Origin of the sequence: Caulobacter sp. UNC358MFTsu5.1 (assembly GCF_000712075.1) — a bacterium.
Classification (GTDB): domain Bacteria; phylum Pseudomonadota; class Alphaproteobacteria; order Caulobacterales; family Caulobacteraceae; genus Caulobacter.
Genome location: NZ_JONW01000001.1, coordinates 113,356 through 162,548, shown reverse-complemented (window position 1 = coordinate 162,548; position 49,193 = coordinate 113,356). Strand labels below are relative to the sequence as shown.

Annotated in this window: 51 protein-coding genes, 2 tRNA genes and 2 pseudogenes (1 of these 55 running past the window's edge); 16 read left to right on the top strand and 39 right to left on the bottom strand. The window is 69.9% G+C overall.

Annotated elements, in window-relative coordinates; genetic code table 11:
• A partial coding sequence (locus BR39_RS0100740; RefSeq protein WP_029907116.1) for an alpha/beta fold hydrolase occupies positions 1 to 854 on the top strand: 854 nt, incomplete at its 5' end.
• Between the two features lie 3 nt (positions 855 to 857).
• On the opposite strand, the gene BR39_RS0100735 is transcribed toward BR39_RS0100740, so the two are convergent.
• Positions 858 to 1,355: a type II toxin-antitoxin system VapC family toxin gene (locus BR39_RS0100735; protein WP_029907115.1), complete on the bottom strand. Its 498-nt coding sequence runs from the start codon at positions 1,353 to 1,355 to the stop codon at positions 858 to 860.
• Positions 1,355 to 1,609 (bottom strand): type II toxin-antitoxin system Phd/YefM family antitoxin, encoded by a 255-nt coding sequence (locus BR39_RS0100730; RefSeq protein WP_029907114.1) that lies wholly within the window; start codon positions 1,607 to 1,609, stop codon positions 1,355 to 1,357. Before BR39_RS0100730 ends, BR39_RS0100735 begins: the two co-directional genes overlap by 1 nt.
• Positions 1,610 to 1,815: 206 nt before the next feature.
• Between BR39_RS0100730 and BR39_RS0100725 the strand changes: the two genes are divergently transcribed.
• Positions 1,816 to 3,186, top strand: a complete 1,371-nt coding sequence (locus BR39_RS0100725; RefSeq protein WP_029907113.1) for a cation:proton antiporter — start codon at positions 1,816 to 1,818, stop codon at positions 3,184 to 3,186.
• 163 nt (positions 3,187 to 3,349) lie between these two features.
• Positions 3,350 to 3,718, top strand: coding sequence for a YciI family protein (locus tag BR39_RS0100720; RefSeq protein WP_029907112.1), 369 nt, complete (start codon positions 3,350 to 3,352; stop codon positions 3,716 to 3,718).
• Between the two features lie 12 nt (positions 3,719 to 3,730).
• On the opposite strand, the gene BR39_RS0100715 is transcribed toward BR39_RS0100720, so the two are convergent.
• The 4 genes from BR39_RS0100715 to BR39_RS0100700 all read right to left on the bottom strand — a co-directional run bounded on the left by BR39_RS0100715 (position 3,731) and on the right by BR39_RS0100700 (position 9,147).
• On the bottom strand, positions 3,731 to 5,290 hold the full coding sequence (locus tag BR39_RS0100715) for a tryptophan halogenase family protein (protein ID WP_029907111.1): 1,560 nt from the start codon (positions 5,288 to 5,290) through the stop codon (positions 3,731 to 3,733).
• Between the two features lie 69 nt (positions 5,291 to 5,359).
• On the bottom strand, positions 5,360 to 6,892 hold the full coding sequence (locus BR39_RS0100710) for a globin-coupled sensor protein (protein ID WP_029907110.1): 1,533 nt from the start codon (positions 6,890 to 6,892) through the stop codon (positions 5,360 to 5,362).
• 100 nt (positions 6,893 to 6,992) lie between these two features.
• Positions 6,993 to 7,526: a dihydrofolate reductase family protein gene (locus BR39_RS0100705; RefSeq protein ID WP_029907109.1), complete on the bottom strand. Its 534-nt coding sequence runs from the start codon at positions 7,524 to 7,526 to the stop codon at positions 6,993 to 6,995.
• 64 nt (positions 7,527 to 7,590) lie between these two features.
• Complete coding sequence (locus BR39_RS0100700; RefSeq protein WP_029907108.1) at positions 7,591 to 9,147, bottom strand: glucan biosynthesis protein G; 1,557 nt, start codon at positions 9,145 to 9,147, stop codon at positions 7,591 to 7,593.
• A gap of 224 nt (positions 9,148 to 9,371) precedes the next feature.
• Here BR39_RS0100700 and BR39_RS0100695 point away from each other — a divergent pair, with 224 nt between their 5' ends.
• From BR39_RS0100695 to BR39_RS0100680, 4 genes are all read left to right on the top strand, one after another.
• Positions 9,372 to 10,487: an ABC transporter permease gene (locus BR39_RS0100695; protein WP_029907107.1), complete on the top strand. Its 1,116-nt coding sequence runs from the start codon at positions 9,372 to 9,374 to the stop codon at positions 10,485 to 10,487.
• Positions 10,488 to 10,567: 80 nt separating this feature from the next.
• Positions 10,568 to 11,416, top strand: coding sequence for an ABC transporter ATP-binding protein (locus BR39_RS0100690; protein ID WP_029907106.1), 849 nt, complete (start codon positions 10,568 to 10,570; stop codon positions 11,414 to 11,416).
• Entirely contained in the window at positions 11,416 to 12,354 is a 939-nt protein-coding gene (locus BR39_RS0100685; protein WP_029907105.1) for an MlaD family protein, read from the top strand. The genes BR39_RS0100690 and BR39_RS0100685 overlap by 1 nt, the downstream gene beginning before the upstream one ends.
• A complete protein-coding gene (locus BR39_RS0100680; RefSeq protein WP_029907104.1) occupies positions 12,351 to 12,989 on the top strand; it encodes an ABC-type transport auxiliary lipoprotein family protein in 639 nt (212 codons plus the stop codon). The genes BR39_RS0100685 and BR39_RS0100680 overlap by 4 nt, the downstream gene beginning before the upstream one ends.
• Here the strand turns inward: BR39_RS0100680 and BR39_RS0100675 are convergent.
• Positions 12,986 to 13,426: a transcriptional repressor gene (locus BR39_RS0100675; RefSeq protein ID WP_029907103.1), complete on the bottom strand. Its 441-nt coding sequence runs from the start codon at positions 13,424 to 13,426 to the stop codon at positions 12,986 to 12,988. The two genes, BR39_RS0100680 and BR39_RS0100675, sit on opposite strands and share 4 nt — an antisense overlap.
• Before the next feature lie 112 nt (positions 13,427 to 13,538).
• Positions 13,539 to 15,719, bottom strand: coding sequence for a catalase/peroxidase HPI (gene katG, locus BR39_RS0100670; RefSeq protein ID WP_029907102.1), 2,181 nt, complete (start codon positions 15,717 to 15,719; stop codon positions 13,539 to 13,541).
• A 146-nt stretch (positions 15,720 to 15,865) separates the two neighbouring features.
• Between katG and BR39_RS0100665 the strand changes: the two genes are divergently transcribed.
• On the top strand, positions 15,866 to 16,771 hold the full coding sequence (locus BR39_RS0100665) for a LysR substrate-binding domain-containing protein (RefSeq protein ID WP_035018024.1): 906 nt from the start codon (positions 15,866 to 15,868) through the stop codon (positions 16,769 to 16,771).
• Between the two features lie 67 nt (positions 16,772 to 16,838).
• Here BR39_RS0100665 and BR39_RS0100660 read toward each other — a convergent pair.
• From BR39_RS0100660 to spbR, 3 genes and pseudogenes are all read right to left on the bottom strand, one after another.
• Positions 16,839 to 17,174: pseudogene (locus BR39_RS0100660) on the bottom strand (DUF559 domain-containing protein); the annotation flags it as partial.
• Positions 17,175 to 17,307: 133 nt separating this feature from the next.
• Positions 17,308 to 18,072 carry an NUDIX hydrolase gene (locus BR39_RS0100655; protein ID WP_029907099.1) on the bottom strand — a complete coding sequence of 255 codons (765 nt, stop codon included), beginning with the start codon at positions 18,070 to 18,072 and terminating at the stop codon, positions 17,308 to 17,310.
• 245 nt (positions 18,073 to 18,317) lie between these two features.
• Positions 18,318 to 19,454 (bottom strand): pole-localized protein SpbR, encoded by a 1,137-nt coding sequence (gene spbR, locus BR39_RS0100650; RefSeq protein WP_029907098.1) that lies wholly within the window; start codon positions 19,452 to 19,454, stop codon positions 18,318 to 18,320.
• A gap of 158 nt (positions 19,455 to 19,612) precedes the next feature.
• Here spbR and BR39_RS0100645 point away from each other — a divergent pair, with 158 nt between their 5' ends.
• Both BR39_RS0100645 and BR39_RS0100640 read left to right on the top strand, forming a co-directional pair.
• Complete coding sequence (locus BR39_RS0100645; protein WP_029907097.1) at positions 19,613 to 21,421, top strand: ATP-binding protein; 1,809 nt, start codon at positions 19,613 to 19,615, stop codon at positions 21,419 to 21,421.
• 120 nt (positions 21,422 to 21,541) lie between these two features.
• Entirely contained in the window at positions 21,542 to 22,714 is a 1,173-nt protein-coding gene (locus tag BR39_RS0100640; protein WP_029907096.1) for a CaiB/BaiF CoA-transferase family protein, read from the top strand.
• A gap of 74 nt (positions 22,715 to 22,788) precedes the next feature.
• Here BR39_RS0100640 and BR39_RS0100635 read toward each other — a convergent pair whose 3' ends face one another.
• Positions 22,789 to 23,655 carry a transglycosylase SLT domain-containing protein gene (locus BR39_RS0100635; RefSeq protein ID WP_029907095.1) on the bottom strand — a complete coding sequence of 289 codons (867 nt, stop codon included), beginning with the start codon at positions 23,653 to 23,655 and terminating at the stop codon, positions 22,789 to 22,791.
• 195 nt (positions 23,656 to 23,850) lie between these two features.
• Between BR39_RS0100635 and BR39_RS0100630 the strand changes: the two genes are divergently transcribed.
• Positions 23,851 to 24,570 carry an energy transducer TonB gene (locus BR39_RS0100630; RefSeq protein ID WP_029907094.1) on the top strand — a complete coding sequence of 240 codons (720 nt, stop codon included), beginning with the start codon at positions 23,851 to 23,853 and terminating at the stop codon, positions 24,568 to 24,570.
• 157 nt (positions 24,571 to 24,727) lie between these two features.
• Here the strand turns inward: BR39_RS0100630 and BR39_RS0100625 are convergent, their stop codons facing one another.
• A complete protein-coding gene (locus tag BR39_RS0100625) occupies positions 24,728 to 25,360 on the bottom strand; it encodes a TetR family transcriptional regulator (RefSeq protein ID WP_029907093.1) in 633 nt (210 codons plus the stop codon).
• Between the two features lie 94 nt (positions 25,361 to 25,454).
• Between BR39_RS0100625 and BR39_RS0100620 the strand changes: the two genes are divergently transcribed.
• Positions 25,455 to 26,120, top strand: a complete 666-nt coding sequence (locus BR39_RS0100620; protein WP_029907092.1) for an O-methyltransferase — start codon at positions 25,455 to 25,457, stop codon at positions 26,118 to 26,120.
• A gap of 538 nt (positions 26,121 to 26,658) precedes the next feature.
• Here BR39_RS0100620 and BR39_RS27400 read toward each other — a convergent pair.
• The 3 genes and pseudogenes from BR39_RS27400 to BR39_RS0100610 all read right to left on the bottom strand — a co-directional run.
• A pseudogene (locus tag BR39_RS27400) lies at positions 26,659 to 26,766 on the bottom strand (hypothetical protein); the annotation flags it as partial.
• Between the two features lie 184 nt (positions 26,767 to 26,950).
• On the bottom strand, positions 26,951 to 28,114 hold the full coding sequence (locus BR39_RS0100615; protein ID WP_029907091.1) for an acyl-CoA dehydrogenase family protein: 1,164 nt from the start codon (positions 28,112 to 28,114) through the stop codon (positions 26,951 to 26,953).
• Positions 28,115 to 28,141: 27 nt separating this feature from the next.
• Positions 28,142 to 29,131: an FAD-binding oxidoreductase gene (locus tag BR39_RS0100610; protein ID WP_029907090.1), complete on the bottom strand. Its 990-nt coding sequence runs from the start codon at positions 29,129 to 29,131 to the stop codon at positions 28,142 to 28,144.
• A 181-nt stretch (positions 29,132 to 29,312) separates the two neighbouring features.
• Between BR39_RS0100610 and BR39_RS0100605 the strand changes: the two genes are divergently transcribed.
• The 3 genes from BR39_RS0100605 to BR39_RS26300 all read left to right on the top strand — a co-directional run bounded on the left by BR39_RS0100605 (position 29,313) and on the right by BR39_RS26300 (position 30,248).
• Positions 29,313 to 29,735 carry a helix-turn-helix domain-containing protein gene (locus BR39_RS0100605; protein ID WP_029907089.1) on the top strand — a complete coding sequence of 141 codons (423 nt, stop codon included), beginning with the start codon at positions 29,313 to 29,315 and terminating at the stop codon, positions 29,733 to 29,735.
• A gap of 111 nt (positions 29,736 to 29,846) precedes the next feature.
• On the top strand, positions 29,847 to 30,008 hold the full coding sequence (locus tag BR39_RS26305; RefSeq protein WP_156035530.1) for a hypothetical protein: 162 nt from the start codon (positions 29,847 to 29,849) through the stop codon (positions 30,006 to 30,008).
• A gap of 96 nt (positions 30,009 to 30,104) precedes the next feature.
• A complete protein-coding gene (locus BR39_RS26300) occupies positions 30,105 to 30,248 on the top strand; it encodes a hypothetical protein (RefSeq protein WP_156035529.1) in 144 nt (47 codons plus the stop codon).
• Between the two features lie 57 nt (positions 30,249 to 30,305).
• Here BR39_RS26300 and BR39_RS0100590 read toward each other — a convergent pair.
• The 14 genes from BR39_RS0100590 to BR39_RS0100525 all read right to left on the bottom strand — a co-directional run bounded on the left by BR39_RS0100590 (position 30,306) and on the right by BR39_RS0100525 (position 41,221).
• Positions 30,306 to 30,382: transfer RNA gene (locus tag BR39_RS0100590), tRNA-His, on the bottom strand.
• Positions 30,383 to 30,511: 129 nt separating this feature from the next.
• A complete protein-coding gene (locus tag BR39_RS0100585; protein ID WP_029907088.1) occupies positions 30,512 to 31,249 on the bottom strand; it encodes an energy transducer TonB in 738 nt (245 codons plus the stop codon).
• Between the two features lie 9 nt (positions 31,250 to 31,258).
• Entirely contained in the window at positions 31,259 to 31,693 is a 435-nt protein-coding gene (locus BR39_RS0100580; protein WP_029907087.1) for a biopolymer transporter ExbD, read from the bottom strand.
• 5 nt (positions 31,694 to 31,698) lie between these two features.
• Positions 31,699 to 32,601 (bottom strand): MotA/TolQ/ExbB proton channel family protein, encoded by a 903-nt coding sequence (locus BR39_RS0100575; RefSeq protein WP_029907086.1) that lies wholly within the window; start codon positions 32,599 to 32,601, stop codon positions 31,699 to 31,701.
• Between the two features lie 886 nt (positions 32,602 to 33,487).
• Positions 33,488 to 33,563: transfer RNA gene (locus BR39_RS0100570), tRNA-Phe, on the bottom strand.
• A gap of 111 nt (positions 33,564 to 33,674) precedes the next feature.
• On the bottom strand, positions 33,675 to 33,845 hold the full coding sequence (locus BR39_RS0100565) for a DNA gyrase inhibitor YacG (protein WP_029907085.1): 171 nt from the start codon (positions 33,843 to 33,845) through the stop codon (positions 33,675 to 33,677).
• A complete protein-coding gene (locus BR39_RS0100560; protein WP_029907084.1) occupies positions 33,842 to 34,882 on the bottom strand; it encodes a ribonuclease E/G in 1,041 nt (346 codons plus the stop codon). The genes BR39_RS0100565 and BR39_RS0100560 overlap by 4 nt, the downstream gene beginning before the upstream one ends.
• Positions 34,879 to 35,463: a nucleoside triphosphate pyrophosphatase gene (locus BR39_RS0100555; protein WP_029907083.1), complete on the bottom strand. Its 585-nt coding sequence runs from the start codon at positions 35,461 to 35,463 to the stop codon at positions 34,879 to 34,881. Before BR39_RS0100555 ends, BR39_RS0100560 begins: the two co-directional genes overlap by 4 nt.
• A 9-nt stretch (positions 35,464 to 35,472) precedes the next feature.
• Positions 35,473 to 35,691, bottom strand: a complete 219-nt coding sequence (gene infA / locus BR39_RS0100550) for a translation initiation factor IF-1 (RefSeq protein ID WP_004617696.1) — start codon at positions 35,689 to 35,691, stop codon at positions 35,473 to 35,475.
• Between the two features lie 97 nt (positions 35,692 to 35,788).
• The gene (locus BR39_RS0100545; RefSeq protein ID WP_029907082.1) at positions 35,789 to 36,247 is read right to left on the bottom strand and encodes a low molecular weight phosphatase family protein; all 459 of its coding nucleotides are present in this window, start codon (positions 36,245 to 36,247) and stop codon (positions 35,789 to 35,791) included.
• Between the two features lie 5 nt (positions 36,248 to 36,252).
• Complete coding sequence (locus BR39_RS0100540; protein ID WP_029907081.1) at positions 36,253 to 36,729, bottom strand: UPF0262 family protein; 477 nt, start codon at positions 36,727 to 36,729, stop codon at positions 36,253 to 36,255.
• An 18-nt stretch (positions 36,730 to 36,747) separates the two neighbouring features.
• The gene (gene hisD / locus BR39_RS0100535) at positions 36,748 to 38,049 is read right to left on the bottom strand and encodes a histidinol dehydrogenase (protein WP_029907080.1); all 1,302 of its coding nucleotides are present in this window, start codon (positions 38,047 to 38,049) and stop codon (positions 36,748 to 36,750) included.
• A 1,059-nt stretch (positions 38,050 to 39,108) separates the two neighbouring features.
• Positions 39,109 to 39,741, bottom strand: coding sequence for a glutathione S-transferase family protein (locus BR39_RS0100530; RefSeq protein WP_029907079.1), 633 nt, complete (start codon positions 39,739 to 39,741; stop codon positions 39,109 to 39,111).
• Positions 39,742 to 39,748: 7 nt separating this feature from the next.
• Positions 39,749 to 41,221 (bottom strand): NCS1 family nucleobase:cation symporter-1, encoded by a 1,473-nt coding sequence (locus BR39_RS0100525; RefSeq protein WP_035018020.1) that lies wholly within the window; start codon positions 41,219 to 41,221, stop codon positions 39,749 to 39,751.
• A 134-nt stretch (positions 41,222 to 41,355) separates the two neighbouring features.
• On the opposite strand from BR39_RS0100525, the gene BR39_RS0100520 reads away from it, so the two are divergent.
• Positions 41,356 to 41,955 carry a DUF805 domain-containing protein gene (locus BR39_RS0100520; RefSeq protein ID WP_029907077.1) on the top strand — a complete coding sequence of 200 codons (600 nt, stop codon included), beginning with the start codon at positions 41,356 to 41,358 and terminating at the stop codon, positions 41,953 to 41,955.
• Between the two features lie 7 nt (positions 41,956 to 41,962).
• Here BR39_RS0100520 and BR39_RS0100515 read toward each other — a convergent pair whose 3' ends face one another.
• From BR39_RS0100515 to murA, 9 genes are all read right to left on the bottom strand, one after another.
• Positions 41,963 to 42,157, bottom strand: coding sequence for a hypothetical protein (locus tag BR39_RS0100515; protein WP_029907076.1), 195 nt, complete (start codon positions 42,155 to 42,157; stop codon positions 41,963 to 41,965).
• A gap of 208 nt (positions 42,158 to 42,365) precedes the next feature.
• On the bottom strand, positions 42,366 to 44,264 hold the full coding sequence (locus BR39_RS0100510; RefSeq protein WP_029907075.1) for a M1 family metallopeptidase: 1,899 nt from the start codon (positions 44,262 to 44,264) through the stop codon (positions 42,366 to 42,368).
• Positions 44,265 to 44,352: 88 nt separating this feature from the next.
• Complete coding sequence (locus BR39_RS0100505; RefSeq protein WP_029907074.1) at positions 44,353 to 45,474, bottom strand: hypothetical protein; 1,122 nt, start codon at positions 45,472 to 45,474, stop codon at positions 44,353 to 44,355.
• Between the two features lie 111 nt (positions 45,475 to 45,585).
• Entirely contained in the window at positions 45,586 to 45,894 is a 309-nt protein-coding gene (locus BR39_RS0100500) for an EthD family reductase (protein WP_029907073.1), read from the bottom strand.
• A 105-nt stretch (positions 45,895 to 45,999) separates the two neighbouring features.
• Positions 46,000 to 46,347, bottom strand: coding sequence for a gamma-glutamylcyclotransferase family protein (locus tag BR39_RS0100495; RefSeq protein WP_029907072.1), 348 nt, complete (start codon positions 46,345 to 46,347; stop codon positions 46,000 to 46,002).
• A complete protein-coding gene (locus BR39_RS0100490; protein ID WP_029907071.1) occupies positions 46,344 to 46,946 on the bottom strand; it encodes a hypothetical protein in 603 nt (200 codons plus the stop codon). The genes BR39_RS0100495 and BR39_RS0100490 overlap by 4 nt, the downstream gene beginning before the upstream one ends.
• 66 nt (positions 46,947 to 47,012) lie before the next feature.
• Positions 47,013 to 47,465: a MaoC family dehydratase gene (locus BR39_RS0100485; protein ID WP_029907070.1), complete on the bottom strand. Its 453-nt coding sequence runs from the start codon at positions 47,463 to 47,465 to the stop codon at positions 47,013 to 47,015.
• A gap of 146 nt (positions 47,466 to 47,611) precedes the next feature.
• On the bottom strand, positions 47,612 to 48,046 hold the full coding sequence (locus BR39_RS0100480; protein WP_029907069.1) for a DUF2948 family protein: 435 nt from the start codon (positions 48,044 to 48,046) through the stop codon (positions 47,612 to 47,614).
• Positions 48,039 to 49,193, bottom strand: partial view of a UDP-N-acetylglucosamine 1-carboxyvinyltransferase gene (gene murA, locus BR39_RS0100475; RefSeq protein ID WP_029907068.1) — the 3' portion only. The gene runs 144 nt beyond the window's last position; 1,155 of the gene's 1,299 nt are visible here — the last part of the coding sequence; its start codon lies off the right edge, out of view — the gene reads right to left on this strand; its stop codon occupies positions 48,039 to 48,041. The genes BR39_RS0100480 and murA overlap by 8 nt, the downstream gene beginning before the upstream one ends.

Below are 49,193 nucleotides of genomic sequence, written 5' to 3'. Positions count from 1 at the left end.
TCGGCTATGTCGAGATGGGCCCCAAGGACGGCCCGGCGGTGCTGCTGCTGCACGGCTGGCCCTACGACATCCACGCCTTCGTCGAGGTCGCCCCGCGGCTGGCCGCCGCCGGCCATCGGGTGATCGTCCCGCACCTGCGCGGCCACGGGACCACCCGCTTCCGTTCGACCGACACGCCGCGCAACGGCCAGCAGGCCGCCCTGGCCATGGACGGGATCGCCCTGCTCGACGCCCTGGAGATCAAGCAGGCCGTCGTCGCCGGCTTCGACTGGGGCGCGCGGACCGCCGACATCCTGGCCGCCCTCTGGCCCGAGCGGTGCAAGGCGCTGGTCTCGGTCAGCGGCTATCTGATCGGCAGCCAGAAGGCCAACGCCGCCCCGCTGCCGCCCGCGGCGGAACTCCAGTGGTGGTACCAGTTCTACTTCGCCACCGAGCGCGGCCGAGCCGGCTACGCGGCCAACACCGAGGCGTTCAACCGGCTGATCTGGACCCTGGCCTCGCCGAAGTGGACGTTCGACGACGCCGCCTTCGCCCGCACGGCCAAGTCGTTCGTCAATCCCGACCACGTCGACATCGTGATCCACAACTACCGCTGGCGGCTGGGCCTGGCCCAGGGCGAGGCCCAGTTCGACGACCTGGAGGCCAAGCTGGCCGCCGGCCCGCCGATCACCATCCCCGCCATCACGATGGAAGGCGACGCCAACGGCGCCCCGCATCCGCAGCCGGCCGCCTATGCGGGCAAGTTCAAGGGCCCCTACGCCCACCGCCTGATCACGGGCGGGATCGGCCACAACCTGCCGCAGGAGGCGCCCGCCGCCTTCGCCCAGGCCGTGCTCGACGTCACCAAGCTGTAGGCGTCAGCCCCGCACGAAGATGTTGCGCAGCCACTGGGACCCGGCCTTTGCGGCCTGGCCCCAGTCCTCGCTGTCGTCCAGCGCCTCGGGCTTGTAGCCCCAGGGGTTGAACACCTTCAGCCGGTTGACCTTGAAGGCCGCGACGTCGCGGGTGACCAGGGTCAGGCCGTGCTCCAGGGCGGTGGCGGCCAGCAGGGCGTCGCGGGCGTCGGTCAGCGGCAGGCGGCCCCGCCCGCGCACGACGGCGGCGTCGACCGGCAGGACGCGCCCCTCGAAGGCGACGGCGACCTGGTCGTTCAGCCAGGTCCGCAGCGCCTGGCCCGTCGCCTTGTCCTTCCGCTCGGCCCGCGCGACGCCGGTCTCCAGCTCCAGCAGGGTGACGGCCGAGATGAACAGGCTGGACCGGGCGACGCCGGCGGCCCAGCCGGCCAGGCCCGGATCCGTGCCGCCGGCCTTGGCGTTGCGCAGCTCGAAGACGATGCCGGTGTCGAGCAGGTACATCAGCCGCGCCAGCTTCCGGGGGTGTCCCAGGCCTCGGTCGAGCGGACCTCGGCGACGTCCAGGCTCGCCGGCGCGGCCATGGCCAGCAGGTCGACGATGGTCTCGGTCTGGCCCGACAGCTTGCGATAGGTCTCGATGCTCATCAGCACATGGGTGGTCTTGCCCCGATCGGTGACGAACACCGGCTCGATCCGCGCCGCCCGCTTGGCCTGGCTGACATCCTGGTTGAAGTCGCGACTCGAGATGATTTTCACGTGCCTACATACCTACATTGACAAGGCTGTCTTGTAGGTACGTTACTACGTTGTGGCGTTCTCGCAACAGGAAATAAGCCAGCAAAAACAATCTTCTGTACGCGAGCGTCAAAAACGCTCTTTCAACTTGCGCGCCCCGCTGGCTTCTGCGCGGCTTTGAACCAACGGCGGTCAACGCCGAGGGATTTCAAACAGGGGGGACACACGTGTCCGACATCATTTCCAGCCTCGTCACGACCGTGACGGGCATACTCGACCCGCACGGCCCGGCCACCAAGGTCGCCGCCCACAGCTTCACGCCGGGCGACTTCAGCGTTCACTTCTTCCTGCAGCTGGCCGTCATCGTCCTGGCCTGCCGGGTCGTGGGCTGGCTGGGCCAGAAGCTGCTGCAGCAGCCGCAGGTGGTCGGCGAGATGATCGCCGGCGTGGTGCTGGGCCCGTCCCTGCTGGGCCTGCTGTTCCCCGACTTCCAGCTGGCCCTGTTCCCCAAGGAGACCAAGAACGTCCTGTACGTCGGCGCCCAGCTGGGCGTGGGCCTCTACATGTTCATGGTCGGCACCAGCTTCCAGGCGGGCCACTTCAAGGCCAAGGCCAAGAGCGCCATGAGCGTGTCGTTCGCCGGCATCGCGGCCCCGTTCATCATCGCGGCCCTCATCACCCCGTTCCTGCTGAAGGTGCCGGGCCTGTTCGCCCCGACCATCGGCCAGGGCAGCGCGACGCTGTTCATGGGCGCCTGCATCGCCCTGACCGCCTTCCCGATGCTGGCCCGGATCATCAACGAGCGCGGCCTGGCCAAGACCTCGTTGGGCACCCTGTCCCTGACCGCCGGCGCCTTCGACGACGCGGTGTCGTGGTGCGTGCTGGCCGTGGTGCTGGCCACCTTCGGCGGCGGCCCCGGCGTGGCGGTCCTCGCCATCGGCGGCGGCCTGGCCTGGGTGGCGTTCGTCACCATCCTCGGCCCGAAGATCCTGGCTCCGCTGGGCCGCATCGTCGAGCGCGAAGGCGAGATGAGCACCGGCGTCCTGGCCATGGTCATCCTGGCCTTCTGCGTCTCGGCCTTCCTGATGGACGCCGTGGGCATCCACGCCATCTTCGGCGGCTTCATCCTGGGCGTGGTCATGCCGCGCGGCAAGCTGGTGGAGGAGCTCAAGCGCAAGGTCGAGCCGATCGCCGTCGTCCTGCTGCTGCCGATGTTCTTCACCTATTCGGGCCTGAACACCCGGATGGACATGGTCAACTCGCCGCAACTTCTCTTGATCGCCCTGGGTGTCCTGGTCTGCTCGATCCTGGCCAAGTGGGGCGCCTGCTACGCCGCCGCCCGCCTCACCGGCGAGAACCACCACACCGCCATGGGCATCGGCGCCCTGATGAACTCGCGCGGCCTGATGGAGCTGATCATCATCAACATCGGCCTGCAGAAGGGCATCATCGGCCCGACCCTGTTCTCGATGCTGGTGCTGATGGCGATCGTCACCACGGTCATGGCCAGCCCGCTGTTCGAGGTGGTCTACGGCAAGAAGGCCCGCGAGACGGGCGAGCTGGACGCCATCGACGGCGCCGTCGCCAAGGCCGCCTGACCGGCTTCCCCAGTCGACTTCCCAGTCGCTTCCCTGCCCTCGCTCTCCTGCCGGAGCGAGGGCTTCTTTTTGGCCGGACCACGAGCCGATGTCGGCATCCGACGCCCCCGTTCGTCGTTTCGACGCCAGGCCGATGCGGCCGGCGCGGACAAGGAGACGGACGATGCGCGTGATGGTGCTCGTGAAGGCGACCGAAGACAGCGAGAAGGGTTTCTTCCCCACGCCCGAGACGATGGCGATGATGGAGGCGATGGGCCGGTTCAATGACGAACTGACCGCGGCCGGCGTCGTGCAGGCCGGCGACGGCCTCAAGCCCTCGTCGGAAGGCAAGCGCGTGGCCTTCGACGGTCCCGGCCGCACGGTGGTCGACGGGCCGTTCCCCCAGACCCGCGAACTGGTGGCCGGCTTCTGGCTCTGGGAGGTCAAGGACATGGACGAGGCGGTGGCCTGGGTGAAGCGCTGCCCGAACCCCATGCCGGGACCCAGCGAGATCGAGATCCGGCCGCTGTACGAAGAAGCCGACTTCGCCTGAGCCCGACCGGCCTCAGGCCGGCTCCAGCGGCCGGTCGAAGCCGAAGCGGTTGATCTGGGCGATCAGGTCGCGGTGGCTGGGCAGGTCGTGGGTGGCCCGGTCGCCGAACGTGCGGATCTTGGCGAACAGCTTCTCGGCGCCCGCCACGTCGGGGAACTCGCTGCGCCCCGGCGACAGGTCGGTTTTGAAGCCCATGCCGTACAGGATGTACTGGTAGTTGAAGAAGGCGAAGGTCTCGAGGTCCAGGATGAAGTCGTAGCGGGTGGGCGGCCGCCAGCGCCACTGCTCCAGCAAGTCGACCAGCCGCTCGGGGATCGAGGCCGGGTCGGCGTTCTCGCGCCAGAACGGCTCGGTCCGCTGGCTCAGGCAGTAGTGCAGCTTCAGGAAGGTGATGATGTTGTCGAAGCGGGCCGTCATCAGCTCGTTGAAGCGGAACGCCGGGGCGCTGATCGGGCCGTTGTGCGGGAAGAGCTCGGCGATGATCGCCACCGCCGCCTCGATCAGCACCACGCCGGTCGATTCCAGCGGCTCCAGGAAGCCGGCCGACAGGCCCACGGCCACGCAGTTCCTGACCCATTGCTTGGCGCGGTAGCCGGCCTCGAACGACAGGCCCCGGGGCGTGACCTCGGCGCCCTCCCCCAGATAGCCGCGCAGGATCGCGGCGGCGCGGTCGTCGTCGATGTGGTCGCTGGAATAGACGCAGCCCACACCGCGCGCGCCGTTCAGCCCGATGTCCCAGGTCCAGCCGGCCTCGTGCGCGGTGGCGATCGTGAAGCTCTGGATCGGCGCGTCCGGACGGTCGTAGGGCACCTTGCAGGCCAGGGCGCGGTCGGCGAACAGGATCGGCCGCGCCGACTTGAACGGGGCCTTCATCGCCCGGCCGATCAGCTCGGCGTGGAAGCCGGTGCAGTCGATATAGAGGTCGGCGTCCAGCCGGCCGTGCTCCTGGCAGGTGACGTGGTCGATGGCGCCCGTGGCGTCCAGCTCCACGCCCGTCAGCAGGCCCTGCACGTGGCGCACGCCCAGCTCGCGGGCCCGCTCGGCCAGCACCTGGGCTAGCTTGGCGGCGTCGAAGTGGTACGCGTAGTTCAAGGGGCCCGAGAAGTTGCCCTCGTGCGGCCGCTTGGGGGCGCGCTGAGCGTCGGCGACCCGGGCCTGGATGGTCATGGCCTCGGCGAACGGCGCGCGGGTCGCCTCGTTCTGCAGCAGCCAGTAAGGGGCCAGGCTGGTCCCGTCGGTCGAGAACGGGGCCTCGAACGGGTGGAAGTACTGGTGGCGCCCGCCGCTCTCCTTCGGCGCCCAGGCCCAGTCGTTGAAGCGGATGCCCTGCTTGAAGGTGGCCGAGGTCTCGCGGATGAACCGGGCCTCGTCGATGCCCAGGAACTGCAGGGTCGTGCGGATGGTCGGGAACGTGGCCTCGCCGACGCCGATGATGCCGACGTCGGGCGATTCCAGCAGGGTGATCTCCAGATGCGCCTGCTCGGCGATCCGCAAGGACTTGGCCAGATAGGCCGCGGTCAGCCATCCGGCCGTGCCGCCCCCGACGATCAGGATTCTGCGTCTACGATCCATGCCGCCTTGATAGCCCGGCGCGCCGCAAAAGCGGAAAGCAAAGTTCGCCGACGCGCCCGCGGGCCGGGACTACCGCCCCGGCCGCGCGAAGGCGGCCACGCGCTCGCGGGCCTGGTGCACGGGATGCTCGCGCGACGGCGCCTGGGTCGAGCCCGTCCGGAACCCGCCCACGTGGTTGGAAAGGTCCGCGGCCTCGGCGCGCAGGGCATGGGCCGCCGAGGTCGACTGCTGGACCATGGCCGTGTTGCGCTGGGTCACCTGGTCCAGCTGGTTGACGGCCACGTTGACCTGGCCCAGCGCGGCGGCCTGCTCGTTGGCCGAGGCGGCGATCTCGTCGACCAGGGTGTCGATGACGCCGACCTTGGCGACGATGCCGCGCAGGGCCTCGCCCGTCCGGCCGACCAGGTCGACGCCCTCGCCCACCTGGCGGCTGGAGTCGGCGATCAGGGTCTTGATCTCCTTGGCGGCCTCGGCCGAGCGCTGGGCGAGCGCCCGCACTTCCTGGGCCACCACCGCGAAACCGCGGCCGGCGTCACCGGCCCGGGCGGCTTCGACACCCGCGTTCAGGGCCAGCAGGTTGGTCTGGAAGGCGATCTCGTCGATCACGCCCAGGATCTGCGAGACCTTGGCCGAGGAGCTCTCGATCTGGGTCATGGCCTCGGCGGCGCGGGTCACCACCTCGCCCGAGGTCTGGGCGTCGGCGGCGGCTTCGCGGACCTGGGCCGAGACGGCCTTGGCGCTCTTGGCGGTCTGCTCGACCGTGGCGGTCAGCTGTTCGACGGCCGCGGCGGTCTCCTGCAGGGTCGCGGCCTGCTGCTCGGTGCGCTCGGCCATGTCGTCGGCCGCGCGGGCGATGTCGTCGGTCCCGGCCCGGATGTCCAGCGCCGCGCGCGACACCGCGCCCATGGCCTTGTCCAGCGCCGCGGCGGCGTTGTCGAAGTCGGTCTTCAGGCGCTCGAACTCCGGCGACAGCGCGCCGTCGATCCGCACCGACAGGTCGCCCGAGGCCAGCCGCGACAGGGCCACGCCCAGGGCGGCCACGGCGGAGGCCTGCTGCTGTTCGGCCGCCTGGCGTTCGGCCTCGAGGCGGTCGCGCTCTTCCAGCAGCACCGTGAAATAGGCCGAGACGGCCAGGTCCATGTCCAGGAACACCGCCTTGGCCAGGGCCGAGACCTGGTCGGCCGCGCCGTCGTCGGCCTTGGCCCCGCCGAACATCCCCTTGGCGGACGAGCGCTTGCCCAGCACCGCATGGATCAGCTTGTCCAGCACCAGGGCGTAGCCGCCGATCGACCAGCGCGGCTCCAGGCCGGCGCGGGCGTTGGACTGGCCGATGCGCTCGACCGCCGCCACATAGTCGGGACCCTGGTCGCCCGACAGCATCCGCCGCCAATGGGCCACCTGACGCGCCTGGGCGCTCTCGCCCTTCCCGTCCTTGAACAGGGCCCGCGTCTCGGCGAAGCCCCGCAGCTGTTCGTAGAAGCTTTCCAGCGCCTCGGGCACCGCAGCGTCCAGCACCGGCTTGGCCGCCTGCAGCGCCGACCGGGACCGATGATCGAACCGCATGAAGCTCAGACGTTGGTCGAGCTGGTCCTTGGCGCTCATGCGGCTCCCCCGAGTCGTTGACTGTACTTTGGGCGATACCGGTGAACCGAATTCATTAACCAAGCTTGAAGCGTGGCCGTCCGCGCGCGCCCAGGCCGGCCTAGGCTGGAACGTAGTTCAGCGCGAACGCGTCCTCGCCCACGGGCCCGCTGGACACCAGCCGCAGCGGCGGCCGGGGCCCCGCGAAGAACGGCGCGCCGCTTCCCAGCACGAAGGGGCGATAAAGCAGCCGGTATTCGTCGATCAGGCCCAGATCGGTGAGGCTTTGGGCTAGGTTCGGCCCGGCGACCTCGATCTCGCCCTCGAACCGGGCCTTCAGGTCGCGCATCGCCGTCGCGAGATCGCCCTCGATCAGGGTGGCGTTGGGGCCGACCGTCTTCAGGGTGCGCGAGACCACCCACTTGGGCTGGCGCCGCCAGACCACCGCGAACTCGCGTTGCGGCGCGTCCCACTCGGGACGGTCCTCGTCCCAGTACTGCATCAGCTCGTAGACGACGCGCCCGTACACGCTGCCGCTCAGGCTGCCCACCCAGTCGATGAAATGCCGGAACAGTTCGGGACCGGGCGCCGGCAGCACCGTGTGGTCCACATAGCCGTCCAGCGACTGGACCATTCCGAAGACGAACTTCGCCATCTCTCCCTCCGTGGGCCGGCGGGAGCCTAATCGCGGGCGGACAGGGGCGCAAACGCCCAGCCCATCACGCCGTCCAGAGGTACTTCCAGGTCTCCGAGATCGCCTGGTCGCCCCGCGTCAGGCGCAGGGTCAGGTCGACATTGGCCGCCTTGGGGCGCACGCCGAAGGCGACGCGGGCCGCCGCCTCGTCGGGATAGGGCGACAGGTCCTTCCAGACGATCTCGCCGCCCGTGGCCTGGAGGTCCATCGCCACCCCGTCCAGCCCCTCGGCCAGGGCCCCGCCCTGCAGGTCGATCGTGAACAGCCGCAGGCCCGCCTGGGCGTCGGCGCCGGTGCGGGTGCGGAACACCCGGGCGTCGGGACTGGCGAAGCGCTCCTGGCCCCAGTGGAGGCGATAGCGCAGGTCGACCTGGCTGCCCGCCTTCCAGGGATCCTTGGGCCGCCAGAAGATGGCGATGTTGTCGTCGGTCTCTTTCGTGGTGGCCAGCTCGGCCAGGTGCACCGCGCCCTCGCCCCAGGCGTCCAACGGCTCGACCCACAGGCTGGGCCGCAGGTCGTAGCGGGCCTGCAGGTCGCCGAAGTCCTCCAGGGTCCGCGCCCGCTGGACCAGGCCGAAGCCCTTGGGGTTCTCGTCCTGGAAGCTGCTGAGGCGATGGGCCTTGGGGTTCTGCAGCACGCGCCAGATGTGCTCGCCCTGCCCCGTCCAGATCGCCAGGCCGTCGCTGTCGTGCACGGCGGTGCGGTAGTCCTGCAGGGGCGACGGGTCGGCGATGTTGAACAGGAACATGCTGCTCATGGCCGCCACGCCCGCCTTGGCCAGGGTGGTGCGCGGGAAGATGCTGGCGGCCACGTCGAAGACCACGTCCTCGCCGGGCCGGATCGTGAAGCTGTAGACGCCGCTGCAGCTGGGGCTGTCCATCAGGGCGTGGACGACCACCGCGTCGCCGTCGATGGCCCCATTGTTGTTTTGAGGCCGCTCAAGCCAGAAGGCGGTGAAGTCGGGGAACTCCTCGTTCGGCTCGCCCGCCCCGATCGCCAGGCCGCGCGCCGACAGGCCGTAGCGCTGGCCTCGGCCCAGGCTGCGGAAGTAGCTGGCGCCCTGGAACACCGCCACCTCGTCCATCTTGCCCGCCTCGTTCAGCGGCCACAGCAGGCGGAAGCCGGAAAAGCCGTTCCAGGCCTTGGCGACGTCGGCGTGCTCGCCCGGGATGTCGAACATCGCCGGGTCGAAGACGATGGGCCGCGCCAGGCCGGCGACGACCTCGTAGATCGGCAGCGGCCGCGGATAGAGCCAGGCGGGCGGGAAGAACTCGGCCCGGAACGGCGGCTGGCGGTTCTTCCACAGGTCGGCCTCCGCCCGGAAGCGGATGCGGAAATATTCGTCGTAGGTCAGGCCGGTGATCGTCGGCGGCGCGGGCGGCTTGACGTAGGGCGCGGCGGCCAGCGCCCGGGCCTTGTCGCGAAGCCCCTCGACGGAGAACGGCTGGCTGACCGCGCCGTCGACGGCCGGCGCCCCATTCGAAAGGACTTGGGCGGCGGCCAGTCGCGGCGCCAGGGCCAGGACAGCCGAAAGCGAAAGCCGGCCGAGCGCCGCGCGACGGTTGAGCAGACTGGAAAACATCCGGGCCTTGTAAAGCAACGCCCCCGTTGCACGCCACACAACGCACCTTTAGCGACAAAGGTTCGCGCATTCGCCTCGATCGCGGACAAGGTCGCTGGCGCGCGGCGCCGCACCCGCCTATTCCTAACACGACAAGCGTTGCAACAAGCCAGGCCTTGGCACGTTTGGGCTTGGTCGAGGGCCTGATAAGGTTCGACGGCGGATAGAGGGACCGACGACACTTCATGGGCGCTCCGGCTGATTTCACCCTCAAGGAGACCGCCGGTCACAAGACCGCCGTGCTCTCGGGGGACTGGACCGCCCGCGGCATGGTCGACGCCGGCGAGCGGCTGGTCCAGGCCATGGAAGGGTCGCAAGCGGTCGATCTGGACCTGCGCGACATCACCCGCTGCGACACCGCCGGGGCCTACGCCATCATCCGCGCCGCCGACGGCCGGATCAGCGCCGGCAAGATCAAGGCCGGTCCGCGCACCCTGCGCCTGCTGCAGCTGGTCGACGACGCCATCCAGGTCGAGCCCGAGGCGGCGCCCCCGCAGAAGGGCTTCCTGGCCCTGCTGGAGCGCATCGGCCGGGGCGTCTACGGCCTGGGCGACGACCTCTACAGCACCACCGCCTTCCTGGGGCATCTGCTGGTCGCCATCGCCCGCTGCATCGCCAAGCCCAGCCGCATCCGCTGGGCGCCGGTGGTCTCGCTGGCGGAACGGGCGGGCCTGGACGCCATCCCGATCGTCTCGGTCACCACCTTCTTCATCGGCGCGGTCGTGGCCCTGCTGGGCGCCAACCTGCTGACCCAGTTCGGCGCCCAGGTGTTCGCGGTCGAGCTGATCGGCATCTCGGTGCTGCGCGAGTTCAACATCCTGATCACCGCCATCCTCCTGGCCGGCCGCTCGGCCTCCAGTTTCGCGGCCGAGATCGGCTCGATGAAGATGAACCAGGAGATCGACGCCATGCAGGTGATGGGGGTCGATCCCTACGAGGCGCTGGTGCTGCCGCGCTTCGCGGCGCTGCTGCTGACGATCCCGCTGCTGACCTTCGTGGCCACCCTGGCGGGCCTGGCGGGCGGCATGCTGGTCACCTGGGCGGCGCTGGACCTGTCGCCGACCTTCTTCCTGCAGCGGATGCAGGACGCCGTCGGCGTGCAGCACTACTGGATCGGCCTGTCGAAGGCCCCGGTCATGGCCATGGTCATCGCCGCCATCGGCTGCCGCCAGGGCATGGAGGTCGGCAACGACGTGGAGTCGCTGGGCCGCCGGGTCACCGCCGCCGTGGTCCACGCCATCTTCGCGATCATCGCCATCGATGCGGTCTTCGCCCTGATCTACATGGAGCTGAACCTGTGAGCCCGGCCGACGCGCCCCCGCCCGAGGGCCCCGACGCCCAGGCGCAGGCCCAGGCCCAGGCCCAGGCCCAGACCAAGGCGCTGGCCAAGGCCACGCCCCATGTCGAGGACGAGGCCGAGTCGACCGCCGAGGCCCCGCCGATCCGGGTCACGGGCCTGGTCTCGCGGTTCGGCGACAACGTCATCCACGACGGCCTGGACCTGACCGCCGAGCGCGGCGAGGTGCTGGGCGTGGTCGGCGGCTCGGGCGCGGGCAAGTCGGTGCTGCTAAACACCATCATCGGCCTGAAGGTCCCCGACGGCGGGTCGGTCAAGCTGTTCGGCCAGGACATGGCCGACGCTTCCCGTCGCCGTTGGAGCGTGATCGAGCGCCGCTGGGGCGTGCTGTTCCAGCAGGGCGCGCTGTTCTCGAACCTGACCGTGCGCGAGAACGTCGCCGCGCCGCTGCACGAGCACACCCGCCTGCCCAAGGGCGAGATCGAGCATCTGGCCGATCTGAAGATCGCCCTGGTCGGCCTGCCCGCCCGGGCCGGCAACCTCAAGCCCGCCGAGCTGTCGGGCGGCATGCGCAAGCGCGCCGGCCTGGCCCGCGCCCTGGCCATGGACCCCGAGCTGCTGTTCCTGGACGAGCCCACGGCGGGCCTGGACCCGATCAGCGCCGCGGCCTTCGACAGCCTGATCAAGGACCTGTCCGACAGCCTGGACCTGACGGTGTTCATGATCACCCACGACCTGGACACCCTCTACGAGATCACCGACCGGATCGCGGTGATCGCCGACAAGAAGGTGGTGGCCACCGGCTCCGTCCAGGAGCTGGAGAAGAACCCCCACCCCTGGATCCAGGAATACTTCATGGGGCCGCGCGGGCGCGCGGCCGCCGGCCAGGCGACGCCCAAATCGGCGCCGAAAGCCACACCGAGGACGAGCTGATGGAAAGAAACGCCAACTACGCCCTGGTGGGCGCGGCGACCCTGATCCTGTTCATGGGTCTGCTGATCTTCGCCGTCTGGCTGGCCAAGCTGAGCTTCAACCAGGAATACGACCTGTACGACGTGCTGTTCGTCGGCCCCGTGCGCGGTCTGTCGGACGGCGGCGAGGTGCACTTCAACGGCATCAAGGTCGGCGAGGTCACCAAGATCGCGCTCGACAAGTCCGATCCCAACCGCGTCATCGCCCGCGTGCGCGTCACCTCGGACGTGCCGATCAAGACCGACAGCTTCGCCACCCTGGAGCCCCAGGGCATCACCGGCGTGAACTACGTGCAGATCGCCGCCGGCACGCCCGCCAAGCCGCTGCTGAAGAGCACGGTCAAGAGCGGCGAGGTGCCCGTGATCCGCAGCCAGCGCAGCGCCCTGTCCGACCTGCTGGAGGGCGGCGGCACGGTTCTGACCCGCACCATTGAGGCCCTGGACCGCGTCAACCGCGTGCTGTCGGACGACAACGTCAAGACCTTCAGCGCCTCGCTCAGCGACATTCAGTCGGTCACCGCCGAGCTGCGCGAGCGCAAGGCGATCATCGCCGACGCCCAGAAGGCCCTGCAGAGCATCGAGGCCACCTCGACCCGGATCGGCGAGCTGTCGGACTCGGTCAACGGCCTGGCCAACGGCGACGCCAAGCGCACCCTGAAGAACCTGGGCGACGCCGCCGACGAGCTGAAGGCCACCGCCAAGGACGTGCGCGGCATGGTCGGCAAGCTGGAAGGCCCGACCAGCGACTTCGCCACCACCGGCCTGCCGCAGCTGTCGTCGGCCGTCGTCACCCTGCAATCGGCCGCCGAGTCCCTGGACCGGCTGGTCAGCGAAGTCGAACAGAACCCGCGCGCCCTGGTCGGGAAGGCGCCCGCCAAGGAACTGGAGGTCAAGCCGTGAGCAAGCTGCGCATCACCCTGCGGACGGTCGCGATCGCCGCCACGGCCGTCGCCCTCACCGGCTGCATCAGCCTGTTCCCGAAGTCGAACCCGGCCGGGCTCTACCGCTTCGGCCACGTGGCGGCCGAAAGCTCGCGGCCGGCCAGCGACAAGAGCTTCGGGGTCTACAAGACCCCGACGGTCTTCACCCGCGCCGCGATGAGCGACCGCCTCCTGTCCGTGACCAACGGCGAGGCCGCCTACATCGCCGACGCCCGCTGGGTGTCGCCGGCCATCGTGCTGTTCGACGAGGCCGTGGCCCGCGCCTTCGAGGCCGACGGCAGCACCGCCCGCCTGGTCACCCGCGGCGAGGCCCTGAAGGCGGCCATGGCCCTGCGCCTGGAGGTCCGCTCGTTCGAGACCGACTACGTGAACGGCCCCAAGGCCGCGCCCGAGGTGCTGGTCGAGATCCGGGCCGTCATGACCCGCAGCAACGACCGCGCCCTGCTGGGCGACAAGGTGTTCGTGGCCCGGGTCAAGGCCGCCGACAACCGCCTGTCGGCCATCGTCCCCGCCTATGACCAGGCCGTGGACAAGGTGCTGACCGAGATCGTGGCCTGGGTCGGCGAGGCGGGCGCGAAGCTGCCGGCGACCTAGGCTTCCGGATCGGGCGCCGCGCCCGCTTCCCGCCGGAAGCGCACCAGGATCTCCACGCCGCCCGGCCGCTGGGCCAGGGCGTCGCGGACCATGGCCAGCACGGTGTCGGCCGAGACGTGCAGGTCCACCACCTGGCCGGACTCCTCGTAGACGAGGTGCGAGTGCGGCTCGGCCACGGTGTCGAACACCAGCTCGGCCGTGGTGGTGGCGAGGCGACCGATGAGGCCGTGGTCGGCCAGCAGCTCCATCTGGCGGGCGAGGTCGCCCGAGGTGACGGCCACGCCGGCTTCGGCGACCAGCTCGGCCACCTCGGTCAGGGTCAGGTGCTCCTCCGGCGAGGCCCGCAGCAGCGCCAGCAGGCGCGGCAAGGCGCCGTGGCCGGCCAGGCCGGCGCGACGCAGCTCCTCCCGCAACGCGGCTTCCACCGCATGTGGCATCGAAGCGTCCTCCCAGAGGCGTCCGAACCGGCCGCGGTCGTTGAGCCGCCGCGGCCTGATCCGAAAGCTCAAAGACGTACGGGCGCGGCGTCGCCGCCGCGCCCTTGGAACATCAGGCGGCCAGGTCGAGCCGGTCGGCGTTCATCACCTTGTTCCAGGCGACGACGAAGTCCTTCACGAACTTCTCCTGCGCGTCCGAGGCGGCGTACACCTCGGCGAAGGCCCGAAGCTCGGCGTGGGAGCCGAAGATCAGGTCGACGCGCGTGGCCGTCCATTTCGGATCGGTCGACTTGCCGTCGTGGCCGGCGAAGGCGTTGAGGGCGGTCGGGCTCCAGGTGGTGCCCATGGCCAGCAGGTTGACGAAGAAGTCGTTCGTCAGGGTGCCCGGACGGTCGGTGAACACGCCCGCCTTGGCGTCGCCGACATTGGTCCCCAGCACCCGCAGGCCGCCGACCAGGACGGTCATTTCCGGCCCGCTCAGGCGCAGCAGCTGGGCGCGGTCGACCAGGGACTCCTCGGGCGACATGAAGTGCTCGCCCGCCTTGCGGTAGTTGCGGAAGCCGTCGGAGCGCGGCTCCAGCGGCGCGAACGAGTCCGCGTCGGTCTGCTCCGCCGAGGCGTCCGCCCGCCCGGGGGCGAAGGGCACCTCGACCGGGACGCCGGCGTCCTTGGCCGCCTGCTCGACCGCCGCCGCCCCGCCCAGCACGATCAGGTCGGCCAGCGAGACCTTCTTGCCGCCGGCGGCCGCGCCGTTGAAGTCCTTCTGGATCCCCTCGAGGGCCGCCAGCACCTGGGCCAGGATCGGCGGGTTGTTGACCTCCCAGTCCTTCTGCGGCGCCAGGCGGATGCGCGCGCCGTTGGCGCCGCCCCGGCGGTCGGACCCGCGCCAGGTCGAGGCCGAGGCCCAGGCCGCCCCGACCAGCGCGGAGACCGAGAGCCCGGAGGCCAGGATCTTCTGCTTCAGGGCCGCGACGTCCGAGGCGTCGACCAGCGGATGGTCCACGGCCGGGATGGGGTCCTGCCAGATCAGGGTCTCCTGGGGCACCAGCGGGCCCAGGTAACGGGCCTTGGGGCCCATGTCGCGGTGGGTCAGCTTGAACCAGGCGCGGGCGAAGGCGTCGGCGAACTGGTCGGGGTTCTCCAGGAAGCGACGCGAGATCTTCCCGTATTCGGGATCGAAGCGCAGCGACAGGTCGGTGGTGAGCATCCGCGGCTTCTGCGCGGCGCCGCCAAAGGCGTTCGGGACGTCGGCCGGCGCGTCCTTGGCCTCCCATTGCTGTGCGCCGCCGGGGCTCTTGGTCAGCTCCCACTCGAACTTGAAGAGGTTCTCGAAGAAGTGGTTGCTCCACCGCGTCGGGGTCTGGCTCCAGGTGACTTCCAGCCCGGACGTGATCGCGTCGGCGCCGACGCCGGTGCCGTGCTTGCTGCGCCAGCCCAGGCCGTGGTCATGGATCTCGCCGCCTTCGGGTTCGGGACCGACGAACGACGGGTCGCCCGCGCCGTGGGTCTTGCCGAAGGTGTGGCCGCCGGCGATCAGGGCGACGGTCTCCTCGTCGTTCATCGCCATGCGCGCGAAGGTCTCGCGGATGTCATGGGCGGCGGCGACAGGGTCGGGATTGCCGTTGGGCCCCTCCGGATTGACGTAGATCAGGCCCATCTGCACCGCGCCCAGGGCCGAGTGCAGCTGGCGCTCGCCGCTGTAGCGCTCGTCGCCCAGCCACGAGCCTTCGGGCCCCCAGAACAGTTCCTCGGGCTCCCACTGGTCGGCCCGGCCGCCGCCGAAGCCGAAGGTCTTGAAGCCCATGGACTCCAGGGCGACGTTGCCCGCCAGCACATAGAGGTCGGCCCACGACAGCTTGGCGCCGTACTTCTGCTTGATCGGCCACAGCAGGCGGCGGGCCTTGTCGAGGTTGGCGTTGTCCGGCCAGCTGTTGAGCGGGGCGAACCGCTGCTGGCCGCCGCCCGCGCCGCCACGGCCGTCGGTGACGCGGTAGGTGCCGGCGCTGTGCCAGGCCAGGCGGATCATCAGGCCGCCGTAGTGCCCGAAGTCGGCCGGCCACCAGTCCTGGGAGTCGGTCATCAAGGCTGTCAGGTCGGCGACCACCGCCTTGAGGTCGAGGGTCTTGAACGCCTTGGCGTAGTCGAACGCCTCGCCCATTGGGTTGGAGCGCGGCGAATGCTGGTTGAGGCTCTCGAGGCGCAGGTTCTTCGGCCACCAGTCGCGGTTGGTGCTGCGGGGACCATGTCCCATCGGGCATTGGCCCTGAATGCTGTCTTCGACCTTGGCGTCCATCGTTCTGTTCCTCCGCTTGAGCGTCCGTGATCGTCCGGCCCGAAGGCCGGCGTGAGTATTCTTCCCCCGGATTGCGACGCGATTGTTCGCCCAACTCCACGATAAAGAGAAGCGCCAAGGTCTAATGACCGTGATAGGCTATGCCTATGAACCTGCGAGACCTCCGCTACCTGCTGGCCGTCGCCGAGCACGAGCATTTCGGGCGCGCCGCCAAGGCCTGCGGCGTCAGCCAGCCCACCCTGTCGGTGCAGATCCGCAAGCTGGAAGACCTGATGGGCGTGACACTGTTCGAGCGCTCCAGCAAGACCGCCGCCCCGACCGAAGCCTGCCTGCGGCTGATCGGCCACGCCCGCGCGGCGGTGACGGCGGCCGAGGCCATCCTGGCCACGGCCCGCAACATGCGCGACCCGCTGTCGGGCCGTTTCCGGCTGGGCATCATCCCGACCCTGGCGCCCTATCTGCTGCCGCTGGTCTTCGCGCCGCTGCGCCAGGCCCTGCCCGCCCTGGAGCTGGAGCCATGGGAGGACCAGACCTCGGCCCTGCTGGAGCGGCTGCGCGCCCACGAGCTGGACGCCGCCCTGCTGGCCACCGAGGAGGACGGGCCCGACCTGGTCAGCCTGCCGCTGTTCGCCGAGCCCTTCCTGGCCGCCCTGCCCCCGGAGCATCCCCTGGCCGCCCGCTCGATGATCCTGGAGACCGACCTGGCGCGCGACATCCTGGTGCTGGCCGACGGCCACTGCCTGCGCGACCAGACGGTCGAGGCCTGCGGCGGCGACGCGGGGCTGGGCGGTCCCCTCCGGGCGGCCAGCCTGCCGACCCTGCTGAACATGGTGGCGGCCGGCTACGGCACGACCCTGATCCCGGGCCTGGCGGCCGGGGCGGCGCAGGACGCCGGCATCGTGCTGCGGCCGCTGTCGGCCAAGGCGGGGCGGACGGTCCGCATCGCCTGGCGCGCGCACTTCCCCCGGCGGGCGGCGGTGGAGGCGGTGGGCGAGGTGATCGCGTCGCGGCTCAAGGGGTTCGCGGAGGGCGCGGCGGCGGGAGCGGTATAATCACCCTCTCTCTTTGAGAGAGGGAGGGGCCCGCCGCCGAAGGCGGTGGGAGGGTGAGAGGTTTCACCCTGTCCGAACGAAGCACGGCCAGGATGTCTTCGCCGACACCGCAAGGGTCGGCCAGCACCCGGTCGTTGGGAAACCTCAGAACCACGTATCCGAAGAGCTCCAGATCCTCTGTGCGGCGCGCGTCGTAGTCTTCGCGCTCTTCATGGGTCGGGCCATCGAGTTCGACGATCAACTTGCCCGCCTCGCAGACGAAGTCGGCGAGGTAGCGGTCTATCGGGACCTGTCGCAGGAACCTGAATCCGCCTAGCCGGCGATTGCGCACCAGCTTCCAGAACCTCTTCTCGGCGAGAGTCTGGTCCCGGCGGAGCCGGCGGGCGTTGGCGGTCGCATCCATGGGGCAAGCTTGAGCTTGGTCCTGATGACCACGCAACGGAAGGAATCGGGATTTTCCGGCCAGCTGTGAAACCTCTCACCCTCCCACCGCTTCGCGGTGGGCCCCTCCCTCTCTCTAAGAGAGAGGGGTTCCCCTACAGCGCCGTCAGCGGCTCCACCACGTCCCCGTACCCCGCGTCCGCCTGGATCCGCAGCGACGCCCCGTCGACCCACGGCTCCACCGTCACCAGCGGCCGCGCCCGCGCCGCGCCGATCGCCGTCGCCGCGTCGGCGCTCTCCGCCAGCAGCTGCAGGTTCATCCGTGTCGGGAAGATCACCTTGCGCTCGCCGGCCTCCGCCAGGGCCAGGGCTTCGCCGGGCGCGATCCATTCGGCGTCGACCGCCTCGTGGCCGTCGCAGATGGCCAGCTGGGCCAGGGGCGCGTGGGCGACGTAGAACCAGGTGTCGAAGCGCTTGGCCATCAGCGGCGGCGTGATCCAGCGGGCGAAGACGGTCAGGGCCGACAGGTCCAGCTTCAGCCCCAGCTCGCGGACCACGTCGAGGAACGGCAGGCGGTCCTCGGCGACCGCCGCCCGCACGTCGATCGCCGCCTCGCCGGCATAGACCTCGCCGGCGGCGTCACGGGCCAGCAGCACGCCGGCCTCCTCGTAGGCCTCGCGGATGGCGGCGATGCGCAGCGGCGCGCCGTCGGCCTCGACGCTCTCCCAGCCGGTGGCGTGGTCGATCCAGGCCGGGTCGTGGTCGCCCGCATGGCTCTTGCCGCCCGGGAAGACCAGGGCGCCGGCCGCGAAGTCGATCTGGTGGTGCCGCTTGACCATCAGCACCTCGAACGAGGGCTCGTCGCGCAGCAGCAGGATGGTGGCGGCGGGTCGGATCGGGTCGGCGGGACGCTCTGTCATCGGACGAGGTTGGCGCCGAAGCGGGATGACGGCTAGAGATTTCGAACGGGTGTTCTAATGCCCGAACTCAATCCAAGCCCCTCAACGGTTGTCATCCCGGAAGCCTCGCAGAGGCTGTCCGGGACCCAGGGGACTGGGCTGAGGCCTTGCGGTTCACCTGGGTCCCGGACAAGCGCTGCGCGCTTTCCGGGATGACAACCGTTTGGAGCGCGAAAGCCGAAACAACGGCGGAACTTGAGCCGCCCCTACCCCGCCACCGCCGTCTTCGCCCGCTCGCCCAGTTGGTCCGCGCGGTCCAGCAGGTAGTCGGCGTCCTCGCGCGAGACCGACGGCGCGGCGGTCAGGAAGCGCTGGATCATGTGCTCCTGGAAGCGCTCGCGGTCGCCGGGGCGGCCATCGTATTCCAGGGCGTGGAAGGCGTCGACGCCCGCGCGGAAGGCCGGCTGCAGGCGCGGCGGCAGGCCCGCCCGCTCGCAGATCGCCTTCAGGCCCAGCTCGCCCGCGTCATGGATCATCAGCCAGGTGCGGTGATGCGGCACGCCGGCCAGCTCGGCCACGCCCCACTCGAAGAAGGTCATGTGGCCATGGGCCAGGGCCCGCAGCAGCAGCGACGGCGACAGCCGCCCGACGCTGTGCAGGTGGGCGGCGAAGGCCTTGGCGTCGGCCGAGCGTCCGGCCTGGTCGACCAGGTCGATCGTCGCCCGCTCCTTGGTGTCGAGGATCAGCTCCAGGGTGCGCTCGGCCGACAGCGGGTGCGTGGCCAGGATGTGGTCGCGCAGCTGTTCGCCGACCATGTCGATCAGGCGCTCGGTCACCGACAGCGGCAGGGACGAGCGGTAGGCGACCGCCGTCAGCACCTTCTCGGACTTGGCGAAGCGTTCCAGGGCCCGCTGCAGGGCCGTCTCGGACATGCGGGCGTTGTCGTTGGCGCAGAGGGTGGCGACCACCTCCTCGCCGCCCTGTTCGACCAGCAGGGCCGCGACCTTGCGCGACAGCCTGGGACGCTTGGCCACGGCCATTTGCCGCACCGGTCCGCCCAGGCGGACGATCTCGGCCAGGTCGGCGTCGCTGAACACCGGCGAGAAGCTGATGATCGGCAGCGAGATGCTCTCGACGTCGCGGGCCAGGCGGTTGGCGACGTCGGCCGGCAGGGTCGGCGAATTGCGCAGGGTCACGGCCATGGCGCGGCGGACCAGTTCGGCGGCGTCGGCGGCCATCACCCGCAGGATCTCGGCGGCCAGGGCGCGCTGCTCGTCGTCCAGCTCGGCGCGGTCGATGGTGCGGCACAGCTTGTGCGCGGCCAGGGCGCGCTCGTCCGGCGTCGCGCCCTTCACCAGCATGCGGATGTCGTGTTCGGTCAGGGCGGCGCGGGTGGTGGCCATCGATCTTCCCAGTCCCCACGGACGGCGAGGAATCGGATCATCCCCCGTTATGCTTAACGATTGTTTTCCCTCCTGGCGGCGCTCGTTAACGATAAGCCGTAACTCGGCGCAAACCGCGATCCTCTAGGGTCTGGGCTCACCAGCCGAGGAATCAGTCCTTGTTCGCCGAGCGCCGACAAAACACCCCCGCGAACGGCGGCGATGACGCCCGTCTGGCGCTCGACGCCCAGGCCGCTCTGCTGCCCTACGCGCTGGCCGTTTTCGCCGTCGCCCTGCCGATCTATGTCTGGGCCTGCTCGTTCGCGCAAAACGCCGGCTGGATGGCGATCAGCTTCGCCGTGTTCGCCATCAACTGGGGCATCTTCTACGGGGTGGTCGCCTGGCTGCGCACGCCCGGGGCCGAGGACCTGACCCGCCGCGCGCGCGTGCACGTGATGTCGGGCCTGCTGTGGGCCGTCGCGGTCTGCCAGATGGCCGTCTTCGCCGACGGGTCGGGCCCGGTGCGCGAGACCCTGCTGCTGCTGTCGGCCGGCGCGGCCGTGGTCTGCATCTTCTTCGCCGCGCCCTACCTGCTGGCCCTGCTGCTGACCGCGCCCCTGGCGGCGGCCGGGCCGCTGTACCTGCTGTTCTCGCAGCCGCAGAGCAACCAGGCCGGCGGCATGGCGTTCGGGGCCGTCAGCCTGGCCATGGCCCTGTCGCTGATCCTCAACCGCATGCTGCGCCGCCAGCACGCCCTGTCCCTGGCCCACGAGGCCCTGCTGGAGGAGCGGCTGAACGTGCTGGAGGCCGCCGAGCGCGCCGCCCGGTCCAAGTCCGACATCGTCGCCACCCTCAGCCACGAGATCCGCAACGGCCTGACCGGCGTGACCCACGTGCTGGCCGCCGCCGCCGGCAAGGGCGGCCGCGCGGCCCCGTCGCGGGAACAGCTGAACGCCGCCCTGGACGCCGCCCAGGACCTGGTCGCCGTGCTGAACGCCACCCTGGATTCCGAGACCGCCGAGTCGGGCCGCCTGGCCGTCGAGAGCGTGGCCTTCGAGCCCGTGCGCCTGATCCGCGACCTGGTCCTGCTGGACCGCCCGCACGCCGTGGCCAAGGGCCTGGAGCTGGTCGTCCACGTCGAGCCCGACCTGGAGCACCGCCAGCTGGGCGCGGCCATAGGCGATCCTCTGCGCACCCGCCAGATCATCGCCAACATCGTCGGCAACGCGGTAAAGTACACCGTGCGCGGCCGGATCGAGGTGCGGGTCGAGCGGCGGGACAACCTGATCGCCATCGAGGTGGCCGACACCGGCCCCGGCCTGTCGCGCGACGAGCTGGACCAGGCCTTCCAGGCGTTCCAGCGGGTCGAGCGCACCGGGGCGGGCGTCAACGGCGCCGGCCTGGGCCTGTCGCTGTCGCGCCAGCTGGCCAAGCTGATGGGCGGCGCGCTGGAAGCGACCAGCGCCGTCGGCGTCGGCAGCTGCTTCACCCTGACCCTGCCCTTCGACGAACACGCCCCCTGCATGATCGAGCCCGACAGCGAGGCCCCTCACGCGGTCGAGGCCGCCGGCGCCCCGCCGCGCAACCTTCGCATCCTGATCGCCGAGGACGACGCCCTGAACGCGGCCATGCTGCGCGCCATCCTCGAGCAGTTGGGCCACCAGGTGGTCCACGCCCAGAACGGCCGCCGCGCCCTGGACCTGGCCCGCATCTGCGACTTCGACCTGGTGATGCTGGACGGCCGCATGCCGATCCTGGACGGCCCGCAGACCGCCGCCGCCCTGCGCGCGCTGGAGACCGCCAACCGCGAGGTTCCGATCGTGGCCGTGATCGGCGGCGACGCCGACGAGGCGCGCGAATGCCTGGACGCCGGCGCCGACACCGTGCTGCGCAAGCCCGTCAGCGTCGCGGCCGTGGCCCGCGCCGTGGCCGACGCCGCGACAATCGACCGCAAGGGCGGGGAAGCCGGCCGGACGGCGGTCGCCTAGCGACGGGTTCAGCGAAAGTGCGAAGCGGTTTCGCGCCCGGAACCCGTCGAGCGTAAACACTTTCCAACAGCTGTTTAAGTCGTCCACACTGCCCGCAACGATAAGAAGCGGGAGGACGGGATGCTGCGCGATCTGCGGGTCATCGAGCTGGCCACCTATATCGCCGCCCCCGGCGCGGCCGGGATCATGGCCGACTGGGGCGCCGACGTGATCAAGATCGAGTCGCCCGACGGCGACCCGATGCGGGGCTTCTTCGACACCCTGGGCTCGGATCAGGCCGCCAACCCGATCTTCGAGCTGGACAACCGCGGCAAGCGGTCGGTCGTGCTGGATATCCGCACCGACGCCGGCCGCGAAGCCGCCAAGGCCCTGGTCAAGGACGCCGACGTCTTCCTGACCAATGTCCGTCCCGCCGGTCTGGCCCGGGCCGGGCTGGACTACGACAGCCTCAAGGCCGTCAATCCGCGCCTGATCTATTGCAGCCTGACCGGCTACGGCCTGGAGGGTCCCGACGCCGATCGGCCGGGCATGGACGTGGCCGCCTTCTGGTCGCGGGCTGGGGTGGGCGCGATCACCGCCGCCAAGGGCGCCGAGCCCTTCCCCCTGCGCACCGGCATGGGCGACCACGTGACCTCGCTGGCGACGGTGTCGGCCATCCTGGCGGCCGTGCACGAGCGGCATCGGACGGGCGTCGGCCGGCTGGTCGAGACCTCGCTGCTGCGCACCGGGGTCTATGCGATCGGCTCGGACATGGCCATCCAGCTGCGGTTCGGGAAGCTGGCCTCCACCCGTCCCCGGCGCGAGGCGGTGCAGCCCCTGGCCAACTTCTTCCAGACCCGCGACGGTCGCTGGATCTGCCTGCTGGCCCGCCAGGGCTCGACCGACTGGGCGCGGATCGCGACGGCGGCGGGCCGGCCGGAACTGGTCGACGACCCCCGCTTCGCCGGCGCCCGCCTGCGGCGCGAGAACGGCGGGGCCTTGGTCGACATCCTGGACGCGGCCTTCGGGGCCATGGACTACGCGGAGGCGGCCGCCGCGCTCGACGCCGGCGACCTGACCTGGGCCCCGTGGCAGACGCCCCGCGACCTGGTCGGCGACCCGCAGGCCAAGGCGGCCGGCTGCTTCGTGGAGACGCCCGACGGGCGCGGGGGGACGTTCCCGGCTCCGGCGGGCCCGGCGCGTTTCCCGGGGGCGGAGGACGGTCCCAGAGGCCCCGCCCCGGCGTTGGGCGAGCATACGGTTTCGGTGCTGACCGAGATTGGTTGGTCGGAGGACGAGATCGCAGGGGGTTAGCTCGGTCCGCTAACCCCCAGCCGCTCATCCCGGCGAATGCCGGTATGAGCGGATTCTTGTAGGGCTTGAGCCCCCTACCGCTGCGTCTTGTCGTTGGCGTCGGACAGCACGCGCAGCATCTCGGCCGAGAACATCGAGCTGGCCATGCGCTGGGTCGACGAGCCGCCGTTCGAGGCCAGGCTGAAGCCGTTGTCGGCGTCCTGCGGGCCGCGCAGGATCAGGCTGACCAGCTCGCGTTGCTGCTGGATGCGTTCCAGCCGGCGGCCGGTGGCGTACTGCAGGAAGCCCTGGTCGGTCTCGGGGGCCGGAGCGGCCGGCACGACGGGAACCTCGCCGCCTCCGCCGCCCGTGCGGGTGAGGTTGGCGTAGACCTCGCTGACCGTGGCCGCGCGGCCTTCGCGATAGAAGATCGAGCGGTTGGCGGCGGCGGCGTCCGGGAACATGGCCGCGGCGCTGGCGCCCGGCGAATTGCCCACGGCCTCGATCAGCCGGGCCGAGCCCTGCGGCCCCAGGAAGTGGGCGGCGTAGAGCTCGCCGGCCGTGGGCGTGCGCCCCACCCGGCCGCGCAGATACGAGGCGTGGTCGCTGGCCAGTTCGCCGGCCATCAGCGAGGCGGCGTGCGGGTCGAGCTTAAGGCCCAGGACCGCCTTGCGGGCCTCGTCGCCGGCCACCCGGTACCGGCCGTCCGAACCCTGCTGGATCAGGTCGGCGTAGCGGGCGTAGCCGTACTTGGCGCCGTGCTTCTTCAGGGTCGACAGCCAGGTCTGGTCCACGAACTGGAACAGGCCCGAGGCCGACGAGGTGCGCGCCTTGGCGGCGGGGTTGAAGCCGCTCTCGCGCTTGGCCGCGCCCATCAGGAACGAGAAATCCACGCCCGTCGCGCTGGACGCGCGCTGGATCGCCGACTCGACGACGCTGCGGATGGAGGTGACATTCGCCATGCCCGAAGATGTGGACGCGCATGGTTAATCACGGATTAACCATGCGGTCCGACCCGGCAGAAATTGCCTGTGGCGGGTTGCCACAGTTACACGCGTAAAAATTCTACGCCCGTAATATTTACAAACGTAATTCGACGTGACAGGCTTCCTCCATCGACCCGGCTCCACCAGCGGTCGATGCAGAAGGAGGTTGTCATGGTTGCGTACGAAGGCGCTGTCGGTTCCTACATTCCCGGCCTGGACGCCAAGCCCAGGAAGGCGCCCAAGGCCCTGGTCGCGGCCCTGGTCGTGGTCTCCGCCGCCCATGCCGGCCTGTTCGCCTACCTGGCCTATCAGAAGTGGGTCGCTCCCCCGACGGTGATCTCCGACCCGCCGATCATCGAGGTCCCGCTCTACGATCCTCCCGCGCCCGAGCCCAAGAAGCCGATCCCGCAGACCCAGACCTCGAACCCGCCGCTGATCCACAAACCGACCCTGGTCACGCCCTCGACGGTCGATCCGCTGCCGGTCAAGCCGGTGGAAGGTCCCCGCGATCCGCCCGGGCCGGGTCCGGTGGACCTGAAGACCGACCTGCCGCCCGGGCCGCCGACCGTGGTCGAGCCGCCGCAGCCCAAGATGATCACCCGGCCCAACTGGCTGAAGAAGCCCGGGGCCTCGGAGTTCAGCCGGTTCTATCCGGAAAGCGCCATGCGCCGCGGCGTCGGCGGAATGGCCACCCTGAACTGCACGGTGGCCGCCAACGGCTCCATCCAGGCCTGCAGCGTGCTGGACGAGACCCCGTCCGAGGAAGGCTTCGGCAAGGCCGCCATCAAGCTGTCGCGGTTCTTCAAGATGAGCCCGCAGATGGAGAACGGCCAGGCCGTCGATGGGGCCAGCGTGCGCATCCCGATCCGCTTCAACGCGGCCGAGGGCTAGACGGCGCGCCGCCTCTCCCCTCGGGAGGCGGCGGCCCGAAGGTCCCGAGGGGCGCCGGCCGGAGTGCATGTTGGCCGGCGCCGTCCATCGGTCTCGGGGGAGCCCCGGGCCGCCGCGAGCCTTCCAGCGTGGCGGCCCGGGGTTTTCGTTCGTCGGCTCAGCCGCGCGCGAGGTCCGCCAGATAGGCGCAGAACATGTCGGCCATGGCGTCGGCGTAGGTGGCGATCTCCGCGTCGGTCCGGGGCGTCTCCGAGAACGATTTGCCCACCTGGCTCATAGTCGTCTTGATCAGGTCGCCGGCCAGCAGCCGCGTCGCCTCGTCGGCCGCCGGCAGCGCCTCGGCCATGAAGGCCCGGACGATGTCGCCGCCCCAGATCCTGACCTCCTGGGCCTCGGGCGCGTCGCGATACAGCGGGGCGGCGTCGTTCAGCGCCACGCGCATCTGGGCCTCCTCGCACTCGGACCGGACGAAGGCGTGGACCAGGGCCCGCAGGCGCTCCAGCGGCGGCCGCGCGGCGTCCTCGAGCACGCTCCGCAACAGGTCGGTCGTCTGGCGCCATTCGTCGGTCTGCAGGCGGAACAGGATCGCGGCCTTGTTGGGGAAGTACTGGTAGACCGACCCGACGCTGACCCCGGCCTTCTCGGCCACCCGCGCCGTGGTGAACCGCGCCGCGCCTTCCTTCGCCAGAACCTGAACCGCCGCTTCCAGAATGGCCGCGACCAGCTCGGTCGAGCGGGCCTGGCGCGGCTGCTTTCTCGAGGAAATCCGGGGACTTGCACGTTCGGTCATGGGGCGCCCCGGCAATGCGAATAGGAGACCTGACGGATTAGTCGCATTTCTGAAGGGGCGCAAGGACGCGCCTTTTCGAGACCGGAAACACCCCATGACCACCCTGACCACGCCCCCCGTCGGGCCGCTCCTGGATCGCCTGTTCGAGGAAGCCTCGGCGACCTCGCCGATGGACAATCCGGCGCTGGCCGCCCTGGCCGGCGGCGACCACGCGCGGCTGATGCGCAGCAAGACCGACTATCTCGACTTCTACGGCCACCTGAAGGACTACCCCCTCGCCGTCTCCCGCGAGACGGGCCTGCTGCTCTACATGCTGGCCCGCAGCCTGAGGGCGCGGACCGTCGTCGAGTTCGGGACCTCGTTCGGCCTGTCGACCCTGTGCCTGGCCTCGGCCCTGCGCGACAATGGCGGCGGGGTGGTGATCACCAGCGAGTTCGAGCCGTCCAAGGCGGCGCGGGCCCGGGCGAACCTGACGGCCGGCGGCCTGATCGACCTGGTCGAGATCCGCGAAGGCGACGCCCTCCAGACGCTGAGCGTCGACCTGCCCGAGACCATCGACCTGCTGCTGCTGGACGGCGCCAAGGCGCTGTATTCCGACATCCTGGACCGGGTCGAAAGCCGCCTGCGCCCCGGCGCCCTGATCGTCGCCGACAACGCCGACTACTGCCCCGAATACCTGGAGCGCGTGCGCGCCCCGGACGGCGGCTACCTGTCGACGCCGTTCGCCGAGGACGTGGAACTGTCGATGCGGGTCGGGTGAGATCGCCACCAAAAACCCCTCTCCCAAAGGGAGAGGGAGGGGCCCGCGCCGAAGGCGTGGGAGGGTGAGGGGTTACATCCCGTCAGGTTTGGCTGCCGCCGCATTGCCGGCGCGCCGGCGGGCGTCGTAACCCCTCACCCTGCCCTCTCCCTCTGGGAGAGGGTTCCGAATGGGCGACTTACGCTCGGCGGATAGCGAACGAACCTCAGCGTTTTCAACGCCCTGAACTTTCTCGACCAAACTTATCCTCCCCCTTCCAGACGCCCGTATCCTTTACCCACCTCGACGCGGGAAAGGGCGCATGGCCAGCGACCGATGCGGCGGCGGGGGGCGATCGAGCGGGAAGCTCCTTCGGCGGTCCGAAAGGATCAAACCCCATCCATCTGGTGCCGGCTGGGCTCGGAACACGGATACAGCGTTGGATGGGGGCCGGTTGAGCAGCAGGCGGGCGGTGAGACGCTCGCGGTCCGGGACTGGGTGTCGTTGCTCTAGCCCGCCCGTCGGAGGCTTCAAGGCGGCGAGGTTCGAACAGGGCTCAGCGCCGCCGCGCTTCCGGATAACGACCGCGCGGAGCGATCGGGCTTCGTCGAAACGGTATTCTCTTTCAAACTCCGGACGATGTCCGGCGCTCCGCAGCCCTTTCCATCAGCTCACAGCCGGAGGCGTGGGATCACACCCCCTTGCCCCCACCTGGCGGCTTCGCCGCCTGTCCGCCCCCGTAGGGGGCGGAGCCGCCTGCGCGAGGCTCTTCCCCCTCCGGGGGAAGACGACCGCGAAGCGGTCCGTAGGGGGCAAGTGCTGACCGCACCGCCCGAACAGGAAGGACCAGGTCAATAACTCTTCGGCAGGCCCAGCACCCGTTCGGCGATGAAGTTCAGGATCATCTCTCGGCTGATCGGGGCGATGCGGGCGATCATCGCCTCGCGGAAATAGCGCTCGACGTCGTATTCCTTGGCGTAGCCCATGCCGCCGTGGGCCAGGACGCTGGCCTCGCAGGCGGTGAAGCCGGCCTCGGCGCCCAGGTACTTGGCGGCGTTGGCCTCGGCCCCGCAGTCCTGGCCGCGGTCGTAGAGGGCGGCGGCCTTGAAGGCCAGCAGGTTGGCGGCCTCCAGTTCGGCCCAGGACTTGGCCAGCGGATGGGCCACGCCCTGGTTCTGGCCGATCGGCCGGCCGAACACCACGCGCTCCTTGGCGTAGGTCGTCGCCTTGGCCAGGGCCGCCCGGCCCAGGCCGATGGCCTCGACCGCGAACAGCACCCGCTCGGGATTGAGGCCGTGCAGCAGGTAGGAGAACCCCTTGCCCTCCTCGCCGACCAGGTCGTCGGCCGGCACGAACAGGTCCTCGATGAAGAGCATGTTACACTCGACCGCCTTGCGTCCCATCTTGGGGATCGGCTTGGCCTCGATCTTCTCGCGGTCGGTATAGAACAGGCTCAAGCCCTGGGTCGGCTTGGCGCACTGGTCCTTGGGCGTGGTGCGGGCGATGATCAGGATCTTGTTGGCGCGCTGGGCCCCGGTCGTCCAGATCTTGCGGCCGTTCAGCACGTAGCCGTCGTTGGTGCGCTCGGCCCGGGTCTCCAGGCTCGAGGTGTCCAGGCCCGAATTGGGCTCGGTCACCGCGAAGCACATCTTGTCCTCGCCCGAGATCAGCCGCGGCAGGTGCTTCTGGCGCTGCTCGTCAGTGCCGAACTTCACGATCGGCATCGGGCCGAAGATGTTCAGGTGGATGGCGCTGGCGCCCGAGAAGCCCGCGCCCGACTGGGCCACGGTCTGCATCATGATCGCCGCCTCGGTCAGGCCCAGGCCGGCCCCGCCGACGCTCTCGGGCATGGCCACGCCCAGCCATCCCCCCTCGGCGATGGCGGCCACGAATTCCTCGGGAAAGATCCCGGTCTCGTCGGTGCGGCGCCAGTACTCGTCGTCGAAGCCGGCGCACAGCTTGGCGACCCCTTCGCGGATGGCTTCCTGTTCCTCGGTCAACCAGAATCCGCTCATCCGCCCCTGCCCTGCTCTTGTTGCGCCTCAGGTCCTCGAGAAACGCCGCGCATCGAACAGCGCGGCGTCCGGGCCTGGGTTATCACCTTTCAGATACGACGCGACCAGATCGGCCACAAGCGGGGCCAGCAGCCAGCCGTTACGGCGGGCGCCCACGGCCAGCATCACGCCGGGCGTCGCGCTCCAGCCCACCAAGGGCAGGCCGTCGGGCGTGGCGGCCCGCACCCCGACCTCGGTGGTCAGGACGGCCTCGGCCAGTTCGGGACGCAGGCGGATCGCCGCCGCGCGCAGGGCTTCGGTGACCGAGGGGTCGATGGTCAGGTCGTCGCGCCCGGTCTCCATGGTGGCGCCGATCGCCGGCCGCTCGCCGGGACAGATATAGACCCCCTCGCCCCGGATCACCGGCCCGGTCGCCGGACCGCGGTCGGCGCGCAGGATCTGGCCCTTGATCGGGGTCAGCGCCGCCAGTTCCGGCGCCAGGCCGCCGGCGTCGGCCGCGCCGGTCGCCAGCACCACGGCCGTGAAGGCCTTCAGATCTTCGGCGACGAAGGCGCGGGGCTGCAGGCGTCCGCCCAGGGCCTCGAAGGCGGCGCGCAGGGCGGCCAGGGCCGGCCGGGCCTCGACCCGCCAATCCTCGGCGTCGACCAGGGCCCCGTCCAGGCGCTGGAAGGGGACGCCCAGGGCTTCGAAGCGCGCGGCGATATCCGCCAGCCACGCGGCCCGTCCCTCGACCCTCAGCCCCTCGCGGAGGATCGGCAGGTCCAGCCCCTCGGCGAAGGCGGGCCACAGGTCGCGGGCCCGCCGCAGCACCGCCAGGTGCGGGGTCGAGACAGGGTCGAACACGGCCTCGGCCACCGGCGCCAGCATGCCGGCGGCCACGCTGGACGCGTTGTCGCCGGCGGGATCGGGGTCGAACAGCGTGACGTCGAACTGGGCGCGGGACAGGGTCAGGGCGACGGCCGATCCGATCGCGCCGGCGCCGGCCACCGCCACCCGCGCGCGAGGCTTGGTCTCCATGGGCGGCAGACACCCTCGCCCGCGCCAAACGTCAAGCCCGACGGGCCATTTTGCGGCGTCGCGGCGTGTGTCAGAGGCGTGACTAAGGCAACCGCATGGGTCTATCCTGTGTTAACCAAGCTGGACCACACGCTCTCGCAAAAAGCGAGCGTCGGCGGTGTCTGGGAGGAACGTGACGCGGATGACCGACAAACCCACTTCCGACTTGGCTCACCCCGTCGATCTCTACGTGGGGGCGCGCCTTCGGATCCGTCGCAAGGTCCTGGGCCTGAGCCAGACGCAGCTGGCCGAGGCCCTGGGCATAACCTTCCAGCAGATCCAGAAATACGAGCGCGGCGCCAACCGCATCAGCGCCTCCAAACTCTACGAGGCCGCCCGCCTGCTGCAGTCGCCGGTGTCCTACTTCTTCGAGGGCCTGGACGAGACCACGCAGGGCGCCGTGGACGACGGCTTCGCCCAGCGCATGACCCAGTTCGTGGCCACGCCCGAGGGGTTGGAGCTGGCGGGGCTGTTCCCGCGGCTGAACGACCGCCGGCTGCGGCGCCGGGTGGTCGACCTGGTCAAGGCGATGGTCGACGACGAGCCGGGGGCGGTCGCGCCCTAGGAGACGCCGGCGGCGGGTCCCCAAGGCCGCGCCGCACGCGCGCACGGATCGCCGGCTCCTCTCGGACGTTTCATGGGGCCAAGGGGCGTTCGTCGCCGTCCACGAGCCCGCATGCTTCTGATCGTATCGCTGTTCCTGATCTGCGCCGTCGTCACCCCGCCGGTCGGCGAGGTGGTCCGCCGCCACCAGCGCGCGGTCTGGCGCCGCAAGCAGATCGAGGCCTTCCTCCGCGCCACGCCGGTGGCCGAGTACCGCTTCGACGGCCCGTCCTAGCGGCGTTGCGCCGCACTTCCGCAAAACACCGTTCGGGCGCAACCTTCGGGTCAGGGAGCGGACGCGCAGAAGCGCGTCAAAGTCGGGAGTTTCGAAGTGAGCGCGTCCTCGAAGACGGCGGTCGGCCGCATTCGCTATTGGTGGCAAGCCCGGCCGATGGTCGGCCTGGCGGCGGGGTGGATCGCGATCGCCCTGGTCGGCTGGCGCGTCTGGAGCGCCCTGAGCGGCCGCCACGCCTAGGCCTCGGCCCCAATGAAAAAGCCCTGAGCGAACCCAGGGCTTTTCAACGTCTTGCGATGGTACCACCTCTCGGGCTCGAACCGAGGACCTCTAGATCCACAATCTAGCGCTCTAACCAACTGAGCTAAGGCGGCGTATCGCGAGGCAGTGTCTTTAGTCGGACGCGCGAGCCGGATCAAGCGCCGAAACGGCCCTTCCACACGAAAACGCCCCGGAGCGGTGAAGCTCCGGGGCGTTCGTTTCTTGGCCTGTCGCCTCGGCCCCTAGCGGGGGACCGTGAACACGATCGGGATCGTGATCTGACCGCCGTCCACCGGAGCGCCGTCAAGCGTCTTCGGCTTCATGCGGAACAGCCGCGACAGCTTCAGGGCCGCATCGCCGAAGCCGTAGTCGGCCGGGTTTTCCGACACGACCGAGCAGCCTTCCAGCGACCCCTTGGCGGTGACGGTGCACGACAAGGTCGCGCGGCCGCCAACTTCCATCCGCTGAGCGCGGTCGGGGTAGTAACGAGCCATGTCCTCGCCGGTGGGCTTGCGGGCCCAGTCCGGCTTGGTGATCACCGAAGCCCGAGCCGGCGGGTTCGAAGGAACCGGCGGCACGTTCGAGATCACCGGCGGAGCCGTTTGCTCGACCCGCTCCTTGACGGGCGGAATCGGCAGCGGCGGCGGCGGAGTCACGTCCGGCGGCGGCGCGATCGGCGGCCTCGGCTGCACCACCGCGGGAGGCGGAGGCGGAGCGTTGGTCGGCGGCGGCGGCGGCGGAGGAGGAGGCGGCGGCGGCGGCGGGGGCGGCGGAGGCAGCTCCACGTCCACGGCGTCGTCGTGATACTCCTTCATCACCGCTTCGAACTTCTGCTTCGCCAGATAAGCGAACAAAGCAGCGTGGAAGCCGACGACGACGATGGTCGCGACGCCGAAGGCGCCGAGGCCCTTCTTGCGGCGCGGGCCGTCCGAAGTGAGCGGATCGTAGTGGCGATGCTCAGGCGTTTGTTGTTCAGCCATGCATCACCCCTAGCTGTTCTGATCCTTGCCGATGAGCGCCACGCTATAGAAGCCGTTATCCTGGAGGGTGTTCATCACCTCCATGAAGGCCCCGTAGCGCGTCTTTTCATCGGCGCGGATATAGATGCGCTCCTTGGTGGGATCGCGACGGCCAATGTTCTTAACGAGGTCCGCACCCATCTCGTCAACCGTAGTGCGGTCATCGCCAATGAAGACCTGTCCCGAAGCCTTGATCGAGATGTAGACGGGCTTTGGCGGGGTCGTCGACGGTTTGGCGACCGCCGGCGGCAGGTTCACTTCGACCGACACGGAGGCGAGCGGAGCCGCCACCATGAAGATGATCAGGAGAACCAGCATGACGTCCACGAAGGGCGTAACGTTGATCTCGCTGTTTTGGTCGATGTTAAACCTGTCGCCCCCACCGCCTGAGAGTTTGGCGGCCATCGGTCTTACGCCCCTTTGTCGAGCTGACGCGAAATGGCGTTCATCAGTTCAGCAACGAAACCTTCAGAGCGCGTGCCGTAGCCGGAAATGCGGGTCTGGAAGAAGTTGTAGAAGATAACGGCCGGGATAGCGGCGAACAGACCAATACCGGTGGCGAGCAGCGCTTCGGCGATGCCGGGGGCGACGACGGCCAGGTTGGTCGTGTTGGTGTTCGCGATGCCGATGAACGAGGTCATGATCCCGTAGACGGTGCCGAACAGACCGATGAACGGACCGGCCGAACCGACCGAGGCCAGGAACACCATGCCGCCCGACAGGCGCTTGGCCAGCGAGGCTTGCACCGCGTTGATGGCGTAGGTGGCGCGGGTCAGGGTCGAGTCACGGTGCTCGCCGCCGACGGCCAGGCCAGCTTGGCGCGACAGTTCGACTTCTTGGGCGGCCGCGGCGGCCATGTCGGCCATCGGGTTGCCTTCGAATTCTTCCGACGAGCCGATGCGGGCGATGTCGGCGATCGAGCGAGCGCCCCGGAAGGCTTCCAGGAACTTGTCCGATTGCTTGTTCAGGGCGCCGAACTCGAACAGCTTGGTGATCAGCAGGACCCACGAGAAGATCGAGGCCAGGATCAGGCCGATCATGACGACCTTAACCACCGCCTGGGCCGACAGGAACATGCCGATCGGGGTCAGGGAGTGGGACTTCATCTTCTCGGTCGCGGCGACGCCGGCGTCCAGGGGCTCTTCAGCGGGCGCTGCGGCGGCGGGGGCCGGGGCGGCAGCGGCCGGAGCGGCGGCTTCGGTGGTGGCCGGCGCAGGAGCAGCAGCGTCCTGGGCGAAAGCCGGGGCGCTCGCCATCAGCGCCATGGCGCCGACGAGAGCGATGAGGGGGGTTTTCCGTTTAATGTCGAGCATCTGTCGCCAGTTCCTGATTGGTCTAGCACGTTTGGACCGAGGGTCGTCGCGCGAGAGCGTCTCCACCCTAACTTGAATAGTCCACACGGTGTCCGATCTCTCGGACGCCTTGCGGACCCGCTTCGCTGCGCTCGACCCGTTACGCCCCCCAAGCCGGGCTCATGCCCATCAAGAAGGATCGTTTCGAAGCGCGTGTGATCGCCGCCCCCGAGGAGGCTTCGATCTTACCGCAATGTTAGAATTGCGGCAGGGGTCCTTTGGCAACCCCTTTTCGTACCGTCAAGGGGTGCGAGGTCGCATAAATTTACCGACCATTCGACCGGTCCGGGGGCTTTGCCGCATCGCACAAATGGGAAATCAGGATTTGAGGGCGGTTTTTCCCTACCAAAGGGAATAACGATGTTGCATCGCAACATGCTTACAAAACATCGGTCTCGCAGACCTGATCTGAGCGCGCATCGTCGCCCAGTTCAATCTAGCCGAGAAAGACGTCCGTCGGACATCTGACCTCCCTCGCCGACCGTCTTGGCCGATAGACCAGGATTTTCGCCTCCGGGCGGCGTTTTCGCCCTTCAAAGCGGGCCCTTCCCCTCCCGGCCCGGGCCTGGACCTCGTCCCCGCCGGGAAGCGCGGCCGGATCGCTCCGACCTCGCCGAACCCCGCCCAACCGGCCGCTGAGAGGGCGGGAGCGCCTCCGGGAATCGGCGCGGCTCCGGAAATCCGCCTTCCCGCTCCGACCTCGCCTTCGGTTGGTCAGGCCACCGCTAAAATTTCACGTCTGCCCTGAGGCGGACGCGAGTGACCAAGTTCGCGGCGCCACGGCGAGATCGCCCGACGACACGGCCAAGCCGTGAAGCGATCGAAACTGAGCCGGGTGTGAAAGGAGTGGTGCCTGGGGGCGGATTCGAACCACCGACACGCGGATTTTCAATCCGCTGCTCTACCAACTGAGCTACCCAGGCCCTGGGCCGGAGAAGCGGTCGAAACCGCTTCGGCGCCCGCCCGACGGCGGGGAGCCGCGTCTATAGGGGAGGCTAAAAACGAAGTCCAGCCCCTCTTGAAACGATCTCGAACTATTCCCGGCCGAAGTCTGTGGACGGCGGGTTTTCCTCGTCCTCGTCGGCGCCGGGCACCACGTACCGGTCCGACAGCCAGCGGTTCAGGTCGATGTCGGCGCAGCGCTTGGAGCAGAACGGCTTGAAGGCCGGTTCCGTCGGCTTCTTGCAGATGGGGCAGGCGCTCATGAGGACGCGACCTCCAGACGATCGTTGGGCCAGTCGGCGACGACGGCCACGGTGAAACGGCGGCCGATCCTGTCGGCCAGGGCGGCGTCGAGGGCCGCGAAGGCCTCGGCGACGGCGGCGCTGCAGCGTCCGGCCAGCCTGCCGCCCGGATCCGCCCTGCCCTCGCGCTCGAAGGCCCGGACCAGGCGCAGGGCCCCGGCGCGGGCCGTGAGGGCGCCCGTCTCGTCCAGCAGCCGGTCGAGAATCGGCTTGGTCCGGCGCGGCACGATCATCTCCAGCGCCCCGAACTTGCTGATCGCCCCGATCCCGACGCCGGGATTGTCGACGGCGAAGGCGTTGCGGGCGGCCGTGGTCAGGGCCGGGCCGTCGTGGCCGCGGCCGACCAGGTCGAAGACCACGAGGCCGGCCAACCCCTTCAGGCGCAGGATGCGGGCGGCCGTCGTGAAGGCGGCCATGTTGGCGGCGCGGGCCGCCTTCTTGGAATCGCCCTCGCGGGCGCCGAGATCGACGTCGACGGCCACCAGGGCGCGCGTCGCCTCGATGCTGACGTCGCCGCCGCCCGGCAGGGCGAAGACGGTGGCCAGGGCCTCGGCCTCGGCGGCCTCGACGGCCTCCAGGGCGGCCAGGCCCTGGGTCGGGGAGCCCGACTTCACCCAGAGGCGCAGCAGCTCGTCGATGGTCGGCGCGTGGGCCAGCACGCGCGGCTCGCCCTCGGCCGGGCCGACATAGCGGGCCACGCCCGACTTGTCGCGGCGCGACGGGCTGCGGATCTCGATCTCGACCACCTGGCCTTCGACCAGCTTGGGCATGTCGGGCTTGAGGTTGAGCAGCAGGTCGGCCCCGCCCGGCAGGGCGACGAAGGCGGAGTTGAAGGCGCGTTCGATCTTCTTGATCCGGGCCACGCCCCGCACGCCCTCGGCGTCCAGCAGGTCGTCGCCGTCCCATTGGGCGACCAGGCGCTCAGGACGGCCGTCCAGGGTGACGACCCCGACCGTCTCGCCGATTCCCTTGTAGAGGTAGGCGCGGCGTTCGCTCATTTGCGGTAGCCCAGACCGGTCAGCAGGTTGAGGGTCTCGTAGAGCGGCAGACCGACGACCGAGGTGTAGGAGCCGTGCAGGTCGACGATGAAGCCACCCGCCACGCCCTGCACGCCGTAGCCGCCCGCCTTGCCGCTCCATTCGCCGCCGGCCAGGTAGTCGGCCCGCTCCTGGTCAGAGAGATGCTTGAACTGCACGCGGGTCTCGACCAGCCGCGAGGCCTCGCGCCCGTCGGGGGCGATGGCGGCCACGCCGGTCAGGACCTTGTGGTTGCGGCCGGAGAGCAGCTTGAGGCACCAGGCCGCCTGCTCTTCGGTCTCGGCCTTGGGCAGGATGCGGCGCCCCACGGCCACGACGGTGTCGGCGGCCAGGACGATGGCCCCGGGCGAGCGGGGCGCGACCGCCCTCGCCTTCTCCACGGCCAGACGCAGGGCGTGTCGCCGCGGGGTCTCGTCCCGCAGCGGCGTTTCATCGATGTCGGCGGGATCGACCCGATCCGGGGCGACGCCGACCTGCGCCAGCAGGTCCAGGCGCCGGGGGCTCGCGCTGGCCAGGACCAGCGGCGTCCGCTGGACGACCATTCGCCAGCCCTACTTGAAGCGGTAGGTGATGCGGCCCTTGGTCAGGTCGTAGGGCGTCATTTCCACGAGCACCTTGTCGCCGGCCAGCACGCGGATGCGGTTCTTGCGCATCTTGCCGGCGGTGTGGGCGATGATCTCGTGATCGTTCTCCAGCTTCACGCGGAAGGTCGCGTTGGGCAGCAGTTCGCTGACCGTACCGGGAAACTCGAGCAGTTCTTCCTTAGCCATCAGGCCTCTCAAAACGGGTTACGCCATGCCGGTAAAGCCCCCGCGACGATTGAGTCGGGAGGCGTCACGCGGCTGCGAGGCGGGGTGTATAACGCATTCACCCCCCAAACGTCGATGGCGCGCCGAAACGTTGTCGTATCGCCGTGGCCAGAGCGTCACGCACCTCGCGGTAGGCCGCCAACATGGCGTCGCGCGAGCCGTCCGCAAGGGTGGGGTCGTGGGTCGGCCAGTATTCGATGTCGGTGGCCCGATCGCGGGCCAGCTCGACGGCCCGGTGCTGGGCCTCGGGCGTCAGGGAGATGACGACATCGAAGCTGTCGTCCTCCAGCTGGGCGAAGCTCTTGGGCCGGTGGCCGGTGACGTCCAGGCCCATCTCGTCCATGACCACGGCCACGAACGGATCGACGCCGTCCTCGTCGGGATCGGGCTTCAGCCCGCACGAATCGACGAACGCCCGCGTGCCGTAGAAGTGCTTGAACAGAGCCTCGGCCATCGGCGAGCGCACGCGGTTGTAGTTGCAGGCGAAGAGGACGGCGCCCGGGAGGTCCGACGGCACGGTCCCTAACCCCGCCAGTGCAGCGCGCAGATCAGGGTGAACAGCCGGCGGGCGGTGTCGAGGTCGGTCTTGACCTTGCCCTCCAGCCGCTCGCGCAGCAGGGTCGAGCCCTCGTTGTGCAGGCCGCGCCGGCCCATGTCCAAGGCCTCGATCTGCTGCGGCGACGAGTTGCGGATCGCCGCGTAATAGCTGTCGCAGATCATGAAGTAGTCCTTGATCACCCCCCGGAAGGGCGACAGGGACAGCAGGTGCCGGCGCTCGTAGTTCGGCCCGGCGATGTCGAAGGCGAGGCGGTTCTCGACCAGCGACAGCTTCAGGTCGTAGGGACCGCCCGCCGCCTCGGCCGGCTCGAAATAGTTGCCGTCCAGCAGGTCGAAGATCGCAACCTGCCGTTCCTGCTCCTGGTCGCGCGAGGCGGCGGCCAGGCTGTCCTCGTCGATGAGGATGGACTTCAGGAACTGGCTGGCCTTGGCGTCGGACATCGTCGGCAGACTTGCCCCTTACGGCTTGGTTGGCAACCGGCCAGAAGGGAGGCGCACCGCCGCCGATAGGGCGTGGGCCGGCAGGCCCTCGGCCTGCGCCAGGGCGACGGTGTGCGGGCCCAGGATCGCGAACGAGGCCGCGTCGCACTTCACGATCGAGGTGCGCTTGAGGAAGTCGTAGATCGACAGGCCCGACTGGAAACGCGCCGCGCGGCTGGTGGGCAGCACGTGGTTCGAGCCGGCCACGTAGTCGCCGATGGCTTCCGGCGTCAGGCGGCCCAGGAAGATCGCCCCGGCGTGGCGCACGCGGTCGGCCAGGCGCTCGGGCTCGTCGATGGCGAACTCGACGTGCTCGGGGGCCAGCAGGTCCACCAGGCGCGGGCTGTCGTCCAGCGGCGCCAGGATGATCGCGCCGTGGTCGCGCCACGAGGCGGCGGCGTCGACGCCGGTGGCCAGGGTCTTCAGCCGCGCGTCGACGGCGTCGGACACCGCCTGGGCGAAGGCCTCGTCGTCGGTGATCAGGATCGACTGGGCGGCCGGGTCGTGCTCGGCCTGGCTCAGCAGGTCGACGGCGATCCAGTCGGGATCGTTCTTGGCGTCGGCCACCACCACGATCTCGGAGGGGCCGGCCAGGGCGTCGATGCCGACCACGCCGTAGAGCCGGCGCTTGGCGGCGGTGACATAGGCGTTGCCGGGGCCGACGATCTTGTCGACCGGCTGGATCGGGCCGGCGCCGAAGGCCAGGGCGGCCACGGCCTGGGCCCCGCCCACGCGCCAGATCTCGGTGACGCCCGCTTCCTTGGCGGCCGCCAGCACGGCGGGCTGCAGCTTGCCGGGCGGGGTGACCATGGCGATGCGGTCGACGCCGGCCACCTGGGCGGGCACGGCGTTCATCAGCACGGTCGAGGGATAGGCCGCGCGACCGCCGGGCACGTAGACGCCCACGGCCTCCAGCGGCGTCCAGCGCCAGCCCAGCTGCACGCCGGCCTCGTCGGTCCAAGCCTGGTCCTGCGGCTTCTGGCGGGCGTGGAAGGCGCGGATGCGGGCCGCGGCGAAGGCGATCGCGTCACGGACCTCCTGCGAGCACTCGGCGGCGCCGGCCTCGATCTCGTCGGCGGTGACGCGGATCGTGTCCTCGGTCAGCTCCACGCCGTCGAAGCGGCTGGTGAAGCTGAGCACGGCCTTCAGCCCCTCGGCCTGCACGGCCTCCAGCACGTTGCGCGCGGCCGCGTCGACGTTCTCGGGCGCGCCCCGGCGCTCGTCGAGGAACGCCTTGAAGGCGGCGGGGAAAGAGGGGTCGGCGGAATTGAAGCGGCGCATGGGGCCTAGATGCGGGTTTTTGTGTGGGGTGCAAGAGAAGAGTGACAGTGCGGCGACCGCTTGCCCCCTACGGACCGCTTCGCGGTCGTCTTCCCCCGGAGGGGGAAGAGCGCCGGTGCGGCGGCTCCGCCCCCTACGGGGGCGGTCAGGTGGGGGCAAGGAGGTGTGATCCCACACCAATTTGGCCGTGAGCTGATGGGGAGGCGCGGAGCGGCCGGGCTTCGCCCGGAGACCGTGAGGTTGTGTTTGCGTTTCGGCTTGGCTCGACCGCTCCGCGGAACCGTTCTTCTCAAGGGACGGCGACTGAGGGCCTGTTTCATCCCGGTCGACGTTCCCCCTCGGGCGGGCAGGATCAGGTCGCCCGGAAGGGGCCGTCGGCGACTCCGACTGATCCTGGAAAAGGCCGGTTTGAACTTCCCGGCCCCGTCGACCCACCTGTCCCGCCACCGTCCCCGCCGGACCTTGGGACCTTCTGAGCCCCGCCTCCCGCAACGATCCGCCCGCCGGGCCGGCTCGGCCCCGCTCGGTTCCATCCCCATCGCCTGCTTGGGCCGGTACCAAGAGCCCTCCCCGTGATGGTGACGGCTCTGATTGTGCGGGAGGTTTGAATGCTGGCGCGTCGGTGACGCTGCTTTTTCTGCAGGGCGTTGGAATGGTTGGGGTTTGTCCCGCCGCCTACGGGGATAGAGAGCGCTCGATCCTCGCGCGGGGACATGCCCTTGCGGCGTGTCCCCAAGTCCAGGCGCGGCGCTAGCTGATGGGGACACGCCGCAAGGGCATGTCCCCGGCCCGCGCTCCCCTCACCTCCGTCATCCTCGGACTTGTTCCGAGGACCCCTGCTTCCGCCGCGAAGAAGGACGATCCATGGAGCGGCGAGGTCGCGGCTTCTCCCAACCGACAAACCCGCCGATAGAGGGGCCCTCGGAACAAGTCCGAGGATGACGGTTCCAAAAAGGCCTGAGCCCCTCGAACCTCCGCGCGGGGACATGCCCTCGCGGCGTGTCCCCGACCGCCTGGCTCCGTGCGAAATCTGGGGACACGCCCAAGGGCATGTCCCCGTCAGCGCTTCGCGTCGGCCGCCTCGAACAGCGCGATCTGGTCCGCCCGGGCCTTCCGGAAGGCGGGGCGATCCGTCACGCGGGCCACATAGGCCTCGGTCGCGGGGCGGTCGCCGAAGGCGCGGACGTCCGAAACCCGCAGCACGTCCGCCATCAGCAGGTCGGCGACGGTGAAGCGGTCGGCCGCCAGCCACTCGCGTTCGCCGAAGATCCGCTCGAGGTGGTCGAGGCGCTGGTCCAGCCATCCGGTCAGCTTGTTGTCCTTGTCGCCGCTGATCCCCAGGAACCACCACGGCACGCTGACCATCTCGATCGAGTTCAGCGCGGCGATGGTCCATTCCAGCGTTTCGGCCGCGCCGACCGGATCGGACGGCATCAGCCTGTCGCTCTTGCGGGCCAGGTGCAGCAGCCCCGCGCCGCTTTCGAAGATCTTCACCGCCCCGTCGTCCAGGTATGGAACCTGGCCGAACGGCTGGCGGTCGAGATGGTTGGTCGCGCGATCGTCGAAGGGGATCGTGCGGACGGCGTAGTCGAGACCGGCCTCCTCGCACGCCCATCGCAGCCGCAGATCGCGCACGAAGCCGCGCGGCCCTTCGGGGACCCAGTCCAAGGTCCAGATCGTCAGTCCGCTCATCGCGCCTTCACTCCACCGCCGAAGCCCGCGCCCCGTCGCCGAGCCGCATGGCCGCCACATAGACCGCCGCCGCGAGCGCTGCGCCGACGAACCAGGCGTAGTCGTAGAGCCCGGTCCACGGCGCACCGATCGCCGCCGCCGCCGGCAGGCCCGCCGCCTTCAGGAAGCCCGGCAGGTTGGGCGCCACCCCGATGACGAAAGCGCCGACGGCCGCCAGGTTCCAGCCCTTGAAATAGGTGTAGCGCCCGGCGCGGTCGTACAGCGCCTCGACGTCCAGCCGGGCGCGGCGCAGCAGCCAGTAGTCGGCGATCAGGATTCCGGCCACCGGCCCCAGCAAGGCGCCGTAGCCGGTCAGCCAGACGAAGATGTAGCCCTGGGTGCTCTCCAGCAGCTTCCACGGCATGATCAGCACGCCGATGCCGGCGGTGATCCAGCCGCCGGTGCGGTAGCTGATCCGCTTGGGCCACAGGGCCGAGAAGTCGTAGGCCGGGCCCACCAGGTTGGCGGCGATGTTGCACGAGACGGTGTCGAGGCTGATGATCAGCAGGCCCACCAGCACGGCGATGCCGCCGATGTTCCCCGACAGGGCCACCGGGTCCCAGACCGGCTTGCCGTAGATCAGCACCGTGGCCGAGGTGACGATGACGCTCATCGTCGCCAGCAGGGCCATCGGCCCCGGCAGGCCCACCGCCTGGCCCACGACCTGGTCGCGCTGGCTGCGGGCGAAGCGGGTGAAGTCGGGGATGTTCAGGGCCAGGGTCGCCCAGTAGCCGGTCATGGCGGTGACGGCCGGGCCGAAATCCTTCCAGAACCGGCCGGCCTTGGCTCCGCCGGCGTCATAGGCGCTGGGCTCGTGCAGGATCGGGCCGATGCCGCCGGCCTTGCTCAGCGCCCACCAGACCAGCAGGCCGCACACCAGCAGCTTGACCGGCGCGGTCCAGGTCTCGAGCTTGCGCACCGTCTCCAGGCCCTTGGTGACGAACAGCAGCTGGATCGCCCAGAAGGCGGCGAACGACAGCAGTTGGCCCACGCCGATGCCCAGGCCAGGGATCATCGGCCCGACCAGGCTCTTGCCGACCATCACGCCCAGCAGGGTCAGCAGCGCCCCGCCGCCGATCCAGGTCTGGATGCCGTACCAGCCGCAGGCGACGATGGCCCGGGCCAGGGCCGGGGCCCGCGCGCCGCGCCAGCCGAACGAGGCCCGGGCCAGCACCGCGTAGGGCACGCCCCACTTGGCACCGGCATGACCAATGAGCAGCATGGGGACCAGCACGATCAGGTTGCCCAGCAGCACGGCCCACACCGCCTGGGCGGCCGACATCCCCTGCTCGATCAGGCCCGCGGCCAGCATGTAGGCCGGCACGGCGATGACCATGCCCAGCCACAGGGCCGCATAGTGCCGCGCCTTCCAGGTGCGCTGGGCGGCCGTGGTCGGCGCCAGGTCCGGGTTCCAGAGGGTGTTGCCGGCTGTCTGATCCATGTCGCCCCCGCGATCCATCGTGGACGGAGCATGGGTCAGCGAACGACGGTCGTCACGGGGAAAGTCGGCGCCTGGGCGTCGGCGGCTGAATCGCCCTATTCGAAAGCTTCGCCGTCGAGGCGACGGGGGACGCCATGCACGACTTCATCGATTCCGTCCGCAACGGCCTCACCGGCCTGCTGCGCTTCTCGGGCCGGGATCCGGCGCGGCGGTTCTGGCCCTATGTCGCCGTGGTGATGGCCCTGCTGTTCGTCGGCGCCGCGGCGACCATGGGGCCGATCATGGGCCAGTCGTTCGCCCGCATGCAGCAATTCGCCGTCGAACATCCCGACCAGGCCACGGTCACCCGGGGACCCAACACCTATTCGGTCCAGATCCACGGGAACCACCCCGAGCTCATGCCCGACATGGCCCCGTTCTTCACGGTGATGCAGGCGGGTTGCGCCCTGGTCGTGGCGTTGCTGGCCGCGGCGGTGACCCGGCGGCTGCACGATCGCGGGCGGCGCGGCTGGTGGGGCCTGCCGCCCGTGGTCTTCCTGACCGTCGGCATGACCCTGTTCCCGCGCTTCTTCCAAAGCACGCTGACGGGCGAGATGACGGTGGAGTCGATGAAGATGTTCGGCCTGATCTTCGCCAACAACGTGCTCTATCTGGCGTCGCTGGGTCTGCTGATCTTCCTGCTGGCCGGCGCGAGCCAGGCCGGCGGGAACCGTTTTGGCCCGCCCGCGCCTTGAAGCCCGCCTAGCCTATGGCGGCATAGGCCCAGGTCGCCAGCCCCGCCCCGAACACCAGGACCATGGCCACGATGCCGACCCGCCCCCACTGGATGCAGGGCCCGGCGTGCCGGAGCTCGGCGGCTTCCGGCTTGTTGATATCGCATTTTCTGAAGAACACGGAACGCGCACGCACACGGGTCGCGAACACGGCGTCAGCCATGGCGATCTCTCCCTAACGAGGCCCGCCTCTCTGTCGGAGGCGTACAGTCAGGGTTAACATGAAAACTCGCCTCGCGAGCGATTTTCGGCGCGGTTTCGGATCAAAATCGACTCGAAAAGCGCGTTTTGGTCGCCAAAAACTGACGAAAACGACGAAAACGCGCGATTTTCCGAGAAACGGCTATTTCACCAGTCGCTGCTTCCCGTCGCTACTTCACGATGCCGTCGACCGTCTGCCGGGTGACGGCGTGATAGAGCGGCCGGGTCTTGGCGTAGAGGCGCTTGGCGATCGGCTGGCCCCAATCGCCCTGGGCCATCAGGTCCTTGAACAGCGGGGCCACGAACTTGCGGCGGCCCTGGTCGGTCAGGAAGGCCTCCAGCGACGGCACGGCCGGGTCGTAGCGGTTGGCCACGGCCAGCTCCAGCCAGACGAAGCGGATCTCGCTGTTGCCCTGGGCCGACAGGCCGAAGGCCTTGTCGAGCGCGGCCAGGCGCTCCTTGGACAGTTCGCGCGGCAGGCTGGCCACGAAGCGCGTGCGCTCGGGCGTGCTCCAGGCCTTCCACTTGGCCAGCGGCGCCGGGCCGCCCTTGGCGTAGGCGGCGGCCAGGGCGTCCACCGCCGGGAAGGCGGCCGACTTGATATGCACCGCGTTGGCGGGCAGCCCGACGTCGTAGACCCACTTGTCGATGCCGATCTCGGCTTCCAGCTTGGGATCGCCCTTGATCAGGTTGGCCCGCAGGTCGGCGACGAAGCCGGCCGTGGTCTGGCTCTGGAAGGCGTGGCGGGCGAAGTAGTCCTTCAGATAGGCGTCCCAGCGCTCGCGCCCGACCGCCTTCTCGATGGTGCGCAGGAAGGTCGCGCCCTTCTGGTAGGCGATGTCGGTCATGCCGTCGTCGGGGTCGCGGCCGGTCAGGTCCAGATGCAGGCGGGTGTCGGCGCCGGTCAGGCCGCCGGCGTCCTTGATGGCGTCCTGCAGGTCGCTCCAGCCCAGATCGGCCAGCATGTCGGCGCGCGCCTTGCCGTACAGCTTCTCCATGATCCGGTTTTCGAAATAGTCGGTGAAGCCCTCGTTCAGCCAGAAGTCCGACCAGGTGGCGTTGTTGACCAGGTTGCCCGACCACGAGTGGGCCAGCTCGTGGGCCACCAGGCTGACCAGCGAGCGGTCGCCGGCGATGATCGTCGGCGTGGCGAAGGTCAGGCGCGGGTTCTCCATGCCGCCGAACGGGAACGACGGCGGCAGCACCAGCAGGTCGTACCGGCCCCAGGCATAGGGCCCGTAGAGGCTCTCGGCCGCCTCGACCATCTTCTCGACGTCGACCAGCTCGTAGGCGGTCTTCTTCATCACCGACGGCTCGGTGTAGACGCCGGTCCGCTGGCCCAGGGGCGTGAAGGTCAGGTCGCCGATGGCGATGGCGATCAGGTAAGAGGCGACCGGCTTGTCCATCTTGAAGCGGTAGGCGCGACCACCCGCGACCGGCTCGCCGTCCGGGGTCAGCATCTCGGCGCTCATCACCGCCTTCAGGCCCTCGGGCGCGACGATGCGGGCGGTCCAGGTCTGGCGGATGCCGGGGCTGTCCTGCGTGGGGATCCAAGTGCGGTTGAGGATCGCCTCCCCCTGGCTGAACAGGTAGGGCTTCTTCTTGCCGGCGGTCTGGGCCGGGGTCAGCCATTGCAGGGCCGCGCCGCCCGGGGCGCTGTCATAGCTGACGACGATGCGGCGGGCGCCGTTCAGTTGCACCGTCAGCGGCGCGCCCAGGTTCGGATCGGCCTTGCCCAGGGTCCACGGCAGGGCGGCGCCCTTGTCGTCGGCGACGCCGTGGATCACCAGACCCTTGCTGTCCAGCACCACCTCCTTGGCGTCCGGCGCGGCGGCGATGTCGAGGGCGGCCGTGCCGGTCATCTTCTGGCCGGCGAAGTCGGCGGTCAGGTCCAGGTCCACGTGCGTCACCCGCGCCACCAGGGGCTGGGCGTAGGAGTGGATGTCGTGGGCTTCCGGCGTGGTCAGGATCGCCGGGACCGGCGGGTTGCTCTGGGCCAGGGCGGGCATGGCGGCTCCGCACAGCAGGAGCGCCAGCAGGGCGGCGCGGGCGGTGGTCTTCAGGGTCATGGACGGGGGTTCCGACTACGGACAGGCTTCAGCCAACCGTCTTAGACCCTCGCTCCGCCTCTCCTCAACCGCCCATCCGGCGGAAGGTTCAGAGATAGTCCAGCAGGCTGGTCCCGCCGGTGTTGACGCTGCCGTCGGGATTGAACAGCGAGGCCAGCTTGTCCGAGAGGTTCTGCATCGCGACCATCTTGTCGTAGAGGGCCGGAGTCCAGCCGGCGGCCTGGCGCTCCTCGTCGCTCATGGCCGCGTACTGGGTCAGCAGGCTCTTGCCGAAGGCCGAGCTGTCCTGGCCCTGGGTGCTCTTGTAGGCGCTGGAGACGCTGTCGCGGTTGCGGGCCTTCACCTCGGCCGTCGCCTGGGCGATCTCGTGCTCGGAGAACTGGCCGCCCTTGTTCAGGGCCACGGCCGCCAGCGAGCGGTCGTCGAACTTGGAGAAGTCGATCGTCCCCTCGTCGGGCGAGGTCGCCGCCCCCTCTTCGGTCGCGGCGGCGTACTGCTTGTCCAGCACCGTGCGGACGTCGGAGGCCACGGCGTTGATGTCGCGCGTGCGGGGGCTGGCCACCACGCCGCCCACGTCCTTCAGATAGGCCGCGACCGGGTCGTCCTCGATGCCGCTGGGGGCGACGCCGGGCTTGGCCTGGGCCTGCTTGAGGCCCTCGGTCAGGGCGGTCTTGTCCTTGGCCCATTGGCCCGACGCCTTCTCCTCGGGCCCGGCGGCCTCGAGATTGGCCAGGGCCGCCTTGTAGAGCCCGGCATAGTCGCCGGTCACCCGCATGGCCGAGGCCGCGGCCGACATGGAGGTGTCGCGACTGGCCTTCATCTGCAGGCTGGCGACCACCTGCTCCTCGATCGAGAACTTGCCGCCCCGGTTGCTGGCGATGGCGTAGAGCGTGCGGCGGTCCAGGCCCGAGACGTCGATCGTCGCCTTGCCGTCCTTCAGGGCGCTGGTCGCCTTGGCCCCGGCCAACAGCTTGTCCAGGGCCGAGCGGGCGTCGGCCACCACCGCGTCGGTGGTGCGGTTATCGGTCTGGGCCGCCAGGGCCGCCTGGGCCTCGGCCGACAGGGTGACGTTGACGCTGGACGCGCTGGCCGAGCCGGCCGCCGCCGACTGGCCGTAGGCCGAAGCCGCGCCCGAGGACGTCCCCGTCGTCGTGGCGGTGTTGAGCAGGGCGTACGAAGTCGACCCGTAGCCGGTGACGCTGCTGACCATGGCGGACCTCGCTGGCCGCCGCGAAGATCACGAATCGCGACGGCGTGGAAACACGCCGCAACCAAGCCGCATCATGGTTAATCACGCATTAACCATGATGCCTCGCCGCCGTCACACGGGCGCGCCGACCAGGGCCACCGGGACGATGTCGGTGAAGTTGGCCACGTCGCCCATCACCTCGGCCGCGCGCGCGCCGCCCAAGGCGCCGGCCATGGCCTCGGGGCTGTCGAAAGTCAGGTGGACGATCAGCACGAACGGGGCCGGCCCGCCGTCGGGCGCCGACAGGCCCTTGATCACCTGCACGCCCTTGAGCGCGTCGCCGAAGGCGTCCTTCACCAGCGGGATGTGCGTGGCGTGGTAGTAGGCCTCGTCGAACTTCGCGCCGGCCTTGGCGGGATAGAGCACGCTGAAGATGACCATGGTCGGCTCCCTGTCTCGGCGTCGGCGCTCGCGCCGTTTGGGGGAGTTAAGCACGCGAACGCGACCGCGCCACGATTGCCGCGACGGCGCCCGCTGCGGCCGGCTTCAGGCCTTGATGTAGACGAAGGCGCGCAGCCCCGAGGCCAGGGTCGCCTCGACCCGCCTGTAGTCCGAGACCTCGTAGGTGTCGGCGGCGGCCAGTTCCTCGGCGGTGATCTCGAACACCATGCCCTCGACCGTGTCGGCCGGATCGCCGCTGGCCGCGACGATGGGGTGGTGGTCCGCGCCGCTGGCGGCGATCACCGCCGGATCGGTGATCCGCACCATGGTGCGGCTGTAGCCCGGCAGGGCGTCGGCCGCGCCCGCCAGCAGGCGGCCGAAGGTCTCCATCTGCACGCTCTCCAGCTGGAGCGTGCCGTAAGAGAACAGCCGGATGGGGTCCGGGGCGCTCATCGCGCCGACCAAAGACTGCCGGCCGCCGCCTGCAGGTCGCCCGAGACGCCGCGCCGGGCCAGGGACAGGCCCTCCAGCTCGACCTTGTCGGCCCGCAGGGTGCGGGGATGGATGGTGTAGCCCAGCTGGTAGACGGCGCGGTCGGTCTTGGTGACGCCGTCCTCGATGAACACCGTCAGCACGCCTACCGGCACGCGGCCCGTCCTGGCCTTGCCGGCGTGCTTGCGCAGGCCGTTCTCGATCCAGGCGGCCTCGAGCCGCGGACTGCCGGTGGTCTCGACGCTGTCGGAGCGAAGTTCGGCGGGGAACCAGACGGTCTGGGTCTGGATGACCTGGCCCTCGTTGACCGAGGTCAGGCGCACCCTGGCGCCGTCGTCCTCGCGCTGACCGGTCATCACGAAGGTCTGCTTGAGCGCGGCGGCACGGGCCTCGGCCTGCCGCTCGCTGGCGGCGGCCGACCGTTCGCGGTCTTCACGAACGCGCTCGCGATGCGAATCCCAGAAGCTGAGGCCGGTGATCACCAAGGCCGCCACCGCCACGATCTCGGCCAGGGTCAGCCAGCGGATCGGCAGGCGCTTTGAAGGCGTCTCTTCAGTCAAGTTCGGCTCCGTCGGCGCGGTTTCGGGAGGCGACCGTAGAGCGCCCGCAGCCTTCCGTGAAGGCGGCTAGGCCTTGGCCGGCTTGCGCCGGCGCGGCACGCGCACGACGGCCTCGCCGTCCATGATCAGTTCCCCGTCGACCAGGCCTTCGCAGCGCAGGGTGACCCGGGCGCTGACCTCGTCGATGGCCGACACCGTGATGCGCGCCGTCACCACGTCGCCGATCCGCACGGGCTTGTGGAAGGCCAGGGTCTGGGTCAGGTAGATCGCGCCGGCGCCCGGCAGGATGGTGCCGACCACGGCCGAGCCGAACGACGCCGACAGCAGGCCGTGGGCGATCCGCCCGCGATAGGCGGTCTTGGACGCGAAGCCCTCGTCCATGTGCACGGGGTTGAAGTCGTCCGACGCTTCGGCGAACAGGCCGATACGGTCCTCGGTGACGGGGACGCTCTTTTCGGCGACCATCCCGACCGCGAGTTCTTCAAGGATGTAGCCGCCGGAGGGGTGACGTTCGATCATGACGCGGCGTTAGCCGCGTTGGCGCGTCGTGGCCAGCGAAAATGCGTGGGAACCCGGTCGATCGAGACTTCTGCTCGCCGGCGGAGAGCGACGCCGTGGGGTCCGGGCCCTAAATCACCCTCTCTCATAGAAAGAGGGGTTTCCCCCTACTCCGCGTGCCCCGGCTTGCGAGAGGTGGCCCACGGCTCCGAGACATCGGCCAGGATCACGTCCAGGCAGTCGACGCTGACCTTCAGGTCGCCGCCGCCCGCGAAGGTCAGCAGCACCGCGCCGCCCGGCGCCTCGCCGGCCTCGAAGGCCACAGACAGGAGCTCGACCACCGCGTTCTTGGCGTCGCGGCGCAGCTTGCGGGCCTGGACGCCGGTGACGTCGCCCAGCTGCAGGGCCGAGCGGATGCGCTCTCCGCCCTTTTTGGCGCCCTTCTCCCAGCGGAAGCGGTTGCAGGCCAGGGTCAGGGTGCGCGCCGAGGCGTCCCAGCGGATGTCGCCGATCTTGGCCACCGCGTCCTGCAGGGCGGCCGAGATCACCGCCAGGTCGTCGGCGTCCTGGGCAAGCAGCTTCAGGGCGGGGGCGTCAGTCATTGTCGATGGCGTCCTCGGGCTCGCCCTTGATACGGCGCACCTGGGCCCCGCAGGCGCCCAGCTTCTCTTCCAGCCGCTCGAAGCCGCGGTCCAGGTGGTAGATGCGGCTGACCGTGGTCTCGCCGCGCGCCACCAGGCCGGCGATCACCAGGCTGACCGACGCGCGAAGGTCGGTGGCCATGACCTCGGCGCCTTCCAGCCGCTCGACGCCGCGCACGCGGGCCTCGCCGCCGGACACCGAGATATCGGCGCCCAGGCGCATCAGCTCGGGGGCGTGCATGAAGCGGTTCTCGAAGATGGTCTCGCGGATCCGGCTCTCGCCCTTGGCCGTGGTCATCAGGGCCATGAACTGGGCCTGCAGGTCGGTGGCGAAGCCCGGATAGGGCTGGGTCTCGACGTCGACGGCGTCCAGGCGCTGGCCGTTGCGGCGGATGATGACGCCGTCCTCGGTGCGGACGACGCCGCAGCCGGCCTCCTCCAGCTTGACCAGCAGGCTGTCGATCAGCTCGGGACGCGAGCGGGTCAGCTGGACCTCGCCGCCGGCCATGGCGGCGGCGACGGCGTAGGTGCCCATCTCGATCCGGTCGGGGATCACCGAGTGGGTGGCGCCGTGCAGCTTGGCCACGCCGGTGATGGTGATGGTCGGGGTCCCCGCCCCTTCCACCTTGGCGCCCATGGCGTTCAGGCAGATCTGCAGGTCCAGCAGTTCGGGCTCGCAGGCGGCGTTCTTGATCAGCGTGACGCCGTCGGCCAGCACGGCGGCCAGCATGGCGTGCTCGGTGGCGCCCACCGAGACGAACGGGAACTCGATCTCGCCGCCCTTCAGGCCGCGCGGGGCCTGGGCGTAGACATAGCCCTCGTGCAGGTCGATCTTGGCGCCCAGCGCTTCCAGGGCCTGCAGGTGCAGGTCCACGGGCCGCGCGCCGATGGTGCAGCCGCCCGGCAGCGAGACCTTGGCCTGGCCGGTGCGGGCGACCAGCGGGCCCAGCACGTTGAACGAGGCGCGCATCTGGCGGACCAGGTCATACGGCGCGAAGCCGCTGGTGATCTCCGGCGCGTGCAGGATCGTCTCCGAACCGTCGGGGCCCTCACGCTCGTCGACGTGGGTCCCCAGACGGGTCAGCAGCTTGCCCAGGAACTTGGTGTC

What these genes read in the sequence shown, in the direction of transcription:
- BR39_RS0100675 (WP_029907103.1), bottom strand. Translation starts at nt 13,426, where the DNA reads ATGCCACATGCGGTGGAAGCCGCGTTGCGGGAGGAGCTGCGTCGCGCC.
- BR39_RS0100580 (WP_029907087.1), bottom strand. Translation starts at nt 31,693, where the DNA reads ATGGCCGCCAAACTCTCAGGCGGTGGGGGCGACAGGTTTAACATCGAC.
- BR39_RS0100510 (WP_029907075.1), bottom strand. Translation starts at nt 44,264, where the DNA reads ATGACCCTGAAGACCACCGCCCGCGCCGCCCTGCTGGCGCTCCTGCTG.
- spbR (WP_029907098.1), bottom strand. Translation starts at nt 19,454, where the DNA reads ATGGCCACCACCCGCGCCGCCCTGACCGAACACGACATCCGCATGCTG.
- BR39_RS0100715 (WP_029907111.1), bottom strand. Translation starts at nt 5,290, where the DNA reads ATGGATCGTAGACGCAGAATCCTGATCGTCGGGGGCGGCACGGCCGGA.
- BR39_RS0100700 (WP_029907108.1), bottom strand. Translation starts at nt 9,147, where the DNA reads ATGTTTTCCAGTCTGCTCAACCGTCGCGCGGCGCTCGGCCGGCTTTCG.
- hisD (WP_029907080.1), bottom strand. Translation starts at nt 38,049, where the DNA reads ATGCGCCGCTTCAATTCCGCCGACCCCTCTTTCCCCGCCGCCTTCAAG.
- BR39_RS0100560 (WP_029907084.1), bottom strand. Translation starts at nt 34,882, where the DNA reads ATGAGCGAACGCCGCGCCTACCTCTACAAGGGAATCGGCGAGACGGTC.
- BR39_RS0100500 (WP_029907073.1), bottom strand. Translation starts at nt 45,894, where the DNA reads ATGGTCATCTTCAGCGTGCTCTATCCCGCCAAGGCCGGCGCGAAGTTC.
- BR39_RS0100480 (WP_029907069.1), bottom strand. Translation starts at nt 48,046, where the DNA reads ATGACTGACGCCCCCGCCCTGAAGCTGCTTGCCCAGGACGCCGACGAC.
- BR39_RS0100655 (WP_029907099.1), bottom strand. Translation starts at nt 18,072, where the DNA reads ATGACAGAGCGTCCCGCCGACCCGATCCGACCCGCCGCCACCATCCTG.
- BR39_RS0100505 (WP_029907074.1), bottom strand. Translation starts at nt 45,474, where the DNA reads ATGGTCAGCAGCGTCACCGGCTACGGGTCGACTTCGTACGCCCTGCTC.
- infA (WP_004617696.1), bottom strand. Translation starts at nt 35,691, where the DNA reads ATGGCTAAGGAAGAACTGCTCGAGTTTCCCGGTACGGTCAGCGAACTG.
- BR39_RS0100525 (WP_035018020.1), bottom strand. Translation starts at nt 41,221, where the DNA reads ATGGATCAGACAGCCGGCAACACCCTCTGGAACCCGGACCTGGCGCCG.
- BR39_RS0100585 (WP_029907088.1), bottom strand. Translation starts at nt 31,249, where the DNA reads ATGGCTGAACAACAAACGCCTGAGCATCGCCACTACGATCCGCTCACT.
- BR39_RS0100640 (WP_029907096.1), top strand. Translation starts at nt 21,542, where the DNA reads ATGCTGCGCGATCTGCGGGTCATCGAGCTGGCCACCTATATCGCCGCC.
- BR39_RS0100735 (WP_029907115.1), bottom strand. Translation starts at nt 1,355, where the DNA reads ATGTACCTGCTCGACACCGGCATCGTCTTCGAGCTGCGCAACGCCAAG.
- BR39_RS0100695 (WP_029907107.1), top strand. Translation starts at nt 9,372, where the DNA reads ATGGGCGCTCCGGCTGATTTCACCCTCAAGGAGACCGCCGGTCACAAG.
- BR39_RS0100710 (WP_029907110.1), bottom strand. Translation starts at nt 6,892, where the DNA reads ATGAGCGCCAAGGACCAGCTCGACCAACGTCTGAGCTTCATGCGGTTC.
- BR39_RS0100565 (WP_029907085.1), bottom strand. Translation starts at nt 33,845, where the DNA reads ATGAGCGCCTGCCCCATCTGCAAGAAGCCGACGGAACCGGCCTTCAAG.
- BR39_RS0100615 (WP_029907091.1), bottom strand. Translation starts at nt 28,114, where the DNA reads ATGAGCGGATTCTGGTTGACCGAGGAACAGGAAGCCATCCGCGAAGGG.
- BR39_RS0100685 (WP_029907105.1), top strand. Translation starts at nt 11,416, where the DNA reads ATGGAAAGAAACGCCAACTACGCCCTGGTGGGCGCGGCGACCCTGATC.
- BR39_RS0100720 (WP_029907112.1), top strand. Translation starts at nt 3,350, where the DNA reads ATGCGCGTGATGGTGCTCGTGAAGGCGACCGAAGACAGCGAGAAGGGT.
- katG (WP_029907102.1), bottom strand. Translation starts at nt 15,719, where the DNA reads ATGGACGCCAAGGTCGAAGACAGCATTCAGGGCCAATGCCCGATGGGA.
- BR39_RS26305 (WP_156035530.1), top strand. Translation starts at nt 29,847, where the DNA reads ATGCTTCTGATCGTATCGCTGTTCCTGATCTGCGCCGTCGTCACCCCG.
- BR39_RS0100515 (WP_029907076.1), bottom strand. Translation starts at nt 42,157, where the DNA reads ATGGCTGACGCCGTGTTCGCGACCCGTGTGCGTGCGCGTTCCGTGTTC.
- BR39_RS0100635 (WP_029907095.1), bottom strand. Translation starts at nt 23,655, where the DNA reads ATGGCGAATGTCACCTCCATCCGCAGCGTCGTCGAGTCGGCGATCCAG.
- BR39_RS0100665 (WP_035018024.1), top strand. Translation starts at nt 15,866, where the DNA reads ATGAACCTGCGAGACCTCCGCTACCTGCTGGCCGTCGCCGAGCACGAG.
- BR39_RS0100520 (WP_029907077.1), top strand. Translation starts at nt 41,356, where the DNA reads ATGCACGACTTCATCGATTCCGTCCGCAACGGCCTCACCGGCCTGCTG.
- BR39_RS0100555 (WP_029907083.1), bottom strand. Translation starts at nt 35,463, where the DNA reads ATGGTCGTCCAGCGGACGCCGCTGGTCCTGGCCAGCGCGAGCCCCCGG.
- BR39_RS0100610 (WP_029907090.1), bottom strand. Translation starts at nt 29,131, where the DNA reads ATGGAGACCAAGCCTCGCGCGCGGGTGGCGGTGGCCGGCGCCGGCGCG.
- BR39_RS0100625 (WP_029907093.1), bottom strand. Translation starts at nt 25,360, where the DNA reads ATGACCGAACGTGCAAGTCCCCGGATTTCCTCGAGAAAGCAGCCGCGC.
- BR39_RS0100485 (WP_029907070.1), bottom strand. Translation starts at nt 47,465, where the DNA reads ATGATCGAACGTCACCCCTCCGGCGGCTACATCCTTGAAGAACTCGCG.
- BR39_RS0100705 (WP_029907109.1), bottom strand. Translation starts at nt 7,526, where the DNA reads ATGGCGAAGTTCGTCTTCGGAATGGTCCAGTCGCTGGACGGCTATGTG.
- BR39_RS0100605 (WP_029907089.1), top strand. Translation starts at nt 29,313, where the DNA reads ATGACCGACAAACCCACTTCCGACTTGGCTCACCCCGTCGATCTCTAC.
- BR39_RS0100540 (WP_029907081.1), bottom strand. Translation starts at nt 36,729, where the DNA reads ATGTCCGACGCCAAGGCCAGCCAGTTCCTGAAGTCCATCCTCATCGAC.
- BR39_RS0100530 (WP_029907079.1), bottom strand. Translation starts at nt 39,741, where the DNA reads ATGAGCGGACTGACGATCTGGACCTTGGACTGGGTCCCCGAAGGGCCG.
- BR39_RS0100630 (WP_029907094.1), top strand. Translation starts at nt 23,851, where the DNA reads ATGGTTGCGTACGAAGGCGCTGTCGGTTCCTACATTCCCGGCCTGGAC.
- BR39_RS0100575 (WP_029907086.1), bottom strand. Translation starts at nt 32,601, where the DNA reads ATGCTCGACATTAAACGGAAAACCCCCCTCATCGCTCTCGTCGGCGCC.
- BR39_RS0100620 (WP_029907092.1), top strand. Translation starts at nt 25,455, where the DNA reads ATGACCACCCTGACCACGCCCCCCGTCGGGCCGCTCCTGGATCGCCTG.
- BR39_RS0100495 (WP_029907072.1), bottom strand. Translation starts at nt 46,347, where the DNA reads ATGAGCGCCCCGGACCCCATCCGGCTGTTCTCTTACGGCACGCTCCAG.